The organism is Scytonema sp. UIC 10036, assembly GCF_009725235.1.
Map to the genome: position 1 here is coordinate 1 of NZ_WJFC01000044.1, position 57671 is coordinate 57671.

58 protein-coding genes and 1 pseudogene (1 of these 59 running past the window's edge) are annotated in these 57671 nt (G+C 41.8%); 30 read left to right on the forward strand and 29 right to left on the reverse strand.

Features of this window, described 5'->3' with window-relative positions; all coding sequences use genetic code 11:
• The first annotated feature begins 106 nt into the window (after positions 1-106).
• From F7734_RS21220 to F7734_RS21235, 4 genes are all read left to right on the forward strand, one after another.
• The gene (locus F7734_RS21220; protein WP_155746525.1) at positions 107-910 is read left to right on the forward strand and encodes a biotin--[acetyl-CoA-carboxylase] ligase; all 804 of its coding nucleotides are present in this window, start codon (positions 107-109) and stop codon (positions 908-910) included.
• A gap of 146 nt (positions 911-1056) precedes the next feature.
• The gene (locus F7734_RS21225; protein ID WP_166482046.1) at positions 1057-1566 is read left to right on the forward strand and encodes a MarR family transcriptional regulator; all 510 of its coding nucleotides are present in this window, start codon (positions 1057-1059) and stop codon (positions 1564-1566) included.
• An 89-nt stretch (positions 1567-1655) separates the two neighbouring features.
• Complete coding sequence (locus tag F7734_RS21230) at positions 1656-2195, forward strand: hypothetical protein (protein ID WP_155746526.1); 540 nt, start codon at positions 1656-1658, stop codon at positions 2193-2195.
• A gap of 139 nt (positions 2196-2334) precedes the next feature.
• Positions 2335-2901 (forward strand): DUF308 domain-containing protein, encoded by a 567-nt coding sequence (locus F7734_RS21235; RefSeq protein ID WP_155746527.1) that lies wholly within the window; start codon positions 2335-2337, stop codon positions 2899-2901.
• A gap of 31 nt (positions 2902-2932) precedes the next feature.
• On the opposite strand, the gene F7734_RS21240 is transcribed toward F7734_RS21235, so the two are convergent.
• Together F7734_RS21240 and F7734_RS21245 are read right to left on the reverse strand one after the other, a co-directional pair.
• A complete protein-coding gene (locus F7734_RS21240; RefSeq protein ID WP_155746528.1) occupies positions 2933-5893 on the reverse strand; it encodes a methyl-accepting chemotaxis protein in 2961 nt (986 codons plus the stop codon).
• A 347-nt stretch (positions 5894-6240) separates the two neighbouring features.
• Entirely contained in the window at positions 6241-7578 is a 1338-nt protein-coding gene (locus F7734_RS21245; protein ID WP_166482047.1) for a hypothetical protein, read from the reverse strand.
• A gap of 627 nt (positions 7579-8205) precedes the next feature.
• On the opposite strand from F7734_RS21245, the gene F7734_RS21255 reads away from it, so the two are divergent.
• Both F7734_RS21255 and F7734_RS21260 read left to right on the forward strand, forming a co-directional pair.
• Positions 8206-8595 (forward strand): hypothetical protein, encoded by a 390-nt coding sequence (locus F7734_RS21255; protein WP_155746530.1) that lies wholly within the window; start codon positions 8206-8208, stop codon positions 8593-8595.
• A gap of 127 nt (positions 8596-8722) precedes the next feature.
• Positions 8723-9604, forward strand: a complete 882-nt coding sequence (locus F7734_RS21260) for a lysophospholipid acyltransferase family protein (protein WP_243147001.1) — start codon at positions 8723-8725, stop codon at positions 9602-9604.
• A gap of 20 nt (positions 9605-9624) precedes the next feature.
• Here F7734_RS21260 and F7734_RS21265 read toward each other — a convergent pair whose 3' ends face one another.
• The gene (locus F7734_RS21265; RefSeq protein ID WP_155746531.1) at positions 9625-10764 is read right to left on the reverse strand and encodes a retroviral-like aspartic protease family protein; all 1140 of its coding nucleotides are present in this window, start codon (positions 10762-10764) and stop codon (positions 9625-9627) included.
• 243 nt (positions 10765-11007) lie between these two features.
• Here F7734_RS21265 and carA point away from each other — a divergent pair, with 243 nt between their 5' ends.
• The 5 genes from carA (at position 11008) to F7734_RS21290 (ending at position 15404) form a co-directional block, all read left to right on the forward strand.
• On the forward strand, positions 11008-12165 hold the full coding sequence (gene carA / locus F7734_RS21270) for a glutamine-hydrolyzing carbamoyl-phosphate synthase small subunit (RefSeq protein WP_155746532.1): 1158 nt from the start codon (positions 11008-11010) through the stop codon (positions 12163-12165).
• A gap of 46 nt (positions 12166-12211) precedes the next feature.
• Positions 12212-12601 carry an STAS domain-containing protein gene (locus tag F7734_RS21275; protein WP_166482055.1) on the forward strand — a complete coding sequence of 130 codons (390 nt, stop codon included), beginning with the start codon at positions 12212-12214 and terminating at the stop codon, positions 12599-12601.
• A gap of 672 nt (positions 12602-13273) precedes the next feature.
• Entirely contained in the window at positions 13274-13753 is a 480-nt protein-coding gene (locus F7734_RS21280; RefSeq protein ID WP_166482048.1) for a ribonuclease III domain-containing protein, read from the forward strand.
• A 98-nt stretch (positions 13754-13851) separates the two neighbouring features.
• Complete coding sequence (gene rlmB, locus F7734_RS21285) at positions 13852-14898, forward strand: 23S rRNA (guanosine(2251)-2'-O)-methyltransferase RlmB (RefSeq protein ID WP_155746534.1); 1047 nt, start codon at positions 13852-13854, stop codon at positions 14896-14898.
• Positions 14899-15101: 203 nt separating this feature from the next.
• Positions 15102-15404: a DUF1816 domain-containing protein gene (locus F7734_RS21290; RefSeq protein ID WP_155746535.1), complete on the forward strand. Its 303-nt coding sequence runs from the start codon at positions 15102-15104 to the stop codon at positions 15402-15404.
• 89 nt (positions 15405-15493) lie between these two features.
• On the opposite strand, the gene F7734_RS21295 is transcribed toward F7734_RS21290, so the two are convergent.
• The 7 genes from F7734_RS21295 to F7734_RS21325 form a co-directional block, all read right to left on the reverse strand.
• Positions 15494-16336 (reverse strand): alpha/beta hydrolase, encoded by an 843-nt coding sequence (locus tag F7734_RS21295; protein ID WP_155746536.1) that lies wholly within the window; start codon positions 16334-16336, stop codon positions 15494-15496.
• Between the two features lie 285 nt (positions 16337-16621).
• The gene (locus F7734_RS21300; protein WP_155746537.1) at positions 16622-17314 is read right to left on the reverse strand and encodes a CAP domain-containing protein; all 693 of its coding nucleotides are present in this window, start codon (positions 17312-17314) and stop codon (positions 16622-16624) included.
• Between the two features lie 79 nt (positions 17315-17393).
• Positions 17394-18107, reverse strand: a complete 714-nt coding sequence (locus F7734_RS21305; RefSeq protein ID WP_155746538.1) for a CAP domain-containing protein — start codon at positions 18105-18107, stop codon at positions 17394-17396.
• Positions 18108-18358: 251 nt separating this feature from the next.
• The gene (locus F7734_RS21310) at positions 18359-19129 is read right to left on the reverse strand and encodes a thioredoxin domain-containing protein (protein ID WP_155746539.1); all 771 of its coding nucleotides are present in this window, start codon (positions 19127-19129) and stop codon (positions 18359-18361) included.
• A gap of 397 nt (positions 19130-19526) precedes the next feature.
• The gene (locus F7734_RS21315) at positions 19527-19847 is read right to left on the reverse strand and encodes a DUF6464 family protein (RefSeq protein WP_166482049.1); all 321 of its coding nucleotides are present in this window, start codon (positions 19845-19847) and stop codon (positions 19527-19529) included.
• 139 nt (positions 19848-19986) lie between these two features.
• Positions 19987-20562 (reverse strand): hypothetical protein, encoded by a 576-nt coding sequence (locus F7734_RS21320; RefSeq protein ID WP_155746540.1) that lies wholly within the window; start codon positions 20560-20562, stop codon positions 19987-19989.
• A 157-nt stretch (positions 20563-20719) separates the two neighbouring features.
• Positions 20720-22069, reverse strand: coding sequence for an OB-fold nucleic acid binding domain-containing protein (locus tag F7734_RS21325; RefSeq protein ID WP_155746541.1), 1350 nt, complete (start codon positions 22067-22069; stop codon positions 20720-20722).
• Positions 22070-22395: 326 nt separating this feature from the next.
• Between F7734_RS21325 and gatA the strand changes: the two genes are divergently transcribed.
• Positions 22396-23850 (forward strand): Asp-tRNA(Asn)/Glu-tRNA(Gln) amidotransferase subunit GatA, encoded by a 1455-nt coding sequence (gatA, locus tag F7734_RS21330; RefSeq protein ID WP_155746542.1) that lies wholly within the window; start codon positions 22396-22398, stop codon positions 23848-23850.
• Positions 23851-23994: 144 nt separating this feature from the next.
• Here gatA and F7734_RS21335 read toward each other — a convergent pair whose 3' ends face one another.
• Positions 23995-24924, reverse strand: a complete 930-nt coding sequence (locus F7734_RS21335; RefSeq protein WP_166482050.1) for a RodZ domain-containing protein — start codon at positions 24922-24924, stop codon at positions 23995-23997.
• A 186-nt stretch (positions 24925-25110) separates the two neighbouring features.
• On the opposite strand from F7734_RS21335, the gene F7734_RS21340 reads away from it, so the two are divergent.
• Both F7734_RS21340 and F7734_RS21345 read left to right on the forward strand, forming a co-directional pair.
• Positions 25111-26013, forward strand: coding sequence for an alpha/beta fold hydrolase (locus F7734_RS21340; protein ID WP_155746543.1), 903 nt, complete (start codon positions 25111-25113; stop codon positions 26011-26013).
• A 397-nt stretch (positions 26014-26410) separates the two neighbouring features.
• Positions 26411-27496: a helix-turn-helix domain-containing protein gene (locus F7734_RS21345; protein WP_155746544.1), complete on the forward strand. Its 1086-nt coding sequence runs from the start codon at positions 26411-26413 to the stop codon at positions 27494-27496.
• Between the two features lie 169 nt (positions 27497-27665).
• Here the strand turns inward: F7734_RS21345 and F7734_RS21350 are convergent, their stop codons facing one another.
• On the reverse strand, positions 27666-27866 hold the full coding sequence (locus F7734_RS21350; RefSeq protein WP_155746545.1) for a hypothetical protein: 201 nt from the start codon (positions 27864-27866) through the stop codon (positions 27666-27668).
• A gap of 446 nt (positions 27867-28312) precedes the next feature.
• On the opposite strand from F7734_RS21350, the gene F7734_RS21355 reads away from it, so the two are divergent.
• Together F7734_RS21355 and F7734_RS21360 are read left to right on the forward strand one after the other, a co-directional pair.
• The gene (locus tag F7734_RS21355) at positions 28313-30241 is read left to right on the forward strand and encodes an alpha-amylase family glycosyl hydrolase (protein ID WP_155746546.1); all 1929 of its coding nucleotides are present in this window, start codon (positions 28313-28315) and stop codon (positions 30239-30241) included.
• A 389-nt stretch (positions 30242-30630) separates the two neighbouring features.
• Positions 30631-30960, forward strand: a complete 330-nt coding sequence (locus F7734_RS21360; protein ID WP_155746547.1) for an effector-associated domain EAD1-containing protein — start codon at positions 30631-30633, stop codon at positions 30958-30960.
• A 161-nt stretch (positions 30961-31121) separates the two neighbouring features.
• Here F7734_RS21360 and F7734_RS62160 read toward each other — a convergent pair whose 3' ends face one another.
• Positions 31122-31394 (reverse strand): hypothetical protein, encoded by a 273-nt coding sequence (locus F7734_RS62160; protein WP_155746548.1) that lies wholly within the window; start codon positions 31392-31394, stop codon positions 31122-31124.
• A 112-nt stretch (positions 31395-31506) separates the two neighbouring features.
• Between F7734_RS62160 and F7734_RS21370 the strand changes: the two genes are divergently transcribed.
• Entirely contained in the window at positions 31507-31839 is a 333-nt protein-coding gene (locus tag F7734_RS21370; RefSeq protein ID WP_155746549.1) for a hypothetical protein, read from the forward strand.
• A 317-nt stretch (positions 31840-32156) separates the two neighbouring features.
• Here the strand turns inward: F7734_RS21370 and F7734_RS21380 are convergent, their stop codons facing one another.
• Both F7734_RS21380 and F7734_RS21385 read right to left on the reverse strand, forming a co-directional pair.
• The gene (locus tag F7734_RS21380; protein ID WP_155746551.1) at positions 32157-32630 is read right to left on the reverse strand and encodes a DMT family transporter; all 474 of its coding nucleotides are present in this window, start codon (positions 32628-32630) and stop codon (positions 32157-32159) included.
• Positions 32631-32757: 127 nt separating this feature from the next.
• Positions 32758-32958 (reverse strand): helix-turn-helix transcriptional regulator, encoded by a 201-nt coding sequence (locus F7734_RS21385; protein WP_155746552.1) that lies wholly within the window; start codon positions 32956-32958, stop codon positions 32758-32760.
• Positions 32959-33230: 272 nt separating this feature from the next.
• Here F7734_RS21385 and F7734_RS21390 point away from each other — a divergent pair, with 272 nt between their 5' ends.
• The 3 genes from F7734_RS21390 to F7734_RS21400 all read left to right on the forward strand — a co-directional run bounded on the left by F7734_RS21390 (position 33231) and on the right by F7734_RS21400 (position 35393).
• Complete coding sequence (locus tag F7734_RS21390) at positions 33231-33743, forward strand: hypothetical protein (RefSeq protein WP_155746553.1); 513 nt, start codon at positions 33231-33233, stop codon at positions 33741-33743.
• A 132-nt stretch (positions 33744-33875) separates the two neighbouring features.
• On the forward strand, positions 33876-34850 hold the full coding sequence (gene chlG / locus F7734_RS21395) for a chlorophyll synthase ChlG (protein WP_155746554.1): 975 nt from the start codon (positions 33876-33878) through the stop codon (positions 34848-34850).
• Positions 34851-35105: 255 nt separating this feature from the next.
• Positions 35106-35393: a hypothetical protein gene (locus F7734_RS21400; RefSeq protein WP_166482051.1), complete on the forward strand. Its 288-nt coding sequence runs from the start codon at positions 35106-35108 to the stop codon at positions 35391-35393.
• A gap of 121 nt (positions 35394-35514) precedes the next feature.
• On the opposite strand, the gene F7734_RS21405 is transcribed toward F7734_RS21400, so the two are convergent.
• Together F7734_RS21405 and F7734_RS21410 are read right to left on the reverse strand one after the other, a co-directional pair.
• Complete coding sequence (locus F7734_RS21405; RefSeq protein ID WP_155746555.1) at positions 35515-36315, reverse strand: inositol monophosphatase family protein; 801 nt, start codon at positions 36313-36315, stop codon at positions 35515-35517.
• 81 nt (positions 36316-36396) lie between these two features.
• Positions 36397-37875 carry a BCD family MFS transporter gene (locus F7734_RS21410; RefSeq protein WP_155746556.1) on the reverse strand — a complete coding sequence of 493 codons (1479 nt, stop codon included), beginning with the start codon at positions 37873-37875 and terminating at the stop codon, positions 36397-36399.
• A gap of 132 nt (positions 37876-38007) precedes the next feature.
• On the opposite strand from F7734_RS21410, the gene F7734_RS21415 reads away from it, so the two are divergent.
• On the forward strand, positions 38008-38988 hold the full coding sequence (locus F7734_RS21415; RefSeq protein ID WP_166482052.1) for an aldo/keto reductase: 981 nt from the start codon (positions 38008-38010) through the stop codon (positions 38986-38988).
• An 85-nt stretch (positions 38989-39073) separates the two neighbouring features.
• Here the strand turns inward: F7734_RS21415 and F7734_RS65445 are convergent, their stop codons facing one another.
• Together F7734_RS65445 and F7734_RS21420 are read right to left on the reverse strand one after the other, a co-directional pair.
• On the reverse strand, positions 39074-39205 hold the full coding sequence (locus F7734_RS65445; RefSeq protein ID WP_279239748.1) for a hypothetical protein: 132 nt from the start codon (positions 39203-39205) through the stop codon (positions 39074-39076).
• A gap of 496 nt (positions 39206-39701) precedes the next feature.
• The gene (locus F7734_RS21420; RefSeq protein WP_155746558.1) at positions 39702-40367 is read right to left on the reverse strand and encodes a formylglycine-generating enzyme family protein; all 666 of its coding nucleotides are present in this window, start codon (positions 40365-40367) and stop codon (positions 39702-39704) included.
• A gap of 60 nt (positions 40368-40427) precedes the next feature.
• Between F7734_RS21420 and F7734_RS66195 the strand changes: the two genes are divergently transcribed.
• The 3 genes from F7734_RS66195 to F7734_RS21435 all read left to right on the forward strand — a co-directional run bounded on the left by F7734_RS66195 (position 40428) and on the right by F7734_RS21435 (position 41889).
• Positions 40428-40589: a hypothetical protein gene (locus tag F7734_RS66195; protein ID WP_155746559.1), complete on the forward strand. Its 162-nt coding sequence runs from the start codon at positions 40428-40430 to the stop codon at positions 40587-40589.
• A gap of 620 nt (positions 40590-41209) precedes the next feature.
• Positions 41210-41440 (forward strand): type II toxin-antitoxin system Phd/YefM family antitoxin, encoded by a 231-nt coding sequence (locus tag F7734_RS21430; protein WP_155746560.1) that lies wholly within the window; start codon positions 41210-41212, stop codon positions 41438-41440.
• 17 nt (positions 41441-41457) lie between these two features.
• Entirely contained in the window at positions 41458-41889 is a 432-nt protein-coding gene (locus tag F7734_RS21435; protein ID WP_243147002.1) for a type II toxin-antitoxin system VapC family toxin, read from the forward strand.
• A gap of 70 nt (positions 41890-41959) precedes the next feature.
• Here F7734_RS21435 and ilvD read toward each other — a convergent pair whose 3' ends face one another.
• From ilvD to F7734_RS21465, 6 genes are all read right to left on the reverse strand, one after another.
• Positions 41960-43645, reverse strand: coding sequence for a dihydroxy-acid dehydratase (ilvD, locus tag F7734_RS21440; protein WP_155746562.1), 1686 nt, complete (start codon positions 43643-43645; stop codon positions 41960-41962).
• A 304-nt stretch (positions 43646-43949) separates the two neighbouring features.
• Positions 43950-44822, reverse strand: a complete 873-nt coding sequence (locus F7734_RS21445) for an MBL fold metallo-hydrolase (RefSeq protein ID WP_155746563.1) — start codon at positions 44820-44822, stop codon at positions 43950-43952.
• Positions 44823-45045: 223 nt separating this feature from the next.
• Positions 45046-45252, reverse strand: coding sequence for a hypothetical protein (locus tag F7734_RS21450; protein ID WP_155746564.1), 207 nt, complete (start codon positions 45250-45252; stop codon positions 45046-45048).
• On the reverse strand, positions 45249-45443 hold the full coding sequence (locus F7734_RS21455; protein WP_155746565.1) for a hypothetical protein: 195 nt from the start codon (positions 45441-45443) through the stop codon (positions 45249-45251). Before F7734_RS21455 ends, F7734_RS21450 begins: the two co-directional genes overlap by 4 nt.
• Before the next feature lie 91 nt (positions 45444-45534).
• Positions 45535-46491 carry a heme o synthase gene (locus tag F7734_RS21460; RefSeq protein WP_155746566.1) on the reverse strand — a complete coding sequence of 319 codons (957 nt, stop codon included), beginning with the start codon at positions 46489-46491 and terminating at the stop codon, positions 45535-45537.
• Between the two features lie 293 nt (positions 46492-46784).
• Positions 46785-47744, reverse strand: coding sequence for a heme A synthase (locus F7734_RS21465; RefSeq protein WP_155746567.1), 960 nt, complete (start codon positions 47742-47744; stop codon positions 46785-46787).
• 753 nt (positions 47745-48497) lie between these two features.
• Between F7734_RS21465 and F7734_RS21470 the strand changes: the two genes are divergently transcribed.
• The 5 genes and pseudogenes from F7734_RS21470 (at position 48498) to F7734_RS21490 (ending at position 53856) form a co-directional block, all read left to right on the forward strand.
• Positions 48498-48749, forward strand: coding sequence for a hypothetical protein (locus tag F7734_RS21470; RefSeq protein WP_155746568.1), 252 nt, complete (start codon positions 48498-48500; stop codon positions 48747-48749).
• Between the two features lie 80 nt (positions 48750-48829).
• Positions 48830-49852, forward strand: a pseudogene (locus tag F7734_RS21475) (NADH-quinone oxidoreductase subunit M); the annotation flags it as partial.
• Positions 49853-50208: 356 nt separating this feature from the next.
• Positions 50209-51291 carry a cytochrome c oxidase subunit II transmembrane domain-containing protein gene (locus F7734_RS21480; RefSeq protein ID WP_166482053.1) on the forward strand — a complete coding sequence of 361 codons (1083 nt, stop codon included), beginning with the start codon at positions 50209-50211 and terminating at the stop codon, positions 51289-51291.
• A 117-nt stretch (positions 51292-51408) separates the two neighbouring features.
• Positions 51409-53139: a cytochrome c oxidase subunit I gene (gene ctaD, locus F7734_RS21485; RefSeq protein ID WP_155746569.1), complete on the forward strand. Its 1731-nt coding sequence runs from the start codon at positions 51409-51411 to the stop codon at positions 53137-53139.
• A 93-nt stretch (positions 53140-53232) separates the two neighbouring features.
• The gene (locus tag F7734_RS21490) at positions 53233-53856 is read left to right on the forward strand and encodes a heme-copper oxidase subunit III (RefSeq protein WP_155746570.1); all 624 of its coding nucleotides are present in this window, start codon (positions 53233-53235) and stop codon (positions 53854-53856) included.
• An 873-nt stretch (positions 53857-54729) separates the two neighbouring features.
• Here the strand turns inward: F7734_RS21490 and F7734_RS21495 are convergent.
• From F7734_RS21495 to F7734_RS21510, 4 genes are all read right to left on the reverse strand, one after another.
• Positions 54730-54924 (reverse strand): hypothetical protein, encoded by a 195-nt coding sequence (locus tag F7734_RS21495; RefSeq protein ID WP_155746571.1) that lies wholly within the window; start codon positions 54922-54924, stop codon positions 54730-54732.
• 46 nt (positions 54925-54970) lie between these two features.
• On the reverse strand, positions 54971-56143 hold the full coding sequence (locus F7734_RS21500; protein WP_155746572.1) for a WD40 repeat domain-containing protein: 1173 nt from the start codon (positions 56141-56143) through the stop codon (positions 54971-54973).
• A 112-nt stretch (positions 56144-56255) separates the two neighbouring features.
• The gene (locus tag F7734_RS21505) at positions 56256-56549 is read right to left on the reverse strand and encodes a hypothetical protein (protein ID WP_155746573.1); all 294 of its coding nucleotides are present in this window, start codon (positions 56547-56549) and stop codon (positions 56256-56258) included.
• A gap of 259 nt (positions 56550-56808) precedes the next feature.
• Positions 56809-56979 carry a chlorophyll a/b-binding protein gene (locus tag F7734_RS21510; RefSeq protein WP_026134662.1) on the reverse strand — a complete coding sequence of 57 codons (171 nt, stop codon included), beginning with the start codon at positions 56977-56979 and terminating at the stop codon, positions 56809-56811.
• 607 nt (positions 56980-57586) lie between these two features.
• Between F7734_RS21510 and F7734_RS21515 the strand changes: the two genes are divergently transcribed.
• Positions 57587-57671, forward strand: partial view of an RRXRR domain-containing protein gene (locus F7734_RS21515; protein WP_155746574.1) — the 5' end (the start) only. 1175 nt of this gene lie beyond the right edge of the window; only the first 85 of its 1260 coding nucleotides appear in the window; its start codon is at positions 57587-57589; the stop codon falls past the right edge of the window.

Below are 57671 nucleotides of genomic sequence, written 5' to 3' on the forward strand. Positions count from 1 at the left end.
GGACAAGGTAGACTAATGGCTAATGGCTAATGGCTAATGGCTAATGGCTAATGGCTAATGGCTAATGGCTAATGACACTTGACCAATGACACTTGACCAATGACCAATGACATTAGATAAACAAAAGCTAGAAACTGCTCTTCAAGCAGGGCGCAAAGACGCAAACCTAACGTTTTCATTACACCTTTTTGATACAGTATCTTCAACCAATCAAATCTTGTGGAATTTGCTGAATCAAGGGGCTAAACCGGGATGCACGGTCATTGCTACCCGGCAGACAGCAGGTAGGGGTCAGTGGGGTCGCCAGTGGATATCTGATGATGGAGGATTGTATCTTTCAGTTGCGCTTGCACCCAAGTTGAATGTAACAAATGGTTACCAATTGACTTTGGCAACGGCTTGGGGAATTGCTAAAAAATTGGAAGAAAGCGGTATTCCCACTCAAATCAAATGGCCCAACGATTTAGTTTTAAATCGGCGCAAGCTAGGTGGTATTCTAACGGAAACCAAAGTACAGCAAGGAAGAATCAAGCAAGCTATCATTGGAGTTGGCATAAATTGGGCAAACCCAGTTCCGGAAAACGGCATCAATTTAAAAACTTGGCAGACGTTGAATGATTCTCAATCAATTCCAACTCTTGAAATTCTCGCTGCGACTGTTCTCATTGGAATAGAATCTGGGATACAGTGTTTGTTGGCAGAAGGAGCGAATATATTAATAACGCGCTATCTAGAGTTACTGACCAATTTGGGCGATCGCATACACCATAATAATATTGCAGGCACTGTAGTAGGCGTGACACAAGAGGGTGCTCTTCGGGTATGCATGGAAACATGTGAATTTGTAACAGTACAATCACGAGAAATTTACTTCCAGCCCGGTACAATCAGTTTGGGTTATGACGGTTAATGGTTAGTGGTTAGTGGTTAGTGGTTAGTGGTTAGTGGTTAGTTGTTCTCGCCCCTACCCCCTACCATCTACTCCCTACCCCCTACACCCTATTTTCAAGCTAGCTTATAATTGAGACGAGAGCTCATCAAATTTTCTTTTTAACTGTGGTTATACTGCGTTCTTTTGTTGATAAGCAGACCATACAGGATTTTGCTAAGTCTTATCCTGAGTTAGATCTTGCTTCAGTAGAAACTTGCTTGGCTTTTCTTAACACTACAGCTGATGTTTACCAAGCCTTGGATAGTCATTTTGCCCGGTATGGTCTTTCAAGAGGAAAGTTTACTCTACTGATGCAATTATATCTAGCTGGTGACCAAGGGTTAACACCTTCTGAATGTGCGGAACGTGCTGGTGTCACTAGAGCAACAATTACGGGTTTGCTTGATGGTCTCGAACGAGATGGATTGGTCAGACGCGAACCTGACTTCTCTGACAGGAGAATGCTGCGGTTGCAACTGACAGACAAAGCGCATAACCTGCTTTCCCAAATGCTTCCAGATCATTTTTGCCGTACTACTCACTTGATGGCTCATCTTACTGATGCTGAAAAAAAGACGCTCGTTGAACTTCTCAACAAGCTACGGGCTGGAACACCAGCAATGTTAGAGCCGTAAAAAAATGCTTGTGAACGATCGCAGTTCGATCTACTCTTATAGTTAGTCACCTAACTATAAGGCAGCTAATCAAAAGGAACAAACAGTATATGAAGAAACTAAGTGTCAAGCAGAAAAATTGGTTGTTAACTTTTCACGTTGCTTTTGGAGGAATTTGGTTCGGTACGGCTTTATGTATGGTAGCTATTGCTCTAGGGACTCAAAACACTTCTAACGGTGATGAACTTTACGCTATCAACTCTGTTTTAAAGCTGATGGATGACTTTGTAATAATTCCTGCAGCCACCTTATCCCTAATTACGGGTGGATTACTCTGCTGGTTAACAATTTGGGGATTTTTTAAACACTACTGGGTCATCGTTAAATGGATAGCAACTGTAGCACTCATTGTCGTTGGTACGATATGGCTTGGTCCTTGGACAAATGCGGCGACTGCGATTTCTCAAGTAGAAAGATTACAGGCACTGCAAAATCCGCTCTATGTCTTTGATAAAACGGGAATGCTTGTGGGTGGAATAATGCAAACTGTCTGTGTTCTAGTCATTATAGGTATTTCAGTTCTTAAACCTTGGGGAAGAAGAAACATCCAAAAGCAAGAAAAACAGCAGCCAGCTACTTCTAGTAGTTAGTCTTTTTCTGTTTAACAATTTCGAGAATAATCTATAAATAGGCTGTAATCAGTTTCTACCTTAAGGGTATATCACTACTCCTGAGACATTCCCTAGCCTAAATGTAGGGTTTTTATTTAAGCATAGGGAAAAAAATAATATGACAACCAACGTTTCTCCTGAGATTGACAAAAAGATTAATAGCTCTTTGTGGGTTGGTGTTTTGTTGATTGTTTTGGGCATTAGCGCGATCGCAATGCCTGCTGTTTCGACAATTTTTGCAGAGACTTGGGTTGCTTTGATACTCATTTCTTCAGGAGCTGCTAAACTGTCCTACGCGGTACAAACTCGCGATCGTGGAGGCTTCATTTGGAAGCTGTTATTAAGCGGGCTTTACATTGCAACTGGTATCATGCTGTTTGTTTACCCCTATACAGGAATACTCACACTTACCTTGTTGCTGGGTAGCTTCTTACTAACAGAAGGTGTATTCGAGTTATTTTTGGCATTCCGTCTGCGTCCTCAAGAGAATTGGACTTGGGTATTAGGTAACGCTATTGTGACCTTAGTGCTTGGTGCCATGATTTGGTTCCAATGGCCCTTTAATGCACCTTGGCTTTTGGGAACACTCGTTGGTGCTAGCGTTATCTCCACAGGTGTTTCACGCGTCATGATGTCACTGAATACACGCAGTGCAGTCAATTCCGACCAAACTGCAGGTGCGTAAACCATCTGCGTAATATTGCCTGCGACAGACTTCAGTCTGTCGCCCCAACATTAAACAAGCCCACAGAAGCTTGCAACTGTTGAGCGACTTCTATAGTTTGTTGTAGAGAAGCAGAAACTCTGCGAGAGGAATCGCAAGTGCGTTCGGAAACATTGGCAATTTCCTTCATCAATTGGGTAACGGCTTGAGAAGTCTGAGCCTGAGAAACTGTAGCGAGGGAAATTGATTCCACTAGGTTGTCGATTTGGCGAGACACATTTAGAATTTGCCCCAGATTCTGCTTAGTATCTTTAACGAGATGAGCTCCTTCAACCACCTGAGTCGTTCCTAATTCCATAGCCTTAACGACTGAAGCGATTTCGCGTTGAATATTGTCAACAATGTGTTCAATTTCTCTGGTAGCTGCACCTGACTCTGCTGCAAGTTGAACGACTTCTTCTGCCACCACTGCAAAGCCCTTACCTTCCTCACCTGCACGAGCTGCCTCAATACTGGCGTTAATTGCTAACACGTTAGTTTGCAGAGTAATTTGGTTGATGAGTGAAACAACCTTGGAAATTTGTCGGGAAGACTCACCCAAACTCTTCATCTGTTTTGCTGTAGCTACAACCGTTTCCTGCAAATTTAATATACTTTGTACTGTGCAGTCCATTGCTATCTCGCCAGCCTCTGCGCTGGTAGAAGCACTACGAGCGACGACGGCTGCTTGGCGAGCGCTTTCAGCCACAGATCGAATGGAAAGCGCCATCTGCTCTACCGAATTAAGAGTGTAATGAATTTCTCCCGCTTGTTTAAACGCTTCATCAGCAAGTTGACGAATGGCACCTTCATTTTCTCCAACCGAAAGATTGACCTGAAGAGCAGCTTTTTTTACATTCGTCACAATTTCCCGCAGGCTTTCAATGATGGTATTAAAAAACTCAGCTACTGTGCCAATTTCCCCAGATGTCACTTCAGCACGAATCGTTAAATTACCTTTCGATACCTCTGCAACATCATTGAGCAGCTCTACCACTTGACGCTGTATGGCTTCTTTTTGTTGACGCTGTTCTTGAGAAATAATTTCAGCTGCTTGTTGAGCTTGCTCTCTTTGTTCTAAAAGAGTTGCTTGGTCTAAGGCAAAGCCAACTTGAATCGCCACCTGCTTGAACAAATTGATTTTTGACTTCTCCCAAGCACGCAGTCCAAAACTTTGATAAGCCACCAACAAGCCCAAAAGCTTGTTTTCTGAGAAAATTGGTGCGACTAAATCCCCCGTATCTTCAGCAGAATTATTCTCAACTATACTGAGACGACCTTTCTGATACTTTTTAACATAATCTTGAACAAAACTCATGTTTGCCTGTCGGTTTACAAAGCGATCGCTACTTACTGATTCAGCAAAGATGCTTGCTTGCCAATTCTCATTAAAAAGATAAACTACCACTCGATCTGCTTGCAAAGCAGCTCGAACTTCTGACACTGTTGTATTAAAAATGTCATTTTTTTTAAGAGATTCACGGATGCGAGAGGTGATTGTATGCAATAAGCGTGCTTGATTAGCCTCCGCTTCTTGAAGACGGGCTTGTTCTGCTAAGGCTGTTTCAGAAACCACAATGCTGTCAGCCATTATATTAAAAGTAACAGCCAGCTGACCTACCTCATCTAGAGAGAAAACTTCCGCTCGTGCTTCGCGATTGCCAAAGGCAAATTCCTGATTGACTCGTTCTAGCTGCTCGATCGGTTTAGTAATGGTTTTCCTGAGAATGAACACCCAAAGACTAGTCATCGCGATCGCTAGAAGCAATACCACCCCTTCTTGCCACAAACTCAGGTGAAGCAATTTGTTGAGAGTAGTTTCTGGAGTTCCCCGTACCAAAATAGTCACGGGCTGACCGCTAAAAACAGGAACAGGTTCGCTACGGTCTTGAACGATAAGATTGGGAATTGCCTTAGCAGTCATAGTATAGCTTTGGGTGCCTATAGCCATCCGTCCGGTCACGATTTCTCCAGGGGGAGCTGCTGCTGCTGCTGCAAGTAGAGACTTATCGCTCAAAGGTACGTGAGGTTTAGCCTGCTTTAGCTCCGCCGAGCCGCCTTGATCTAGAGAGGTAGCCAAAGTAAATTCCCCTGTGGGTTTGCGTAAATAAATACCACTGTAGCCGCCATTGAAATCTTTCAAGATTCCTGCCATGATTGGCAACTTCCCATTGACAATTTCCCCAGAAACCAAAACAGCAAGTACTTTGGTTGCACCTGGGGAGCGAATCGGTGTGAGGGTGTAACGCATTAAGGTATCTCCATTGGGATCGGACACTACAGGAGACCCTTTAGCCAATACTGCAGAACTTACAACTGCGTTAGCTTTAATTTGCTTGCCATTAGTAAAAACCTCACGAACCAAGTTGTTAGGATTAAAAATTTTCCCTTCTCGTTTCCCGTTCTCATTAACAATCACCCTAAAATCTCTCCCCACTAGGGTGACATATTCCATCTTCCGGGCTTTGATTTCGTTTTGCAGAATCTGCTTAACAGACTGTTTTAAATTAGGAGACAGGGTGTAGCTTTTTGCATAAACCTTAGCAGCATTAAGGATGATAGGATTATCTGCATAACTCCGGAAGCCAAGCCCTGTTTGGTTGACCTTGAGATTAATATTAGTCTCAGTGACAGTCACCTCTGATTTAGCTCGTTCGAGCATTTGTGTTCGCAACCCCGAAATTATAATTAACCTTGCCCCTACACTCAGTCCTACAATGGAGACAAGTTCAGCAGCAATCAAAGCTATCAGCTGCTTGCGACCAACAGAGAGATTACAAAACCATTGGATGAAAAAGAGGTTGCGTTTTTGGGAAGAATCAAAGTTGGATTCAGGTTCTATATCTGGTGAGAGATGTAAAGTACTCCCACGCGGCGTTACTATATCATCTGCCGTTTGGGGAGAAGCGGCTTGTGGGGAAATGAAACCTTTGTGACTCTTGCCGAAACTTACTGGATTTTTTTGAGTAGTCATAAAATAAGCGCTTTATATCTGTAGGAATTGTAAAACTCGACGGTTTCAGTGGTAGAGCCTAACCTAGTTCTATGATTCTCACCAGAACAAATCATCTTTGTTTTTAAAATATCACCTTCAAATAGCAATTTACCCACATCTTTGTAATATTTTTGATATAAAACTTTTCCTACTTTTCACACTTTTCTTAAATTTTCATCAGAGCGATTTACATAATTAAACTGCTTATCAAGCAATACGGTTCAGTTAAAAATAATTGTAGGTTGGGTTGAAGCGCAAGCGAAACCCAACAAACCGGACAAAATGTTGGGTTTCGTTCCTCAACCCAACCTACTCCTACTCCCATTCTATGACAAGCGTTGAAAACCTTTAGCTGATTGCTGTTGAGCCTTGCCTTTGGTCTTGGATTTACTAACTTCTACCACGGCTTCTTGAAATAGGTTGTGTAAATGTATTGGTACGCTAGCAATATCTGGTAAATCTGGTTCTATGGGTTTGTTGAATTCTTGCAATAAGGTGTCTAAGTTGTTTTGCAGATGAAATTCAGGACGTTGTAATACTGTTTGCAGAACTTTTTCTAACTGTATGGGATACTTTTCTGCTAAACGATGCCAAATAAAAGCGTTAATACTTTTATCTTCAAGATAAAAACGAATGACTTTTTCGGCACCTTCTATACTTTGCCAGTCTTCTGTTTCTGCAATTTGTTTGACTTTAGCATAAGTTGGAAGAAACATTTGTCCCCATCGGGGATGTGACAGAGCAGTCACTTGTTCTGCTTTCTTGAGTTCAGCTGGTAAGTCCACTTTTGGCATTACCATTTTGCTGGAGTTACTTTTACTGCTAAACATTTGAGAGACTGTTTTGGAATCAGCACCCAATTCTTCAGCAACTGCTTCGATTTCTTGTTGTTCGATACCGGATTCTTGTACAATGTCTTCCAGCGATTTTGAAGGGTCAATACCTGCTGCTTCCAAGCGTTTTTGCGTCATGACTTCTTGAAATTCAGCAATTTTTTTGTTAAGTTGATACCCCGGTAAGGTGACTTCATCACTCCCAAAAAAGTCTACGAATTGTTGATGATATTGTTCTACTGATAACCAAGCTTCTTCGAGTAATTCAGGTGCATCACCGTAGAGTTGGTTTCGATAATTGTCTTTAAACTTACCAATAGCCACTGCTAGTTTCGGTTTGCCTAGTTTACCCATAAGTGTCTGTGGACCAGAAAATGTCCAGTAAGTGTCAGTCACAGGAGAAATACGGGTCAGTATAATTTCTCCATCTTTGACACGAGACAGTTCTTTTTGGATTCGGGCATTATTTGGCTTGACTGTGTAATGCTTTGCTGTCAGCCAATTCATGAGTTCAAAACCATCGGATAGAATCTTGGTGACAGCAAATAATCCAATAAATGTATGATGCCAACTTTGAATGAGTTTGCGATCGCTTTCTGACAACTCAGGTTGGCTTTGTATATACAGATCCAGTGGTGAGGACTTTCCCACTCTCCCTTCTGTAATAAATGAGTCAATCACAAAATCCTTTTGGAAACTATCACCGCTACCACGACGCGACTTTTCAGCAGCATAAATCTCCAAGGCTTGTGCGAGTTCATCCTCAGCATCAAACACAAAATCAGTTATCTCTTGTTGTAGTTGGTGCGATCGCTCTAATATGGCATCCACAAGTTTATTTTACAGAAACCTACAAATGTACATTAGAGGTTTTGACAGAATTTGAGTATCTGCGCTTGGGAGGAATTTTTAGGACTTTGGCATAGCCGATATATTTAAGGGGGTGTTGAGGGGCGCTGCACAGTGTTAAGTCCCCACAATATCGTTAAGGTTGTGTGAGTTCTAATTTTATTTAGCTTACTTGTATGCTTGACTTCGATGACAAACCATAACAACTTCAATTATACGGTTGTCATCATTAATTTTGTAGATTACCCGATAATCCCCAACACTAATTCGCCAGGTACTCAATTGTCCCCTCAACTTTTGACAACCATCTGGGCGTGGTTCAACTGCTAAAGTTTTCTGCCCAAGAAAGTTTTTGAGATACTAAACTCCTCGAAACGGAATTTCTTCCTCCAATCCAAAAAAGTTATCCTTCTGTCTATGAGTCGAAGGCTGAATTGAATGCATACTTGTTTTTTTATCAACAACATCTCTCATTTTACTGTTTCACGCTTCAACTATCAAAACCAACGGTAGCCTTTTTTAGGGGAGCTATGCGTAATTCCTAAATTTGCTACATTTGCTATACTGAATTTTACAGACACGCGTGCTGATTCTTGGGAAAAAAGCTAGATGAACTGCTACAAAAGTTTGAAAGTAGGATTAAAATTGGGATTGGAGTTTTGGCTCCCCTTAGTGCTGTTAGGATTGGCTTTCTGGGTAGGAGGAGGATGTGTGATGGATGGCATTTTAAGTCAGCCAAATCAAAGAGAAAGTCATTTAAAGGTCGAAACGCAATCGGTAAAGAAACGTCAAACGTTGATACTTTTTATCAAAGCAGAAATAGACAAAGATAGCGGTGTTTCTAGGGTTGAAGTCAAGACAGCTTCCAAAGCACTGAAAGAATTGAGGTTTGAGTTTCCAGTCACAAAAGCGAGCCTGGTTGAAGCTGCGATCGCTAAAGAATTAGGATTACTTCCAGAGGACATTAGAAATGTGATGCACTATCAAACCAAACTTTAGATATAGGACTAGTAAAATTCTTATCCAAGCAGTATTGGGACTAGTATTTGATTTAAATGATGTCTGGTCTAAAATCGGAAAAAGTGCAATATTTAAAAGGAATATTATCGTGGTATAGTCCGTTTCCATGTTTGAAGAAGTTCGCAGCGCTAGCAAAGACATATTTGATGCTCTCAAGGAAAACAAATCAACAACAAAGCTTGGATGGTCTTTGGATCGACGAGAGCCAAAATTTATTCAACTTTTTATGCCTATATGGAAATGGCTGTACGAGTATTATTTTCGAGTAGAAACAAGTGGTTGGCATCACATACCCACTCACAAAAAAGTCTTATTTGTGGGTTCTCACAATGGGGGGTTTGCAGCACCTGATATGTTTATGGTGATGTATGACTGGTTCCAACGGTTTGGTGTGGAAAAACCCGTCTACGGTTTGTTACATCCTAAGGTATGGGTGGCGTCTCCTCTACTGTCAGTTATGGCTGCAAAAGTTGGTGCTGTTGTGGCTCATCCAAAAATGGCAGTTGCGGCTTTTCATTCGGGAGCTAGTGTACTTGTATACCCTGGTGGAGTTCAAGACGTTTTTCGGCCCTATTATTTGCGTCACAAAATTAACTTGGCTGGGCGTAAGGGGTTTATTAAATTAGCGTTACAGGAAAATGTCCCCATAGTACCTGTCATTTCTACTGGCGCTCACGATACGTTTCTAGTGCTGGCTAATTGCTACGACATTGTACAGCAACTTCACAAATGGGGTATGCCCTGGTTGTTAGGGATCGATCCTGAAATTTTTCCTATTTATTTGGGCTTACCTTGGGGTGTTGCTCTTGGTCCTTTGCCTCATATCCCAATCCCTGTCACTATTCGCACTCGTGTTTGTCCTCCTATTGTTTTTGAACGTTATGGAAAAGAAGCAGCTCGCGAACGCGAGTATGTTAATACGTGTTACGAAATTGTTCGGAGTCAAATGCAGCAAGAGTTGGATTGGTTAGTTGAATCTTCTTCATAACTGAACCGATCCCCAGTCACTCAATTTGGTGCGGGAACTTCTATAGGTTGGGGTTCTCTAGCTTGAGGTTCTGGAGGTAAAGGAGGAACTCTTACCTCAGGTTCTTCATGAGAAGAATTCGCGTGCGGGTGCAATTGCGGACGAAATTCTACGATGTTGCGCTTGATGGTAATATCGTAATTGCCAAAAAAGTCGTGTCCTAGTAGTCCCGTGTCCAATTCTGCACCTGCGATCGCGACTGCAACTTGGCGTGTCTTCACCCCACCGACTTCCATTGAATCTACATAACCGACAGGAAATTCCACTGCTTTGGAACTGGCGGTGTTTGCTTTGGCTTTTGTCACTGGAACGACGCCTAAAGCAGTTGCCATTTTTTGAGTAATAACTGTCCCACTTGCTCCAGTATCGAGAATCATCTCAAAACTTTGAATTCCGTTGAAAGTCACTTCAATAATTGGCGTACCACCCAATCTTCTCTTGATGGGAGCGCTATATACTGGTGGTTCGTTAGGTTTTGGAACTGTTATAGGAATTGAATACGCTTGTTTTTGTTTAACCGGCACTACATTTGGCTTTGATGGCGGTAGGGACGGTTTTTTTGGTATCAAGACTGGGGGTTTTTGATTGAGATTCTGTGGTGGTGCAGCGGGGATGGTGGGAGCCAGAGCTACAACTGCATTTGGTGGGGGTATTAGAACTGGTGGAGTTACAGGACGCGTTGCTCTCTGCACAGCGTATTTTAGCTGGCGTTGGTAATCCAGTACTCTTGCTTGGGCGCTACTGAAATAAGGGCTATCAACTGGCACTTTTTTCATCAACGCGATCGCTTCTCGCAGCTCCGTTGCCACCAGTTTCCAATCTTCTGAGGATTGAGCCGACTGACTGATGCTTAGAGCACCAACTGCTTTATCCAATCCTTGTTCAAAATAACTCAATTCAATTTCAGACGTTTGTTGCCTGACTGGGTTTAGTTGCGGGATAGTTGGCTTTTCTACCATTGTGGCAGTTGGCGGGGCAACGTTTTTTTCAGCAGGCAGGCGTTGTTCATCCTCACTTGTCTTGGTTGCAGCTTGTTGACCTTGTTGACAACCAACTGCGAAAACCGCCAGTGTTGATGAGACAATAATTAGCGCTGCACGGGATAAAATGGGCTGAAGCATAATTAATAAAATTTTACCCGTCTTGTCTCCTATAAATCTACTATCACTCCTAATTAGTGTTTAAAGATTTCGTGTTTTAATTTCTTAAGTTTTTATTAAAAAAACTCTTTCGTGACGAAATCAATGATTTGTGGCATAATTGTGCATCGCAGTCTTAAGGGAATAGGGAATGGGGAGTAGGGAATGGGGGGAAAGCATTCTCTACTCCCTACCCCCTACCCCTACCCCCTACCCCTAACCCTTATGCCCCTATCTGACGCAATACCCGCCATTCTTGTTTTGGCAGATGGAACGACTTATCGCGGTTGGTCATTTTGTGCCACCCAAACCACAATTGGCGAAGTGGTGTTTAACACTGGCATGACAGGATATCAAGAAGTGCTGACCGATCCCAGTTACTGCGGTCAGATAGTCGTGTTTACTTACCCGGAATTGGGAAACACTGGAGTGAATCCAGAGGATGAGGAATCAGATAGACCCCAAGTGCGGGGTGCGATCGCACGCAATATTTGTCACCGTCCAAGTAACTGGCGATCGACACAATCTTTACCCGATTACCTCAAACAGCACGAAATACCCGGTATTTATGGAATTGATACTCGGGCATTGACTCGCAAGATTCGGATGGTTGGAGCCATGAACGGTGGAATTTCGACCAAGATTCTTGATGAGGCAGAACTGTTAGAACAAGTACAAGCAGCGCCTAATATGAAAGGGTTGAATCTTGTTCGAGAAGTCACCACATCAGATATATATGAGTGGTCGGAACCAACAAACCCTGTTTGGGAATATAGCGCTACCTCTGGGGTCAACATTGGAGACACTTTCACCGTTGTAGCTCTTGACTTTGGTGTAAAACGTAACATTTTGCGTCGATTAGCCAGTTATGGCTGTCGAGTGATTGTCGTTCCAGCCAATACCCCGCCCGAGGAAATCTTGAAATACAATCCCGATGGGATATTTCTTTCCAACGGTCCTGGAGATCCAGCCGCCGTTAGAGAAGGAATTGAAACCACAAAGGCACTTCTTGGGGCGCAAAAACCCATGTTTGGGATCTGTTTGGGACACCAAATTATCGGTCATGCCCTTGGTGCTGAGACTTTTAAGCTGAAATTTGGTCATAGGGGCTTGAATCAGCCAGCAGGGTTGCAAAAACGAGTGGAAATTACCAGCCAAAATCACAGTTTTGCGATCGATCCAGATTCTTTACCAGAAGCTGTTGTAGAAGTGAGCCATCTTAACCTCAACGATCGCACCGTCGCTGGAGTTCGTCATAAATCTTTGCCTGTATTCTCAGTACAGTACCATCCAGAAGCCAGCCCCGGTCCTCACGATGCCGATTATTTGTTTGAGCAATTCGTACAACAAATGCGTGAGGCTCGTGGTTCTTTATGCCAATAGGTCGTAGACAACATATACTAAAACCATCTATACTGGAGCGTTCACCATAACGTATGAGGAGGGAATTATTGCTGAGCCACTTAATCTAACCGTAAGCCTGAGAGGCACTCGTGAAGTTCGAGATAACTGTCAGCTATTCCGCCTCACAGGTTTGTTAGACGCCTTTTCCGAACCGACCTTTCGCAAGGTGCTTGGTAGCAAGATAGAAGAAGGACCAAAGAACATTATTCTGGATTTGTCTCAAATTGATTTTGTTGACAGTTCAGGATTGGGTGCTTTGGTGCAGCTAGCTAAGCAGGCTCAAGGTTCTGAAGGTACCTTGCAAATTGTCACAAATGCCCGTGTCACTCAGACAGTCAAGCTTGTTCGCCTAGAGAAGTTTCTAGCCCTGCAATCATCAGTAGATGCGGCTCTAGAGAACTTGAAACAATCTTGATTCTCGGACACGGTGAATTTACATCTTGCACTACGCCATACCCAAGGCTGGAAGAATGTTGGCTCCTGTTGCAAGGTGTAATGTGAACTGAATTCGCCAAACAACCTCTCGCTATACCTAGGTAGGTGAAGAGAAGGGCAGTTGCTGTGGCTCTGTAACTCAGACCAAGGAACTGCCCTCGTAAATTGGCGGAATATCAGGAGTTTGGTAAATATCTTTCAGTTTTTAGTCAACTTATCCAAAAAATATGTAAAAATTTTCTGCTGATAGCAACATGACTTTCACTTAATGTGCTATATTGCAATGATGAAGGCTTAGTATCAGATCTAAGTGTTTGATATTGCAGCCAATAAAAGTATGTTATACCATTTTTGATTTTGGATTGAGAAAGCCTTAACAGACTTAACCTCACCTGATTATCTATAGCATTCTTTTTTGAATTTTTGAAATTGATATTGGTGTGCGATCCCAAGATGCAGATTTGAATAGATTCAGAATAAGACCCCATGCACAAAATGGCAACCAAAAATTGAAAAACCAGTTACAATTAGTGAGTTGATTTTTCAGCATTTATTATGCTTAAGTAAAGCTGCACGGCAATCAGCGAGTAAATTGGGCTAAATCTACTCGAAGCAAGCTTCCCAAATATAGTTTGTGAGGAAAAGAGTACTTGTGACATCACAGGAAGGAGAGCTACAGGACGAACCCAGTTCAGTTCCCAAAAAGGGTGCTGATTGGTGTCAAATGTTGGGGGAACCCAGAGCGCGATTATTCCCTGAGATTTCACAGACGCAACTGCAACAACTTTCTCCTACTGCCTTAGCCTATTTGGGAGACGCAGTTTACGAACTGTATATAAGAATGTTTTATCTGTTACCACCAAAACGATCGGAAGCGTATCATCGTTTAGTGGTGTCACAGGTCAGGGCAGAAACACAGGCTGAGATATTGCGCTCTCTCTATCCTCATCTGAGGAATTCTGAGTTAGAAATTGTCCGCAAAGGTCGTAATGCTGCTACAGGGCGTCCCAGGCGGCTCGATCCCGAAACATATCAACAGGCAACTAGTTTAGAAACCTTAATTGGCTATCTCTATCTTAGCGATTTCCAGCGCTTAGCCGAACTGTTACAAAAACTGCAACTGGAAAAATGATGAAAAATTAATCTGATGACAGAAAACTAATAGATTTGGTTCGGTCATTAGAGGTAAATAAGTATGCCCATCTATAAGTGCTAGCACCTATTCCTACCATGATAAATAAACCAAGACCAATTAAAAATGCCAGTGAAATAAATAGCGGACAACCTTCGCTGAAGAAGGGAAAGCGTGTCATATCGAGACGCCCTTCCACTAAGCCCGTCGCTAAAGTTATTTCCACGACTACTAAGCCCGTTGCTAAAGTCATTCCCAATGAACTTTCCAGACAAAATCGTAATGTTTCTGAGTTCATCGCACCTATTCGAGACCAAGAAGATGTAGATCTTATATATGGTCGTCATTCCGTTTTAAGTGCTCTGGAAAGCGAGCGGAATCTCAACCGCATTTGGATCACATCTCGCTTGCGCTACGACCACCGCTTTCATTCGCTTATTCTACGAGCAAAAGAAAATGGTACTATTATTGACGAAGTAGAACCAAAGCGCTTGGATCAAATCACTTCTTCTGCCAATCATCAAGGAGTGGCAGCACAGATTGCTCCCTACGCGTATCTCGACTTGAGCGATCTGATTGAACGGGCAAAATCTGTAAACGATCCCGTTATCGTTGCGGCTGATGGAATTGAAGATCCCCACAATTTAGGATCTATCATTCGATCTGCAGAAGCACTTGGCGCTCAAGGCTTATTGATCCCGCAACGCAGGGCAGTTGGAGTCACTTCAACAGTGATGAAGGTGGCTGCCGGCGCTTTAGAAAATTTTCCAGTAGCGAGAGTTGTGAATTTACATCGCGCTTTAGAAGAACTAAAAGCGGCTGGCTTTTGGATTTACGGAACTGCGTCAAATGCAAGCGAACCCATACACACAGTTAACTTTAGCGGTCCTACAGTGTTAGTCATTGGCTCTGAAGGCGAAGGTCTAAGTATTTTGACACAACGCTACTGCGACTTTTTAGTGTCAATACCCTTACAAGGTAAAACTCCAAGCCTCAATGCCTCAGTAGCAGCAGGTATGGCACTATATGAAATATACCGCAAACGCTGGGTAAATACACTGCATTTAGACAAATTAAAATTCACACCAGGAGATGTGTCCCCAGTCAAGGGCAGACTCAATGGTCGTGGAAGCGCTAACAGCTAACAATGGATTTGACGGTTCAGGTGCTAACTGCTGATAAAAAATATACACAGCAGTTATCATTAACCGTCAAGGAACGATAATTTTAGGAAAATTTCTTTGAAAAAAGAAGAGTAAACAGAGTATAAAGAAATGTAAAAAGAACAATTTTCCGTTGTACCCCATTTCATTTAAACCCTGTAACAAATTAAAAATCAGAGACAACCATGAAGACTATTTGGCAAAACCTTAAGGAAGTGCTGATTAACGTATTCCAAGGATTCGGCTTGGCTTGGTGGGTCGAAGTTGTGACACAAAACCCCCGTTGCACTTATTATTTTGGACCATTTCTGAGTTCCACTGAAGCAAAAACCGCAATCAAAGGTTATGTAGAAGATTTGGAACAAGAAGGTGCTCAGGGAATCGCTATCAATGTTAAACGTTGTAAACCAGCAGCTTTGACAATAGCTGATGACTTGGGGGAACGGATTGACCGCAAAGTTCAGCCTGTCTTTAGCGGTCAGATGTAAGAGGCTAAGAGCTAATGGCTAAGAGCTAATTGCTAATTGCTAATTGCTAAATATTCTTCCATTAGCCATTAGCTATTAGCCATTAGCTCTTAGCCATTAGCTATTACCTGTGGATGTTTTTCTAGCCAAAGCTCGATATCGTTTAAAACTTGGTCGGGGATTTCCCAAGGAAACAGGTGTGCCGTATCGGAATAACACTGCCATTGGGAATTATTGAGGACTTGAAATGTTTCTAAGCTGGAGTTAGCTGTGATGTGACAGTCTTGAGCACCAGCAAGCACTAAGCTTGGACATTTGATTTGCTCCAAGTCTGTTAGTCGGTTGTAACCACTTCTAATGGCAGTATACAAAGCGCGAGTCGCAGCAGATGAAGTTTGTAAATAAGCAGGTACTGCGTGTTTTGCTATGTATCTGTAGGCGGTAGGAGTGTGTTGCCTAATGAGATATTTAAAGAGCGATCGCTTACCAAAAGTCTCAATATTCCACATCCAGTCAGATTTTATACAACTTAGCAGTGCAGCAATCCCAGTATAAAGATTTTCTTGCCAAGTGACGGGAGGATGATTGCTTCTCGGCTTGGCAGCTGTTGCTATCAGTATCAACCCCGTGACTTGTTCGGGTAAGCGTAACGCCAATTCCATTGCCAGAATACCACCTAAAGACCACCCCAGGATCAAACATTTTTGAATTTGATATTGGTCTAGTAGGTTTTCGAGATCGAGTAAATGGTCCCGCATATCAAAATTTTGATTGTAGCGGCTTCTCCCATAACCGCGTAAGTCAGGAGCAAAAGTTTGAAACCGCTTTGATAAGCGATCGCTAAACACAGAAAGGCTCGAACCAGAACCGGGATGACCATGCAAACAAAGGATCGGAAACCCCTGTCCTTGAATGTATACGTTAAGGTTTGCAGCGAGTGAAGGTTTGTACATTGCTAATTGCTAATTGCTAATTGCTAATTGCTAATTGTAAGAACTACCATGAGCCATTAACCATTAGAGATGATTTATAAAGTAAACATTAAGAAGACTGTAGGTTGGGTTGAGGAACGAAACCCAACATTTAATCGAATTATTGGGTGTCACTTCGTTTTATCCAACCTACACAAAACATTTGGCGATTTAAGATTTACTTTATAAATGACCTCTTAGCCATTAGCCATTAGCCATTAACCATTAGCCATTAGCCATGAGCCATTAGCCATGAGCCATTAGCCATTAGCTCTTAAGCTCTTTAAATCCACCTGCATAAGTAATCACACACATTTGCCTGTAAAAAGAGTGAATTCCGAAGGCAACACCCGCGACTTTAAAAGCGGGGTTAAACATATTGATTCTATGGCCTCGATCTGGTACTCCATCATCAATAATTAACTGCATCACAATATCTTGTGCAGTGTGGGAACCGTAGCTAATATTTTCCCCCGCAGTTAACTGCCATTTTCCATAACGATTGAGGCGAGTAAAGGGATCGCTCTTGTCACTGCCTTTATGACCAATGATACCTATTGGTCCTTGGTCTTTGACATGATCTCGTGCAGCTAATGACATCCCTTTGGATGCGCGAAGAGATCCTACGGGACGAACTGATTTGAGAAAGGCTATGGCTTCATCGACTGCTTTTACCCCTTCCTGTGTTTGTAAATAGACACGACTCGAAAGTCTGACGCGATCGCCTTCAAAACGCTGTCTGTAATTTTCTAACACAGCAGCATAAGCAGTGGGATTGGTTCTCGCTTTATTCATCTCCACAATCACTTGTTGTTCGAGACGCGAAAGAGTACCGGGACGCGAATCAGAATCCTCTTGAGGAATTTTAGGTTCCTGTGGTTCGTATTGTTGAGAAAGGAAGTCACAGGATGTAGCAAACAAGGCAATAGGTGTTAGTATCCAGAGGGGCATCCAACGCATAACAAACAAAATAATTCGTAATTCTCATGACTAACTTAATAATTACGAATTACGAATTATGAATTACGAATTGCTCTATTTATTTTTCTTGGTATCCGCCAGCATAAGTGATTACACACATGGTTCTATATTTGGAGTGTGTTCCATAAGCAACACCAGCCACTCTAAAGTTAGGATTAAAAATGTTTTTTCTATGACCGCGATCTGGAACTCCATCGTCAATGATTAGCTGCATAACAATGTCTCTAGCTGTGTTGGGACCATAACTGATATTTTCCCCAGCTGTAGAAACCCAGTTACCATAACGATTCATTCGAAGAGAGGGATTGCTACCATCAGTACCGTGATGACCTGTATGACCTTTTGGTCCTGAATCTTGAACGTGGTCTCTTGCGCCTAAAGACATACCCTTAGATATTGTCAGAGGGTTCAAGGGACGAGCATTTCTCAAAAAATCCAGTGCTTCATCAACAGCTGTTACCCCTTCCTGAGTCAGCAAGAAAACGCGCTCGGAAAGTTTAACTTTTTTACCTTGAAAGCGCTGTCTGTAGCTTTCCATAATCGGAATATAAGCTTGCGGATTGGTACGCACTCTGTTCATTTCGACGATCACTTGCTGTTCTAATGTTGATAAATAACCGGAACGTACCGCTACAACAGATTTATCTTCTCTAATAACTGTGGAATCCGAGTTTTTTGGCTTAGCTACTGATGGATCGAGCGTCACGAATGGAAACCCGCAGCTAGCTATCATGGCAATAGGGAAAAACACACTTAAACCGTTGCGACGCATTAATTACCTCACGACTACTGTTCTACGAGTTCATTGGGTTGAATGGATGCACCACGTTTTGCTTAAGTAAAGGAATCAGACTCGGTTAGTAGAGCACTTCAACAAAACTTGCAACCTGCAACCTTTGTAACCTTTTAAACAACACACCGTAAACCGTAACCCCACATAAAATATACATTATGGGTCAATACAGAATCTTTTGGAGATTATTTAAGTGTATATATTAACACTAATAATATACGATAATCTACTCAAGTTTTGCGAACGCGAGTTAATAGCTCTTCTATTTCGCCAAGCTGTATGGCACCGGATAAAACTTCTCCATTCATGATGAAGAAGGGAGTACCGGAAAGCCCTAGCATCTGGGCAAGCTGACTATCTTTTTCAATAGCAGCCGTAGCGAGAAGGCGATCGCTTTTAAACTTTTCCAAATCTAGATTGAGATTTTTTGCAGTATCTAAGTAGAATTGTTCACCTAGTTGTTTTTGATTGGTAAAGAGTGCGTCCTGATACTCCCAGAATTTGCCTTGTTGCTGTGCTGCCCAAGCGGCGGTTGCAGCTGGTAAAGCTTGAAGATGAATGTTAGTTAGAGGAAAATGTTTGTATACGAGAGTGACTTCATCCTGGTGATTTACCATGAACTGCTTTAAGGTTTTGTATGCTTGAGCACAATAAGGACATTCAAAATCAGAAAATTCAACCAACAAAATTTTTAGTTCTTTAGCTCCCATGGTGGGAGATTGTCCGATAACCGATAAAGGATCGGTTTTCATTTGCTGCACAAAGACTTGTTGTGCTTGCTGAATTTGAGATCGCTGTTTTTGTTGGTATGCTTGTACTGACTCGACAATCGCTTCTGGATGTTCGCGGATAATTTGTAACACTTGTTGTTCCAATTGTGGATTCATGCGGGCTGCTTGCGCCGGAAGTGACCAACTTAAGACCACACAAATAAATCCAACTACTGCGAAGCTACGTAGCCTCACCAGTAATTTTCTGACCAAATAAGAGGATGCATACATACCAAATATTTTTTGTATGTAGGTTAAACGGTCTTCACATTCTCTTAGTATTGACTGAGAAGGGGCAGAAAATCTAGGTATAAATATTGAATTATCTTATACTTCTATAGGGAATAGATAACGAAGTCTAGTTTTACACATAAAAACTCTACGGAGAAAAATGGCATCTTTTAAGGTTAAAAGCTTGATTTTACTAGCACGCAGCCCCTTGAAATAAGTCTATACATGGGGGGAAATTTTCAAGAGGATTTAGTTTTGTAACAAAACGAAAATGGTATTATCGGGTACTTGACACCCAAAGCCCGTCTCGTAAATTTTTTATGCCAGCCAGCTACGTTAGAAAAATGTCAGTCTTACAATCTTTCCTTCAGCCCTCTGCCTTATCTTCATCTCTTTATTAAGAATCTTTTTCAAGAATTGACTCATTTGATTGATAATGACGGCAACCTTCACACGGCCCTTCAGGATTTACAGCACAACGGATATAACCAGAACGGGCATTATAGCGACAACTAATATCACCAATAAGGTAACCGACGCCTTCCAAGTAGTAGCGATCGCTTGTATCGGATATATGATTTTGCTGTATCCGTCTTCTTGGAGAAGCCATAGCAACTCGTCTAAACTGCAAGCGTGTTCTAGCCTGAGATTTACGCATTAACCACAGGGAGAACAGGGATGGTAAGAAACCAATGGCAATCACTAAAAGTGTTTTCACTTCAACACCTTCTTTTTAGATCTGTTAGCTGCCACATCACTTTTTCAAAGGTGGCAATATCTAGTAGAGATGTAAGACGGAGTTGTCACTCTGCTACTTAACTCAGCATAACTGCTACAACTTCAACTGTGTATATATCCTACAATCGCCAATGAGAAGCCCGTGCATTATCTACCAATAAGCTTTTTTTATAATTTATTCGCCAATACTCAAGTTTATCTATCGTAACTGTCTTGGTTAGAACGTTCACACCGTTACCCCGCCAAGCCACTTCTGGATCTGTCGTAAAAACACCGCATTCTAATTGTTCTATATTAATATTCCAATACTCGCTAAATCTACTTTTTAAAGTTATAACCTGCTCAAAAACTTTGTTTCTATGCTTGTTTCTTCTTTTTCTTTCTGTTGCTCCTGTTGCAGCAGTGTCAATAAATTTAGTTTCAATGATAAAGATTTTTTCTGATGATGTAAGATAAACAAAATCACATTTGCCCAAATCTGTATAGTCAGCAATTGGCGATTTTTCAAATAACAATAATTCAGAACATAAAGGAAACACCTGTTGAATGTTTAGAAATAAATATGCCTGTAGTAAAAGTTCTTTATCATATGGAAATCCGACAACACCCTCAAAAAATCTTTTGATATCTTCTTGGGGCTGAGGTTGAATTTTTTTACAATATAAAACAAATTTGTGAATTTCATTTCCGATCATTTAAGCATAGCTCCTTCCTCCTTCCACACAGACTTTCCCTGGCATAAAAATATACCATTTTTTTGAGGAAAGTATCATCCGCAGAAGCCATGAAAAAAACTAATAAGCTGCTGTAAAGACTCCGTTAATTTACTGACTTATAATGACCGATCGCCTTTCACTGTAAACTCTGCACATAAGCAGTAAATCGAGCGTTTTGAAGAGAATGAACGGCTATTCTAGAATCTAGCACCCAATATTGACGCCCAAAACGCACATAATGACGGGAATTTTCATTTTGTATAATTCCTATAACTGGAACTTTTGCTTTTTCTTTTTCCCCTAGTTGTGCATTTAACAAAACTGTTCTCAGGCGGTCTTGTTCTTCAATAGTTGTTGCTTGCAAAGGTGATAACTCTACCATCACCATTTGTACTGTCTCTACTGGTTCTGCATCTTCCACAATGAGTTGGATTTGCTCGTCTCTTCGCTCTAATTTTCCCCAGATAATTAACTTAACATCTACTGCTAGTAATGAATTAATTCGCTCGTAAATTTTAGGAAATACTACAGCTTCTGACTGTGATGTTAAGTCTTCTATCTGCAAAATTGCCATAGGGTCGCCTTTTTTTGTCATAACTTTTTTCACCCCATTTAGCATGACAATAGCGGTCATTGTAGAATCTTCTTTTTGTTCCCCAAGTTGTGAAAGGTTAATTGGAGATAACACTCTTGCTGATTGACGTACAGCTTTTAAAGGATGATCTGATACATAAAAGCCTAGAAGTTCTTTTTCCATCCGCAATTTTTCTTGAGGGGGAAAATCAAGAACGGGTTTTGCTTTGGGTGCTGATTCAAAACCATTGGGAGTTTTGTTGGTACTTGTGCTAGAAAATCCACTCCCCAATAAATCAAAAAGATTTCCCTGTCCGCTGGCTCTATCTCTAGCACGGGATTGCGCCCAATCATAAATAAGTTCAAGATCGTGAACTAGCTGGTTGCGGTTGGAATCTATTTTGTCAAAAGCTCCGCAAGAAATCAGCGCTTCTAAAGTACGTCGGTTAACAGCACGCAAATCCACGCGATCGCAAAAATTAGCTAAAGATTTAAACTCGCCTTCCGCTTCTCTTGCTTCCAAAATACAAGCTATAGCATTTTGTCCCACATTGCGAACTGCTGACAATCCAAATAAAATTTTTCCTCCTGAAGGAGTAAAATCTACACCCGAACGATTGATATCTGGAGGTTCTATTTGAATACCCATACTCATACAAGTGGCAATATATTTCTGCACCTTGTCTGTGTCATCACTGTTAGCTGTTAACAGTGCTGCCATATATTCCAAAGGATAATTAGCTTTCAAGTACGCAGTCTGATATGTGACATAGCCATACGCAGTTGAGTGAGATTTATTAAAACAGTTAGATGCGACTAAGCCATTTTTGATAACAAAATTATGGTCGCGTTCGACCCCAATGTCGTATACAGATTGTTGACCTATAGATTTGCGCGTAATAATTTTAACCATTTTTATAAGGGGGTAGGGGGTAGGGGGTAGGGAGTAGAGACTGAGTACTACCTCGTTCCAGCCTGAGGCTGGGAATGCCTTTCTAAGAGGCTCCGCCTCCTCTACTGAGCCAGAGGGTGTAAGACAGCAGCCCACTCACCTGTATTACCAGTCGAAGCCTGAGAACCAGAGAATGAAGTATATATATAATGTAGATAAAATCATACTATGCAGAACGATAAGCCGGGTACGGCTTGCGCCTCACGATCGCACAACTCAACCAACTCGGTGTGCAGAAAGCCCGATCCTGTATTAAAATCAAGAACTTGAGTGAGAAAGGAGCAATCATGGCATTCATCCGCGAGTTGCATACACAGTTAGTAAAAAAAGAACGTTCTGCGGTTGAAATTACTCAAGAGGCTTTAAACCGCATTCAAGCGGTGGAGCCGAAATTGCACAGTTTTTTGTCCGTGACTGCCGAACACGCGATCTTGCAAGCGCGGAAAGTGGATGCTAAAATCGCCGCCGGAGAAAATATTGGCATCCTTGCTGGAATTCCTATTGGTGTTAAGGACAATATGTGTACCAAGGGCATTCCCACTACCTGCGCCTCCCGAATTTTGGAAAACTTTGTTCCGCCATACGAGTCAACGGTGACGCAAAAACTGGCAGATGCAGATGCAGTTATGGTAGGAAAAACCAATTTAGATGAGTTTGCTATGGGTGGTTCTACAGAAACTTCCGCCTTCAAACTCACGGCTAATCCTTGGGATTTGTCAAGAGTTCCGGGAGGTTCTTCAGGGGGTTCGGCGGCGGCAGTTGCTGCTGAAGAATGTGTTGTGTCTATAGGTTCCGATACAGGAGGTTCCATCAGACAACCAGCTTCTTTCTGTGGTGTTGTCGGAATGAAACCAACCTATGGGTTAGTTTCTCGTTATGGATTGGTGGCTTTTGCTTCGTCTTTGGATCAAATAGGTCCCTTCGGACGCACGGTAGAAGATGCTGCGATATTATTGAATGCGATCGCCGGACACGATCCTAAAGATTCCACGAGTCTAAAAGTAGAAATCCCCGATTACACTGTCAACCTTAAACCAGAACTGCCTAAAGGAAAGCTCAGAATCGGTGTTATCAAAGAAACCTTTGGTGAAGGATTAGATTCTGAGGTAGAACAAGCCATTAATAAAGCGCTGGAACAACTGCAAGAGTTAGGGGCAGAAATTCAAGAAATTTCCTGTCCTCGATTCCGAGATGGTTTACCCAGTTACTATATTATTGCTCCATCAGAGGCATCAGCAAACTTAGCCCGTTACGATGGGGTGAAGTATGGCTACCGTGCGGCTGATGCAGAAAATTTGCTGTCAATGTATACCCGTACCCGTGCAACTGGCTTTGGTGCAGAAGTCAAACGCCGGATTATGATTGGCACTTATGCTCTTTCTGCTGGTTATTACGACGCCTACTATCTCAAAGCGCAAAAAGTCCGCACTCTCATCAAACAAGATTTTGAAAAAGCTTTTGAAAAAGTAGACGTGTTGGTTTGTCCCACAGCACCTACGACTGCGTTTAAAGCAGGAGAAAAAACTGCCGATCCCTTAAGTATGTACTTGGTTGACTTGATGACTATTCCTGTCAATCTTGCAGGTTTACCTGGGATCAGTGTTCCCTGTGGTTTTGATAGCCATGGATTACCAATTGGCTTGCAGTTGATAGGAAACGTGCTGAGAGAAGATCGGCTCTTTCAAGTTGCCTACGCCTACGAACAGTCAACCACTTGGCATCAGCAAAAACCGAAAATTTAGTTAGTGGTTAGTGGTTAGTGGTTAGTGGTTAGTGGTTGGTGGTTAGTGGTTAGTGGTTTGTGGTTAGTGGTTAGTTGTTAGTAGTGAGCAACCAACAACCAACAACCAACAACCAACAACTAACCACTAACCACTAACAACCAACTATTGACCATTAACGACTTCTGAGGTATACTTAACCTGTTTTACTGTACCCGGTTTTCCCAACGGTGCTGCTTGCTGGTTCTTTGTAGAAACCATCACTGCACCAGCATTGCCAGAACGAATCACTAACTCTTTTTTTGCTGTCCAAGATTTTCGTTCTCCCTTGGTTAAGGTTCCCTCGAATTCTGTTTTGCCATCTACTTGGACTCGTAGCCAGGATTCATCTTGAAGTTCGATAGAAACTTCTACGGGTGAAGTAGCTTCTGCTGAAGGAGATGTTGTGGGAGTCGGGGCGATCGCAGCATTTGAGGAAGGTTCTGGCGTTGGGGTAACATTAGTCGTAGGTGTTACCTCCAGTTGTGATGTTCTGGAAGTAGGAGCGATCGATACCCTTGGTGTTGGAATGGGTGAAGGAGTTTGTTGTGCGACTGGGAATGCTTTTGGAGATGGCTCGGATATTACTTTTGAAGCTGTTTTCTTTTCAGAGGAGAGTTGAGATGTTTTTTCTTTGCTGAAAGATTCAGCAGATGGACGTGGAGGATTAAGTATATATAAAAGTCCCAATGAGGCTGCGACTAACAGCAAAACATATGGTACTGCTAAAGGTATGTATATATCTGGTTTTTTATTTAACTCCCTGTCGTCTTGGCTGGGTTGTGGAGGCGGAGAGCAAATACTAGCAAAGTCTTGTGCTATGGCTGTTCCATCCAATCCTATAGCATCACCGTAATGGCGTACAAACCCTTGAACGTAGACAGGCTCGGGTAGTTCTTCAAATCTTCCCTCTTCTAAGGCTTGTAAGAAAATAGGGCGAATCCGCGTATAAGCTGCTAGTTCGTCTATACGTATCGATCTTTCCTCTCTTACTTGCCGTAGACGTGCAACTACTTCCATGAGTTGCTCCTCTTGAGCCTTGCTTGACAGCTTCACCGTCTTCTCCTCTTTTTTGCTAATCTTAAAGCATTAATTAACCAATCCACTGAAAGAGTGATAGAAATTTTTACTATTTACTATTTACTAATATTATAATAAATCATTTTTTCAGCACGGATTCATAATTTTGTTGAGATAAAGCTATTGTGTTTGACTGGTCATATTGTTTTTATAAATACTTCCATGATAATAAATAAGCTGCAACAACCAATACAATTGCTGTTCGTATTTACGAGTGTTGCTATAGTTATAACCTACTGCGCTGTCTGCATATTGCTTTTTCTACAGCAATCTCGGTTTATCTTTTTTCCCTCTTCCATTATTGAAACAACACCAGAGTTTTTCAATCTCAATTATGAAGAAGTCTGGTTACCTCTCAAGGTTTCATCTAGCAAAGTGCAACGCGTCCACGGTTGGTGGCTACCTTCTAGCCAAGCTGACGGCAAAGTGCTGCTGTATTTTCATGGCAATAGTATCAACATTGGAGCCAACGTCGTTCGAGCGCATCGGTTTCATCAACTAGGGTTTTCAGTCTTCCTATTTGATTATCGCGGATACGGTCGCAGTGAAGGAAGCTTTCCCAGTGAGTTACGAATTTATCAAGATGCAGCGACAGCTTGGGAGTACTTAGTCAGTCAGCGCCAAATTTCACCCAACAAAATTTTTCTCTACGGGCATTCCTTGGGAGGTGCTGTAGCGATCGATCTAGCTGTCAAGCACCCAGAAGCCGCAGGCTTGATTGTAGAAGGCTCTTTTACCTCCATCCGCAAGATAATTGCCCATCGGAACAATTTTTGGATGCTGCCAGTCAACTTAATTCTAAAACAGCGGTTTGACTCTATCGTGAAAGTGCCAAATTTAAAAATACCAGTTTTATTTATTCATGGCACTGCTGATGAGGTAGTTCCCGCCTTTATGAGCAGGAACCTGTATGAAGCGACTCCCGAACCAAAGAACCTAGTTCTAATTTCAGGAGGAGGACATAATGATGTGGCAGAGGTTGCTCCTTCTGTCTATTATCAGGCAGTACAGTCTTTTGTGAAATACGTGCAGGATCGCAAAAGATCGCAATTCGTATTGGAATAGGGTTGTGATGAGGGATGAAGGCTAAAGGATAAAGTATCAAAAATTTGATTTTTTCCTTCACTGAATAAGTCACATGCACCATAGATATATCTAGGGGCTACGATTTATATTGATTTTGTTTATACTCAGGAATTTTCTTGATTGTATTAAGAAAGACGTTTTTATGCGTAATTTTACAAGCAATCGTTTCTTGGATGCTACCAAGAAAAAAAATACGATCTCTTACCTAATAAGACGTTTAAATAACAGTCTTCTTATTTTTCAATGTGATTTTGACTGCATCCCTCATTAGACAGAGAAAAATGATACGTATCCATCCGGAGATGATAAGAAACCGTAGAAGAAATTACATAAGTGAAACTTCGCATTGCTCAACTGCCGAAAGAGGCTTCCTACAATGGCTACCACATCCCTGTACTTATTAAAATCTCCCGGTCATCCAGCTATAGAAATTTCTCAGGATGAATTACGATCGCTCTTAGATGAAATAGAAACCGAATTACATCAAAGTAAAGTTTATCGTCGTGCTCTCGCTATGATGCAACAGTTGCTGGGTTCATCAGGTGAACAAGCCCAAGCACTGTTTCAATCTATAGGTAGAGAAGCAATTGGTTTAGCTTTTCGCCAATTTGTACAACACTCCCAAAAGGCAGAAGAAGAACACAAGCAATTAGAAAACGACCATCAGACAGACAACAATAATATAGAAATTGTAGCCACTCTTTCTGAAGAAGCAGAGGTTGTTGATTTCACACCTTGCTTAACAGATGTTAGAGCACACCAAAAAGAGAGTGTTGAAACAACTGTTCAAAATGATGTGCCATCAAAACCAGAGGTCGTACAAACTATAAAAAGCCAGCCCGCAAAGAAAAAGCAAAGCGGGTGGTTTAGGAACAAAAAGCCAACAAAAGCTGAACTAGCCGAACAAAAAGCTCAACAACGTATAGAAAGCCTGCGTCAAGTTGGTCAAAAACTGCGGCAAGTTCGAGAGTCGCAAGGTTTATCACTGAACCAACTTCACGTTTATACTCACGTACCCATCCATCAAATGGCAGCAATTGAAGAAGGTAACTGGGACGCATTGGCAGAAGATGTCTATGTTCGAGGCTTCATCCGTGTTATGGGCAATGCCCTAGGGCTGGATGGCACAAATTTAGCTGCTTCTTTACCTGTTCCAGAACCAACAAAATTAGTGTTGCCAACCTCTTATCAATCTCAACTGCAATCCAGTAACTTAGGATTTGGAATCAAACCAGTGCATCTTTATGTAGGGTATGCAGCTCTTGTTGCTGGTTCCTTGGGAGGATTATCAATCATGTCTCAGCAAGCTAACGCAAATGCGAGTATGGAGACAGGTGAAGTACCGTCCTCTTCTATCAAGCAGTCTTTGAAAGACGAAAAACTAACTTCCAAACCAGGGCTGCAGTCTAGCACAGCAGGGATCGCGGTTGGTTCTGATATTGCCCCACCAGAAGCACTGTAGATTTTGGATGCGTGGATTTTGGATTTTGGATTATTCGATTTTGGATTTTGGATGCGTGGATTTTGGATTACCAATAACCACTGGTCACTGGTCACTGTAAACAGCAACTCCGCCTGAAGCTCTAAAATTCAGACGGAGTTTCACAACTTATTGAAAATCTCCTGAAGCTTTATTTTAAAAGCCTTGTTACCCTAACATCATATTCAGTGCATCGTGGGCGATCGTTTCTAGCCTGAATGCGTGCCATAGTATTAGCTTTGAATTTTGATTCAGCGTCTATTTCGTAACGTCTTGTCTCGCTTTGAAAAGTACTATTTAATTGGTCTAGACATTCTCTAGTATCAACTAATACCTCATATGTATGAACCATTTTAGGGCCTCCAAATGCTCATTGAGCAAACTATGAGAATGTATCTAGTATATGAACTGAAAGAGATGCCTGTTCGCTAACACATACAATTCTTCATTGAAAGCTACATAGTTAGCGAAAGTATATGTAACTTCATCAATTCAGTGACTTTACTATAGTTTTTATTAAAAAATGCAACTTTCATTGTAATTAAATAATGTCAGTAGATGCAGGTCAATGAATTTTGCAGCGTGTAATTTGGCTTAGATCCCCGACTTTTTTGAAAAGTCGGGGATCTAGAACCTACGGAGTCCCCATCTTCAAAACAGCGTTGCTACTACCAAAGATAGATAGTTAAACCCAAAGATAGATTAGATAATACTCTCAACACATACCCAATCAATGTTTTATAAATAACATTGTTTGCGGACACAGCAACCTGTAAATTTAGAGATACGTTCTTAAATATGGTTAACACCCCTCCCTCGTTATTTTCCGAAGAGCAGTACAAAGTAGATGATGCCAGTGCAGAAGTCTCTGCCATTATTGAAACAACACCATTAGAGACAGAAATTGACCTAGAGTTTCTCTTTACTAGAGATATTGAATTTCGTCAAGAAACTCTCTACTTTCTTGTGGTCGATCGCTTTCACGATGGCGATTTAGACAACAGCACAGGTGCCAACGCAGAACTGTACGATCCCAACAAACAGGATTGGGGGAAATACTGGGGAGGCGACTTACAGGGTGTTATCGACCAATTAGATTATTTGAAAAATATGGGAGTTACTGCCATCTGGTTAACTCCTTTATTTGAGCAAATAGAAGACTTATTTGTGGGCAATGCAGCCATGCACGGCTACTGGACAAGGGATTTTAAACGAATCAATCCTAGATTCATTGCCACGGGGGAAGAACCTTCTTTAAACAAAACGCAGGAAACAAGAAATACAACATTTGACAAGTTGATTGATGAACTGCACAAGCGTAAGATGAAGCTAGTGCTAGATATAGTTTGCAACCACAGCAGCCCTGATATCAGTGGTCGTAAAGGTGAACTCTACGACGATGGAGTCAAAATTGCTGACTTTAACGATGATAAAGATCATTGGTATCACCACTATGGTGAAGTACAAGATTGGGAAAATGAATGGCAAGTACAAAACTGTGAACTTGCTGGTCTAGCAACCTTTAATGAAAATAATATCAATTACCGTAGCTACATCAAAGCAGCAATTAAACAATGGTTGGATCGCGGTGTTGATGCACTGCGAGTAGATACTGTCAAGCATATGCCCATCTGGTTTTGGCAAGAATTTACTGGTGATATGTACAATCACAAGCCAGATGTGTTTATTTTTGGTGAATGGATTTATAATCATCCCCAAGACGATCGCTCTGTGGAGTTTGCCAACAACTCTGGCATGACAATTTTAGATTTTGGGTTGTGTGTCGCTATTAGGCAAGCTTTAGGTGAAAGTGCTGAAGCCGGATTTTATCTAATTAAAGACATTTTTGATTTAGATTATCGGTACAATGGGGCGACAGAACTCATCACCTTCATTGACAATCACGATATGCCTCGCTTCCAATCGTTGAATGCCGATCCAGCGAGGTTAAAGTTAGCAACTGTCCTTATCATGACATCTCGCGGTATTCCCTGTATCTATTACGGTACGGAACAATATCTCCACGACGATACCAATGGCGGTAACGACCCCTACAATCGCCCAATGATGGACAAGTGGGATACAGATACGGAAATATATCGCTATATCAGGTTATTATCTGGTTTGCGGCGACTCAATCCGGCTGTGTCAATGGGCAGCCAATGGGAAAAATATATTACCCCTGATATCTACTGTTATGTACGCCGCTATCGGGACTCGGTGTGTTTTGTTGCACTTAATAGAGGTGGTTCTGTTATCATACCAGAAGTTGCCACAGACTTACCAGATGGAGAACATACCTGTGTAATGACTCGCAATAAATATGAAGTCAAAGATGGTAAAATTTATGACCTGCAAATAGAAGAACACGGGGTTATTGTATTGAGCCGTGTTGGAGAGCGAGTCAAAGGGCAAACTATTGTACGCGCACAGCTTAACGGAGTGCGTACTCAACTAGGTGAAAGAATTGTAGTCATTGGTGACTGTCCGGAATTGGGTAATTGGGATATCGCCAAAGCATATCCTCTGGAATACATAAACGAAAATACATGGTTTGCTGAAATTCCCTTTAATGAAAGCGCTGGTAAACTCATTAGCTATAAATACGCCATGTTGAGAGAAGGAACTTCCCCCCTCCGAGAAAATCTCATGACTCGCCGTTGGGTTATAGCTAAAGAAGGTACTGTTAAGTGGCGCGATACTTGGGCTTCAGGACGAGAATCGTAGGATTGTAACACTTTGCCTAATTCACGAAGACAAACAGGGGTATGGCGAGCATTGGCTACCATTTAATGTTGGTGACCAATGCTCGCTCTATATGCCAAAGTGGAATTTTAGCGTGCAAAGGGAGTAGGATTGTAAAACTTCGCCCAATTCATGGACACCTTAAATAATGGGGGAGGCTAAAAGACAAAAAGCTTGCAAATCTTAGCTCATGATGGCATTAGGGGAGATACCAATGAATTTAGTTCTGCTGCTTAATTTTGCCAATTTCTGTTACTCACTGCCGACGATTGTTGTGCTCTAAATTCAGAATATCTTCCAATGACCAGTGGAAGTAAAGAGCGATGTATTTCCTCTAATTGTCTGCAATATGAGTAACTTGTATTAAAAAGATGAACTTATCTGGACAGCAATGGAAACAATTACAAGAAGCTCTTATTGATGCTTTTACCAATAATTCATCATTAGAGCAGATGTTATTGTTTGGATTAGATAAAAATTTAGACGCCATTGCCGAAGGAGGGAGTTTAGAAAATATTGTTTTTTCTTTAATCAAAGCCGCCGTGACTCAGGGATGGCTTGTTGATCTAATTGACGCTGCACGCAAAGAAAACTTTGGAAATGAAAAACTGGAGGCTATTGCAGAAAAACTCTTGCCAAATAACTCTCCAGAAACATATAAAGTTTCCTCTCCTAAGATTCCCCGGCTCTTCCGTACTTAGTGGGCTAATTTTCAATTACAGTCGATAACTTTCCTTTAAAATCAAGGCTTACAGTCGCTTATAGTCACGCATTTTATCCTTAATGCTGAATTGATATCAATAATGACTGTAATGAAAGCCCAGTAAGGATTACAAGTTGATTTTCACAAGAATTTAGCCCACTAAGTACGGAAGAGCCAAAATTCGCAAAAATCTCTTGCAGGGCTTAATGCGGCAGGGAACCGGATACCAAAGGGCGAAGCGATCGCTCCCACGGATGTGATAGACACCCATATAGAAGAAAAACTAGACGAACGAATCCGCACGCTAGAAGATGCTCTATACAAGCATATAGAGACACTGGAAGAACGCCTGGGGGAATTGGCAACCTGAGAGGTAATTCCCAGCCCCAAGGGCTGAGCAAGGGGGAATTGGAAGCATTGCGCGATCGGCAAAGCTTGCTCGCTGCGCGAGATCGCATCCTCAAAACCTGGCGACTAGCCAAGGCTCCAAAGAAGAAAGAGCGCATAGCCGAAGCGCTTAACCGATTCATTGAGGAGATAACCAATGTGCGAAATTCCCGATCCCATATGGCAGAAAGAACTAGACAGATTCTTGCTGCTAGAGTATCCCAAAGCCTCGAACTACTTAAGTTGTAAAGTCGTTGAGCCGTTGTGGGTCAATTTTGAGGTGCATAATTTCTCCTCAAGTTTTGGGCTTACTAAACTTGGTGTGTTAGGTACTTTAAAAATGAAAGTTAAGAAAATTGAAATTCTGCTTTTCGTGCTGCCCATGATTCAGGTATTGGTTTGGCTTTACCAGCAGAGCCAAGATTTCTGCTACGCAGACCAACGACAGCAGATTGAGGAATACGGGTCAAGCGAACTTGAGTGTGATTAGCTGTTATTAAAATGACTGCTACGACCAAGCGGCAGCCTAAATTAAACAAGGTACAAAATCACCCCCTTGAAAATCAACGTGGGAAGTGAAACAACAGATTAAAACCTGTTGTTTCGCGCTTCATACCCTGGTTAAAAACACAGGGTTTTTCGCGGTCTTATGTTATTTTAGGTGGTTGTGGTAATACCGGACATACCTGCTCAACTAGGTTTTGCTCTGTTCTTTGTTGCTGCTTGTCTGAATTGAAACTACAAACGGTTCCTGCACTCGTGAAATAGGCAGCAATGACAAAGATTGCGACTTGAGGAACTTTTAGACTATAAGAAAATGTACTTTGAGTTAATCGCTGCAATTGCAACTCCAAAAAGTAAAATTGTTCCACCAATGAACACAAGAAGACTAGGAACTTCACGAAAAAATAGATATGCAAGTATAGCTAAAAAAATAGGTTCAAACATAACCGCTAATGTAACAATAACTGGAGATATCCAGCGTAACGACCAATTTAAACCGGTTTGACCAATAACCTGTGATAAGATTGCCATTAGCAACAAATAAAAATAAACAATTAATGGATAACTAATATATCCGGTTTTCAAAAAATAAGGCAATGAAAGAAGAACTAATGCAGATGCACCATATACAATGACGGCGTAATGAGCAGTACTTAAACCTTGACGACTCTGCACTTTTAGAAAGCCTAGAACAGTAATGTTTTGGGTCTGCAATGAAACTAGAACGAGAACGCAACCTCTCACTTTCATTGTACTGGGCTTGGGTTGATTGCCCATTGGTTCCTACCGAACTACGCTCCAAGTGGTTGAATCTACGATCCGCATGCTACTGTTCGCGACTACGGAGTGAGCCTAGAAAGTGAACAAATGATGGTGTTTGACTCCAGTTTACTCAGTTATTTGGCTACTCATCAGGAATCCCCTTAACATTTAGTTGAAATGCCCTAGCAAGAGTTTTGAGAGAGATTCCTAGTTCGCGAGCTAAAGCAACAGCATTATCCAGTCGCGGAATTTTTTTTCCAGTTTCCCAATCACCAATAGTGGGGAAACTCAAATTAAGTCGGCGACTCAGTTCTTCCTGAGTCAAATCCAGCCTTTCTCTCAAAGCTTTGGTTGTTGTAGTTGTTCTTTTGGATTCATTTCCGACAGAAGCTCATGAACCTACCGTAGTGTAAAATTTTTTTGTATTATTTAAGTTATTTAAGGGAACTTTCTTTTTGTCCAAAGTCCAATAATGAAGCTTACAAGCTTTTCTGGCTATTTTGTCGCCCCATCAGGTTGTGGCAACTTATTTATTTCATCCTAATTTCATTTTTATTTGTAAAACTGATAGTAGTTGTCAGCTATTAAATTGACGAATAGCCAAGGAGGCGTAGGATGAAATCATTAAAAGCCAAACTTCTTATTATCGGAACTATGGGAACATTATTCTTGGGAGCATGCAGTAATAGCAATCAAGCCACTAATTCAGAATCTTCTACAGCACAAAGCCAAGCTAGCACTCTCTCAAATAATCAGCGTTCCGTTCCTACAGCCTCACCTGCAGCAGCTAAAAAAACAGAACATCAACATGGTGAATCTCATGGGGGAACAATTGTAGAAACAGGAGCCTATCACTTGGAATTTGTTCCTTTAAACGAAACGAATGGAACACACTTAGATTTTTACCTGCAAAAAGGAAATAATCACGAAGCAATTCCTAATGCCAAAGTAACAGCTTTAGTTCAGTTACCAGATGGTACGCAAAAGACAATTCCCCTCACCTATGAAGCAAGTGGAAAACACTATAAAGGAATGCTTGCAGAAAAGGCAACAGGTCAATATCAAGTAAGAGTAACATCTGATATTAGCGGTCAAAAAGTAGATGGACGTTTTACATTTAATAAGTAAGATGATAGTGGTTAGTGGTTAGTGGTTAGTGGTTAGTGGTTAGTAGATAGTAGGGAGTAATCAACTAACAACTAACAACCAACAACCAACAACTAACAACCAACAACTAACAACTAACAACCAACACATATTATGACAGAAGAAGTCAAAACTGCCGATCGCAGTGCAAAAACCAGGCAATTGCTAGGGATGAAAGGTGCAGCGCCTGGGGAAACCTCTATATGGAAAATTCGCCTGCAACTGATGAAACCCATTACCTGGATTCCTTTAATCTGGGGCGTCGTTTGTGGTGCAGCTTCCTCCGGTAACTACACGTGGACATTGGAGAACGTGTTAAAGTCAGCAGCTTGTATGTTGCTAGCCGGACCGCTATTAGCTGGTTATACCCAAACTCTCAACGAGTACTACGATCGCGAAATTGATGCTGTCAACGAACCCTATCGCCCAATTCCCTCCGGCGCAATTCCTTTACCCCAAGTCATTACACAAATTCTTGTTTTACTTATTGCCGGTATAGCCCTGGCATTTGTACTAGATGTTTGGGCAGGTCATGACTTCCCCAATATCACCGTGCTTGCCATATTTGGTTCTTTCATAGCCTACATATATTCTGCTCCCCCTCTCAAGTTAAAACAAAACGGGTGGTTCGGAGGCTACGCCCTAGGAGCTAGCTACATCGCCTTACCTTGGTGTACCGGTCATGCTTTATTTGGTGAACTTAATTGGAAAGTCGTCGTTTTCACCGTAGTTTATAGTTTGGCAGGTTTGGGGATTGCTATTGTCAATGACTTCAAAAGCGTGGAAGGCGATCGCCAGTTCGGATTAAAATCGCTACCCGTTATGTTTGGTGTAACTGCAGCAGCCTGGATATGCGTCATTATGATTGATGTTTTTCAAGCAGGAGCCGCCGCCTATCTCGTTTACCTTCATGAGAATTTATACGCAGCTATTCTTGTATTGCTCATCATTCCACAGATTGTATTTCAGGATATGTATTTTTTGCGTGACCCCTTAAAAAATGACGTAAAATACCAAGCTAGTGCTCAACCATTTCTCGTGTTAGGAATGCTTGTTGCTGGTTTAGCCATTGGTCATGCTGGCATCTAATTTATACCTCCACAGTCAGACGTTAAACATTAGGAGTGAGAATTAAAGTGTAAGCAACCTCCGAATTGAATTCTGAGGCACTGATGACTTTCCCAATCCAAAATCTAATACTATTTTGGATTTTAGATTTTAGATTTTGGATTGGGAAAGCTTTACCCAGAACAAATTTCACATTTCTATCTGTCGCCTTCTTTTTTCAATTTGGTATAAAATCCAAAATCCAAAATCCAAAATCCAAAATCGTAGAGATTTGCCGTGCCCGAACTACTAAATTCTTTATTTCACGCAGTTCAACCTTTTGTAGTACCTATTTGCTTTTTGTCTGCTTGGTCATTAACTATTACCGTTGCTTGGAGTCTTTGGACAGCAGCAAGAGACAGCGTGAGTACAGCAAAGCAGATGCATCAAATCCCCTGTGTTGGGTGTCAATATTTTACCAATGACTATCGGCTTAAATGCACCGTCCATCCTTCTATTGCCAACACAGAAGAAGCCATAACTTGTTTGGATTATCAACCAAAAACAAATCCTATGCTTTATTAGGTAGTGGTTAGTGGTTAGTGGTTAGTGGTTAGTGGTTAGTGGTTAGTGGTTAGTGGTTAGTGGTTAGTGACATTAACAACCAACAACCAACAACTAACAACTAACCACTAACAACCAACAACTAACAACCAACAACAAATTGCGAAAACACGGGAATCAATTCTTGACGACTCACAACTAGAGTTGGAAAAGAACGAGTTGTATAATCTTCACCCGATTTTAAAGGAAACGGTTCCGACTCAAGTGATACCCAGCGACCACCTGCAGCTTGAACAATAACCCAAGCTCCTGCTAAGTCCCAAATTTTTGGTGTCGCTTCAATTCCACCTAACGTTGCACCTGCTGCAACAGTCAGAAAATTGTAGCTAGCAACACCTAACATCCGAATTTTGCACGGAAAATCTTTTTGGATGACTGACGTGCTGCGAGAACAAAGGTTGAAAAAGTGATTGTGACTGGGATCGTCATTGCTTGTACGGACGGGTTGGTAATTGCGAAATGCTCCATTGGGCAAATCTAACTCGGATGTACCTCTCCAAAAACCGTGAAAAGCTTCACCTATTGGCGGGAAATAAACATAGCCAAAAACTGGTGTACCTTGGTATAGCAAACCCAATGAAATTCCCCAAATGGGAATACCACGAGTAAAGTTGGTTGTACCATCTAAAGGATCGATAACCCAGCACCATTCTGTACCGGGAAAAACCTTGTTACCCTCTTCGCTAAGAATACCGTAATCCGGAAACAGAGAAGCGATCGCATCCCGAATTTCCCGATCTGCCCATTTATCCGATTGCGTTACCAAAGTGCCATCGTCTTTTTGATTCGCTTGCACTCGCCCAAAATCTTGCATTAACTGCTTCCCTATCCGGGCTGTGGTTGTTTGGGCAAAGTCTATAATTGTTGTCCAAAATTCATTCATATAAATAGATGGCTAATGGCTAATGGCTAATGGCTAATGGTGCTATTAGCCATTAGCCATTAGCTATTAGCACGCATAACATCAATCTAGCTCGCTTTCCAAAATAGAAGCGATCGCTTGCTTGGCATTGTTTTGGAATTCTTTCACATTAACTCGTGTCAAGAACCAAATTGCAAGAAGCATTCCAACTGCTTGCAGCCCAAACACCAAACTATATGCCAGTATGTTTTGAGCAAATAAATATTTACCCACATCCAGTATTGCTCCGCCACTCACTGTCGCTAATGCCCTTGCGATCGCCTGGGCTAAACCCCAAGCACCAATGAATGTTCCGGCTGTTTCGGCTGCAGTTAAATCTAGCATCAGGCTAATTGCTCCTGTTGTCGTCACACCTGATGCCAAACCAAACAGCAGCAAAGATCCTTGTAGGAATTTCTCATTACCAGTAAATCCCGATAGGATGATAAATGCCATGGTGAAAGCAACTGCAAAACATCCTAACATGGCAGTTTTTTGTTTGCCCAGACGTGGCACGATGAGAAAGCCTGTTGAACCAATACCTATCAGCGTTCCGGTTCCCCAAAAAGCATTCAGTCGTGTTGTTTCTGAAACACACATTCCAAAGACTTCACCACCATAAGGTTCCATCACAGCTTCTTGCATAAACAAGCTGATAGTCATCACTAACAGAAAAGTGAAAAACAAACCAGTTTGCCGACTAGCCGTTAACACCTTAAGTGCTTTTTTCAAAGTAATTTGGTCTTCTCGTTCTGTGACTGTAGAACGTATGCCATACCTGGAGTATTTCTTTTCAACACCTGCTGTTGCTAGCACTGCCAACCCAAAAACCACAGCTGGCAAAATGAAAAACAGGCGGTTAATGGAATTTTGCAAAGCAGCAAGCTGTTGGGGTTGGCTGTACAAAGATACCGTTCTTGCTGTTTCTTGGCAAGTCGTGGCTGCGGGTAGTAACTTTGAGCTTGTAATTGCTCCAATCACAATACCCACCATGAGCATTGACCAAACAATCCCAACCAATTTAGATCGATTATCTTCATCAGAAACATCAACTAGCAATGCTGCAAAAGGCGTGGAACTTGAACTCAGCGTCACTCCGTAGAAAGCAAAAATTCCGGCTAACAGCGCAATCCAACCGTAGGTTTGAGCCGTCCAACCTACTGCGTATAAACTAGCACCCAATTGCCAAGTCACTTGTACCGCTAAATAAGCTGCGATCGCAAACAATGCCGCACCTACCCACACGTAACCAGTACGGTGATGCTTGAGAAAAGGTTTAGCATCAGACATTTGTCCAAACCACAACCTTGTCGGAGCGACAAGCTGGTGCATTGCGATCGTACCTGCTACAAGTGTGGCTGGAATTGCCAATTCATTAATCATGATCCGATTCAACACTCCTAATGTCAGAACCGACATGATGCCCAACCCCATCTGAAATAAGCCCAAGCGAAACATCGTGAATAGGTTAACCTTGGGCAATGTTTCTAACTTGGCTGACTTATCTGACGGAGGATTGGGTGAAAAATCGCTGGTTGCCATAACCCACTATCAAGGACAGATCCCAATATTAATTCAGAATAACCTTATTTCATCCTATTGGCTGTTTGTAAGCAATTCTTGAGAAGTTACACTAGAAATATAAAGAAATGTAACTATAAAATTGAATCAACCGTGGAAACGATCGCACTAGGACAGCAAGGTCCAACCGTAACACCCCTTTGCATTGGAACTTGGGCTTGGGGTGATAAACTCTTTTGGAATTATGGCAATAACTACGGTTCAAAGGAGTTACAAGAAGCTTTTGATACAGCATTAGAAGTGGGTATCACCTTCTTTGATACTGCTGAGGTTTATGGATTTGGAGTTTCTGAAGAATTTTTAGGGCAATTCATGCAGAAGACCGATAAACAGGTGCAAATTGCCACCAAATACGGTCCCGCACCTTGGCGATTTATGGGTCAGTCGGTTGCTGATGCCCTCACAGAAAGCCTGAAACGCCTGAAGGTGCAGCGAGTTGCTTTATACCAGGTCCATTGGCCTTTTGCCTTTTTTATGAGCCAAGAAACCCTCATGAATGCTTTAGCAGATGAGGTAAAACGGGGCAGAATTGAGGCTATAGGTGTCAGTAATTACTCAGCACAGCAAATGCGGGAAGCTCACCAGTTATTAGCAGCTCGCGGAGTACCTTTAGCTGTCAATCAAGTCCGCTATTCCTTACTGACTCGTCAAATCGAAAGCAATGGAATTTTTCATACTGCTCGCGAGTTAGGTGTTACGATACTGGCATATAGCCCACTCGCTCAGGGGTTACTGACAGGAAAGTATACAAGCGATAAGCCGGGTACGGCTTGCGCCAAGGGCGATCGCACTTACGATTTTAAAGATGCGAGAAGGATAGACCCTCGATTTAGCCGAGAAGGTTTGCGGAAAATTGAACCCGTCATGTCCGTACTGCGTCAGTTGGGAGAAAAGCACGGGCGCACTCCCGCCCAAGTTGCTCTCAATTGGTTAATTGCCCAAGGTAACGTCATTCCGATTGCAGGAGCCAAAACAGCCGAACAAGTACGGCAAAATGCCGGAGCTTTAGGATGGAAATTAGCTGATGATGAGATCTCGCAGCTAGAAGAAGTTAGTCGCCCTTGGTTGAGATAATACCATTTTGGATTTTGGATTAAGGATTTCCAAGAAACAGATTAACGTAGGTTGGGTTGAGGAACGAAACCCAACACTTATCAAATCAGGGATTTCTGTAGGGTAGGCGTCCTCGCCCGTTATTAATATAAACATTTGGTAAGCCAAAAAGTTTTCTTAAAGCTTCACAAATCTTGACAGGAGTCCTAGTTTGCACGCGAGTTAAATCGTCGGACATTGAAAGCAGCAAGATCGGTTTGGCTGTTTTTGCCAAGAATCATTTCAGCGATCGGAGTGCGTCCAATGAAAACTACACCGACTAAGTTGTTGGCAGTTAGAATTCGTAGTATTTTTGACCTCAATAGGAATAAATATATTTGCCTGCAAAGCTCTCGCTCAGAGTACTCCCAGTAATATTCAACCAGATAATACTTTGGTTTAGAAAAGGGAAAATATAATTACCTCGTTGAAATTTCACTTTAATTGACACTTATAAGTACGAGTATAATTCAACATTCGATTTGAAAACTTTGGCTGTTCTGTCTTGAAATTTGAGAAGAATTCTAAATAAGTAATGGGTGGTTTTTTGTAACTATTAATCTGTTTCATAAGTAAATCATACAAAACGTCATCTCCATTTTCATCACATAAGTAAATTAGCAGGGTAAACGCATCTTAATTGAAACGAAAAATGAGGTATAAACTACTACGTAGCTTGATTGTCTAATATAAAATTAAGTAACTAAGCTATTATCAGCCATATATGTCAGCGAAAAACCATCTTTCTCAGTAGCAGAAGGAACAGCTACAACACGAAAACCGATGCTGACGTTGTCGTTGTCGGAGCGGCTCCTGAGACGATAAGCAGAACGGCAGACCTCGGGATCGCTGCTCCACGAACCACCTCGCAACAGCCGATATTCATTATTATCAGTTATCCAGGCACTTCCGTCTGTTGGTGCGTCCCCATAGCTTTCATGCCAATCGTCTAGACACCATTCCCACACATTCCCGTGCATATCATGTAAACAGAAGTCATTAGCTGGAAAGCTTCCTACTTCGGTACTTTTTTTGAGCCATTTGTCTTCGGGAGCATTACCATCGTAATTCGCAACTTCGGCTGTAATCGTATTACCAAAGTAAAATGGTGTTTTCGTTCCCGCCCGACAGGCATATTCCCACTCTGCTTCAGTTGGTAAACGATACATACGTCCTGTTTTTTTAGAGAGTCTATCACAAAACTCTACTGCATCAAACCAAGAAATGCTCTCTACAGGAAGACGCTCTCCTTTGAATCTTGATGGTCTTGGATTTAAATCTCTATTGACTCTAGGTAAAAAATCTGCGACTTTTTGCCATTGTTCTTGAGTGGCTGTATAGCTCGTGGAAACCGAAAACAAGAGAGTAGTTTCACTATCACAGGTACAGGTGGTTTACCCAACCGACCCGGTGATGTATCAGTGTCAAATTATGCAACTGGCTCAGTAAGAAATGTCATACCTAGCAATCAATCCAGCCCTATCAATCGAGCAATTTGGAAAAAAGGCGACCCAATCGTTGAAGCTCAAGGTGTTTATCGAACTGCATCAGGGCAATTAATCTTAAGTCGTGAGTGCCAGTAGTAATATATCTCCTATGCTCCAACAAAACGAAGTAGAACCTCGCTAACTGCATTCTGTGGCTGCAGCACAGGAACGAGGGAAAACTCGATGGAAAAGGTACCGCCCTCATCAGCCATGCTGTCGGCTTCATAGAGAATTGGTATAAGATATAAAATACTTCTTTATTCGCTATACTAGATTAACAGTTTAAAGGCAGGAAAGGGAAACAGTGAAGAAAGAAAAAAGAGAATACAAGAATAGCTATATAGATATATGGCAACAGAAAATTAGACTTTAAGAAGCAGACTTATCTGTGTTCTTTGGAATAGGAGAGATTTATATGAGGCAGTACACTACCCTAAGAGCTAGAAGAAAAAAGGCTACAAACTTTGGTTTTGTAGCGCGTAAGTTCAGACTCTTACTTGTAAACAGAAACCAAAAAGATAACCTTTGGGAGAATCCTCCTCAAGTATCACAGGCAACGAGCGCAATTTTTCAAGAATTTAAACACACTTTTAAAGATTCACAGCGGTGGGATGGAGATTTTGTTCTCAACAAAAAATGCACTCCCTTATTAGCTACGCCGTCATAGGTAGAATAGATGTATGATAGATTCTTGTCCCTTAACCTCAAAAATTAATATGAAACAAATTACCCTTGCAGAACTACCCGAAACAGTCCAAAACTTCATTAACCAAGCTCAAAAAACAGGTGAAACGCTCACTGTTGTACAAAATGGTGTTCCTTCTGCCATTATTTTCCCGATCCAGAAAAAATCTCTCCTAGCAACTCTCTCAACTCTTGAACCATTAGATGAAGACTTTGCTGATGTGGACGAAGGGTTGTTACCCTTGGATGATATTGAACTGTAAAAATGAGTTATTTATACTTGTTAGATACAAACATCATTTCCGAACTAATTAAAAATCCCAGAGGAGTTGTATTTTCAAAAATTCAAAATATTGGAGAAGATACAGTTTGTACAAGTATTGTAGTAGCGTGTGAATTAAGATTTGGATCGAAAAAAAAGAACTCTCAAAAGCTTATAGAAAAACTTGAAATCATCTTAAATAGTATTAAAATACTACCTTTAACTCATCCTGTAGAGCTATGTTACGCAGAAATTCGCACAGATTTAGAACAGCAAGGTAAACCGATTGGAGGTAATGACTTACTAATTGCTGCCCATTCTTTGAGCCTCGATCTAACTCTCGTTACCGCCAATGTTCGTGAATTTTCTCGCATTTCTAATTTAAAGGTAGAAAACTGGCTCAAACCTGATGAAAACAGTAGCCAATCAGAGGAGGCAGAGCCTCGCTGACTGCATTCCCAGGCTGAGCCTGGGAACGAGAGGACTACTCCCTGTGTGAGAGGGTTATGATGATGGTTGGCTAAAACAAATTCAAATCTGTGACGGCACCTAAACTGCAGGAAGAAACTAACTTGGCATACTTTGCTAACACGCCAGTTGTGTAACGGGGTGGGGGTGCTTGCCAATTAGCTTGTCGCTGTGCTAGTTCTTCATCAGACAGGTGTAAGTGCAGCAAACGATTGTGGGCATCAATTGTGATTGTATCGCCTTCTTCTACGAGAGCGATCGCACCCCCAACAGCTGCTTCTGGTGCAACGTGACCGACAACCATACCGTAAGTCCCACCAGAGAAGCGTCCATCGGTTATCAGTCCGACGGAATCTCCCAAGCCAGCACCAATCAGTGCTGAAGTCGGAGCAAGCATTTCCCGCATTCCCGGTCCACCTTTAGGTCCTTCGTAGCGGATAACAAGAACATCTCCTGGGTTAATTTTCTTTTCTAGAATTGCATCCAAGCAGGATTCTTCCGATTCAAAAACTCTTGCTGGTCCCGTGATTTTTGGTGTCTTGACTCCAGTAATTTTTGCTACAGAACCTTCTGTTGCCAAGTTCCCTTTTAAGATGGCTAAGTGTCCTTGTTGATACATGGGATTGTTCCAAGGACGGATAACATCTTGATTGGCAGGTGGTTCATCGGGAACTTCTGCTAGCACTTCTGCCACTGTTTTTCCAGTAATAGTGAGACAGTCACCGTGGAGTAGATCGTGTACAAGTAACATTTTCATGACTTGCGGAATTCCACCGACTTTGTGCAAGTCTGTTGCTACATACCGTCCACTTGGTTTTAAATCGCACAGTACGGGAACGCGAGCGCGAATCGTTTCAAAATCATCTAAAGAAAGTTCTACACCGATAGCACGAGCAATTGCCAGCAAATGTAACACCGCATTTGTAGAACCACCGACTGCCATAATGACAGAAATAGCATTTTCTATAGATTTGCGGGTAATAATTTGGCTGGGTAAGATTTGTTTGCGGATGGCTTCTACTAAGACAAAGGCTGACTTTTCCGTGCTATCAGCTTTTTCTTCATCTTCGGCTGCCATTGTGGAAGAATAAGGCAAGCTCATACCCATTGCTTCAATGGCACTAGACATGGTATTTGCTGTAAACATACCACCGCAAGATCCAGCACCAGGGCAAGCTCTGCGCTCTACTTCCATGAAATGATTTTCATCTATTTTATCAGCAACGTATTGCCCCACCGCTTCAAAAACACTGACAACGGTTAAATCGGTTCCCTTATAGTGTCCGGGTTTGATAGTTCCTCCATACACAAAGATGGCAGGAATATTCATCCGAGCAATAGCAATCATTGCTCCTGGCATATTCTTATCGCAACCGCCAATTGCCAAGACACCATCCATACTTTGTCCGTTGCAGGCAGTTTCTATAGAATCAGCAATGACTTCCCTCGATACTAGGGAATATTTCATTCCCTCTGTTCCCATAGAAATACCATCGCTGATGGTAATTGTGCCAAAGAGTTGTGGCATAGCCCCAGCGCTTCGGACTCCCGCTTCTGCTCTTTCCGCCAGTTTGTTAATTCCCATGTTACAGGGAGTAATAGTACTGTAGCCATTGGCAATACCAACAATAGCCTTGGTGAAATCCTCATCTTTAAAACCAACAGCACGCAGCATGGCTCTATTTGGCGATCGCTGCACTCCCTGTGTCACAACTTGGCTTCTAAAATTCTCTAACATTTTGCTATTCCCCGGTGCTGTCATCTTCCCTATGATGCATTTGTTCTGTGATTATCGCAAAATAAGTGGCTATATTTATGCGACGATCGCAAATCGTTTGTGCTTATAGGAGCATCATAGGTAGACTCTTTTAAGATGTCCAATATATATTTGTTTAAAATTGAGACTTTTAAAATATTAAAAACCAGGAAGTACGATACCTCCAGTATTTTATTGCTGTCGCTGAGGAACTGTTCTTGAGTCGATTAGCTGAGCGATTATACTTAGCCCAATAGCAGTATGCGAGGAATGCCAACAGATTAAGTTATCGGCTCGACATTAGAGCAATACACTTATTCATTTGCTCGCGCATGGTGTCGGGATCGGCATGATACCTCCGCCCATGACCGGGTAAAACCCATTCAAATGAGTAATTTGCAAGCTGGCGCATGGATTTAATTTGTTCTGACCAAGAGTACCAATTGTAATCTCGAAAGGCTTCTAGCTGTTTGAGGTCGTCAGACCAAGCCAAATGGTCGCCAGTAAAAAGAAATTTGTTTTTGTATAGTAAAACAGTGTGTCCTTTGGTGTGACCGGGAACGGGAATAATCAATAATTCAGGAGTTAGTAAAAAAGGTTCTAAACCTGTTAGCTGTATTTCTACACCACGAGTTCCTGTAGTAATATCTTCTGTGTGGAGAATGCGATCGCACTTAAAATGGTCAGCAAACTTTTGATGATCCGCTACGTCATCTTTATGAGTTAGGTACATATAGCGAATTTCGCCCATTTTTTCCAACCTTTTGACTAAAGGAGGCACAAATTGGGGAGAATCTACTAAAACATTACCTTCAGGAAGTTGAATAAAGTAACTAGCGCCTCCATAAGATTTTTCTGAATGATAGCCGCAATGATAGACGTTATCTTCAATTGGAATTGGAAAACTGAGTTGAGCAATTTTAATATCTTGAGGCGTTTCTACTGTACCAATAGAATTGGTTGGACAAGATAAAAGAGCTTGAAGTGCTGCCAATCTTTCCTTCTCGTTTGTTGGTTGATGATAAACTGCTGACTGTTCTCTAATGTCTGTATATACAGATGGAGCCATCCAACGGCAGGTATCACAATCTATACAACTTGTATCGACATAAAAATCGCCATTAATATTTTCGGGGCGGCGTAGATTTAAATGAGCCATGATATTATACCTTTGTAAAATTTAGAGGCAGAGCCTCTAATAATGCATTCCAACGCTGAGCGTTGGAACGAGAAATTAAGGGAAGGCTGAGCGTTGGAACGAGAAATTAAGGGAAGGCTGAGCGTTGGAACGAGAAATAGGGGGGTGTGTAATATTAAGTCAACAGAACTATTGTATTTTGGGAGATTTTAGTATCATTTCCAATTAACAGCGATGATTTTGCTTACTGTTCTCCGTCTTTTGAAATCGTCTCTAAGAACTCAGGATAATTATCTAGATCGTCCATTGACTGTAAAGGCGGCATTTTTACCCAAGTTCCTTCTTGCTTAGATCTGTCCATATAGGTATAAAACGCTTCGTTATCATCTTGATGCGCTAGAACATAAGTTCGTAGTTCTTTGAGAGTCATTTCATTAAAGTTAGGTTTCATGTTCTAAATTCCCATTTTCCATCTGGTTGTATAGCTACCTGAGTTTCATCACCAGCGATGATGACGATTTCACCTACGCGTTCGTCCAACCGCACAAGATAAATGGGTCTGTACATCATCGTTAGGCGTCGGCATAGGAGAAAGCATTGCAATGTTTGTGCTGCTGTTGGGATAATTTTCGTACTCCTCAATATTTTGTTTTTCTAGTTTAACGCTAAAAATGATGACAGCAAGAACGATAAGCCGTACCCGGCTTATCGTTCTTAAATTTCCACTAAAGTTTTACCCTACAAGTAGATGCAACTTATCCACAACAGCATTAATAACATGATGTGTAACGGGCAAACTATCAATAACCATGCCAAGACACAACAGCATCATGTAAGAAATGGAGTAAAGAAACAATCCTTTTGCTAATGTACGATCTTCAGGATTGTGAAGCAATTGCCACGCTTTGTGTATGAATATGACTCCCAACCAAAGGGCAATGACTGTATAGACTGTTCCACTTTGGTGTAGAGGATAAACGAGCAACAGTGTCGCTGCTACAGTCACTAGGGTGTAGTACCAAATTTGCTGTACTGTTGGTTTTGTGCCAGCAACGACGGGAAGCATTGGGATGCCAACCTTTGCGTAGTCATCTCGAATCATCAAAGCAAGGGACCAAAAGTGAGGCGGTGTCCACAAGAAGACGATCCCAAAGATAAGCCAAGCAGCCCAGCTTAATGTGCCAGTTACCGCCGCCCAACCGACTAGCGCAGGAATTGCACCCGCCGCACCACCGATAACAATGTTTTGGGTACTGTGACGCTTGAGTAAATGCGTATAAATCAGTACGTAAAACACTATGCCAGACATTGCTAGCAAGGCGGCTAGTAAGTTAGCAAAAACGGAGAGTAATGTGAAAGAGATAACAGCGAGTGCGAGAGCAAAAATTAAAGCATCGCGGGGCTGTACTTTACCAGAAGGGAGAGGGCGATGGCGCGTCCTCTCCATGTCATAGTCTATGTCTCGGTCATAAACGCAGTTAATAACTTGGGCGCTTGCAGCTGCCAAAGTACCACCAGCGAGCGTGACTAGTAACAGCAATGGGTTGACTTCCCCTTTAGCTGCTATCCACATACTTCCAGCTGTCGTAATGAGTAATAAGGGAATGATCCTGGGTTTTGTCAGCTGGTAGTAGCTATGAATAACCTGTAGAAATGTTTGGTGGTGGCGAGAGACATTAGTCTCGATCATTTTGGCACTATTTCCTTATGTTTCAACAAATTGATCTGCTTCTCATGCTCAAACTTAGAATTTTGGGTTTAAGATTTTGGTGCGTGGAAGTAACTTTTAAGTGTCAATTTTGTGCTTTTGCTCATGACAAATCACCCCACACAAACCCTACCTGTTAGAAGAAGACGTGCCACAGATAGGGTGGGGTTTTCACCAAAATTGCGAAACTTTTGACAATTAACAATTAACAAGTCATAACTAAACGTCCCCAAGCCAAAATCTCAAATCTAAAATCAATAAGAGCCAGTAGCTAATTAGCTTGTAGGGTTGGCGTTGGCACTCTCTGGGTAAGAGTTGATCCCACGGCTACTAGCCCAGTCACGTAGTGCTAAAACTGTGAAAACCACCAAACTACCCAGTAAACAAGCTCCTACAGCTTGGTGAGAGACTGTCAGTGGTTCAACTTGAAGGTGCAACCTAAATGTTGCAACTCCTAACAAAAGTTGTATGATAAGTAACCCACCTGCTATATTTGCTAATTGCCGTAAAGTTGGATGCAATGCTGGTGTTCGCCAAGAGAGAAAAACAACTGCCAATGTTGCGACTGTTGGCGGCACCACGCCAATAATATGGCTATACATCACAGTACACAGTTGGGAGCCTCCAAAACACTGGTGTAAAGCCCAACGAGAACCTACCAAGGCACCTAATATACTTTGTAGGTAGACTAAAACAGCAGCTGTTAAGCCTACCCATGGTAAATGACCAACGGTGCCAGTACCTTGATAGGGAGTGAGTGTACTGCCAATAACCAACAGAGTGATAAAAAACAACAGTGCTGTTCCCAAGTGGGCGGTGACAATATCAAACCGCAAGAGTTCTGTTACGGTTAGTCCGCCCAGTATCCCTTGAAAAACGATGAGAAATAAGGCAAATGTCGATCCCCAAGGAAGCCAGCGAGGTAGGAATTGACGGTACCACCAAGATATTGCTACAAGTGCGATCGCGCCAATGCCAATTAATGCTGCATCTAGCCTGTGAAACCACTCCAAGAACACTTGAAAATTCATTTGCTTGGTTGGCACCAATTCCCCGTAGCACAAAGGCCAATCCGGGCAAGCCAAACCAGCATTCATCACGCGGGTAGCACTGCCTATTGCCATCAAAATCAAGGTGGCGGCACACAGTTTCCACACCAAGCGACGAATTCGTTCCTGTGGCACCTGTTGGGGCGCAGTTGTTGTATTTTGTTGTTTTAGGACAAATTCGCTCATGAATGATACCTTTTGGCCACTTTTAGGAGCTATCTTATGTTCCAAACTTGTCAATACGGAACAGACACCTTGCTCAACAGGCTTATGTTCCAAACTTGTCAATACGGAACAGACACCTTGCTCAACAGGGGAGACCCCGCACACAAGTGCCTCCCTATCTCCACCTTAGCGTAATAGTCTAGGGTTGCAGATAGTCTCTCCATATACTTTGAACTATTTCAGCTACTTTTAGCCTGAAGTTTTAGAGATTTTTCAAGTTGTCAGGAATTGATTGTGATTGGTAGCCCTCCTCCTCATAAAATTTAATATTTTCTTAAAAATTGCTCCTGTTCGATCGCCGATCTACCGCTTCCCTAAAAACCTTTTCCCAAAAACTCAACGAACTGATATTCTTAGACGCTGCATATCTCGATACTAATTTTTTTTCCAAATAAAAATTTACTCCCTTTGGTGTAGAGCGCCATTTGGGATTCTTCAACCATCATAGCTCTAAATTTTCCATTAAGTCACATCATTTGATTATTCTAATTTAGAAAAAGTTGTTTTTTTGTCACGAGTTTGTCACCAATTAAAACTTAAGCTTCTTTACATAACCTTCAATCAAGAATAACAATAACTTGGTTAACATTCCAGGCTCATCTATCCCATCAATTCTGCTGTGTTTAACCCTAGATTTGTCAAGTGATACCATTTTGAATTTTGGATTGAGTAAAGCTTGTTCAGACTTAATCTAAGTCAACTATCTGTCGCATTATGTTTGCAATTTGGTGTGAGATTGCAGAATTGATTTCCCATGGCTTGGGAAACTCTTTTGTCTGTCATTACCACATTCATGGAAGAAACCCAATTATGATGAAACTCGATTTAGAATCCTGTAAAGAAAGTGCATTGGTGTATGAAGTCATAGTGGAAGTTGCAGGTGAAGTTTTTGAGATGCAAAGAAGTATGCTTTTAGTGAACGATCGACAAATATTCATTGGTTACAAACGCCAGTTAGAACCCTAATTACCTTATTAAATAGTGTACCGATGCTTTAGCAGGTTTTCAACAGTTCGCGTGTATTTTCACTATAAGGAACCAAGAGCATGAGCGATCAATTTCCTTGGCTGAGCATAATCATTTTGTTGCCATTAGTTGCTTGTTTACCTATTCCATTTATCCCAGATAAAGATGGCAAAACTATTCGCTGGTACGCTTTGGGAGTAGGGATAATGGAACTATTTCTCATCAGCTATGTCTTCTACAGTAATTAGAATTTAGACAATCCTGGATTGCAACTGGTAGAGAATTATTCTTGGATACCGCAACTAGGTTTGAATTGGTCTGTGGCAATTGATGGTCTTTCCATGCCTTTAGTACTGCTAACAGGTTTAGTAACTACCTTAGCAACTTTTGCAGGTTGGAATGTTTGCCAAAAGCCACGCTTGTTTTACTTTCTGATGCTGGTAATGTTCAGCGCTCAAATTGGCGTGTTTGTTTCTCAGGATTTGCTGCTATTCTTTCTCATGTGGGAACTAGAACTAGTGCCAGTGTACTTGCTGATCTCCATCTGGGGAGGTCAAAAGCGGAGATATGCAGCTACTAAATTTATTCTTTACACAGCCACTGCCTCACTCTTTATTCTGCTAGCAGGTTTTGCAATGGCATTCTCTGGAGATACTATTACCTTTGACATGGTAACTCTAGGAATGAGACATTATCCAAAAGCATTTGAGTTAGTTGTTTATGCAGGATTTTTAATTGCTTTTGGTACAAAGCTAGCAATTTTTCCCTTACATACTTGGTTACCTGATGCTCATGGTGAAGCATCGGCACCTGGTTCAATGATTCTAGCTGGCGTGTTGTTGAAGATGGGTAGATATGGGCTAATTCGCATCAATATGGAAATGCTTTCTGATGCTCATGTCACATTTGCCCCAGTATTGGCTATTTTAGGCGTAGTAAACATCATCTATGGTGCTTGCTGTGCTTATGCTCAAACAAACCTCAAGCGGCGTTTAGCTTACTCTTCAATTGCTCATATGGGGTTTGTGTTGATCGGCATTGCTTGTTATGAAGAGCACCAACATTGGCTGATACTTCTGAAGTTCAGTTTAGGGCTTAGCTGGTGATGTCATGCCTTCAGCAGGCTTGATATAATCAATACAATGACTCATAAGCGTTTGCAAAGCCTGCTGAAGGCAATTGTTCACCACCAAGTCATGAAATCCCTTTTCCCTTTTTCCTTTTCCCTCGTCCCCGATCCCTAACGCCAACAAGTAAGGGTCGGGATATTTCTTGAAGTCACAGAATGTTTGGCAACCAAATGGTCAGCATGAGGGTAAGACGTGGGGCTTCTGACGGGCTAGCTAAAAATTAATAAAAATTTTACACCTTTACTCTCCATGTCACTTAGGCTGAACTAGTGTAGAAAGTGAGTATGCTGCTCGGTCTAACGTAAAGTCACTAACTAACATAGAAACCCGTGAAAATTCCAAGTACAATCTGGACGTTACTCATTGGCATAGTGTTGACCCTAGTCAGCCTGTGGTTCGGAACAAATCATGGACTCATGCCAACAGCAGCCTCAGAGGAAGCATCTTTAGTGGACGGTTTGTTCAATGCGATGATGACCGTATCTATTGGTATTTTCCTGCTTGTTGAATGTGTTCTAATATACTCATCAATTAAGTATCGCCATCGTGCAGGTGATAATTCAGATGGACCTCCGGTACATGGAAACGTACCTTTAGAAATCCTGTGGACAGCGATTCCTGCTCTTATCGTTATTGGTATATCTGTTTACAGCTTTGATGTTTATAATGAAATGGGTGGTTTTAATCCCCATGCTGTTCACGACGCTCCTGTCACTCCACAAGCAATGAAAATGCCAGGAGCCGCAATAGCAGCAACTTTATCCGATACACCCCCAAGCACTGAACCCAATACAAACCAGGAAAAAGCTGCTGAGGCAATGCAAGATCCAGCCACAACAGAAATTCGCAATTCCGACCAAATTCCTCAACTCCGGAATGCACCTGGTGTAGGGAGTGTTGCTCCCACAATTGGACCTACACCCGGAAATGAAGGTAAACCACCCGCATTGGTAGTCAACGTTACAGGTTTGCAATACGCTTGGATTTTTACCTACCCAGAAACCGGAATCACCACTGGTGAAATGCACGTTCCCGTAGGACGTGAAGTCCAACTAAATATTGCTGCCAATGACGTTATCCATGCTTTTTGGGTGCCAGAATTCCGCTTAAAGCAAGATGCGATCCCAGGCAGGCAAAGCGAGCTTCGCTTTACGCCCAGTAAAGAAGGTGACTATCCGCTCATTTGTGCGGAACTCTGTGGTCCCTACCATGGTGCAATGAGGTCACAAGTTGTCGTGGAAAAGCCAGAAGAGTTTCAACAATGGCTGCAAGAACAGCAAGTAGCTACCAATGAAGATCTCAACAAAGCAGTTGCTGTAAATCCTGCTGAATTATCTCCTTCTGAATTCCTCACTCCTTACACTCATAACATGGGAATTCAACCTGAGTTGTTACATCAAATTCACAATTAGTTAAGAGTTAGTGGTTAGTGGTTAGTGGTTAGTGGTTAGTGGTTAGTCGTATTTCCACTAACAACTAACAACCAACAACTAACAACCAACAACTAACTAAGAACCAAAATACTTCCTATGACACAAGCGCAAATTCAAGAAAAAGCCAATATTCCAGCCCGGATAGAAGAACCAGGGCAGAGAAACTGGCGAGATTACTTTTCCTTTAACACCGACCATAAAGTAATAGCCATTCAATACCTGGTTACCACCTTTATCTTTTACTGTATTGGTGGCGTAATGGCTGACTTGGTTCGCACCGAATTGCGAACTCCAGAGGTAGATTTTGTCACCCCAGAGGTTTACAACAGTTTGTTTACGCTGCACGCCACAATCATGATTTTCTTGTGGATTGTGCCAGCAGGTGCGGGTTTTGCAAATTTTTTGATCCCCTTAATGATTGGGGCAAAAGATATGGCATTTCCTCGCCTTAACGCCGTTGCTTTCTGGATTATTCCTCCCGCTGGGATCTTGTTAATTGCCAGCTTAGTTGTAGGTGATGCACCAGATGCAGGTTGGACTTCCTACCCTCCGTTAAGTTTGGTCACGGGTCAAGTAGGAGAGGCTATCTGGATTATTAGCGTCTTACTGTTGGGGACATCCTCAATCTTGGGGGCGCTGAATTTCCTTGTAACTATGCTGAAAATGCGTGCTCCCGGTTTGGGATTCCTCCAATTGCCTCTGTTCTGCTGGGCAATGTTGGCAACTTCAGCTCTTGCTCTAATTTCCACACCAGTGCTAGCCGCCGGATTAATTTTGCTGTCCTTTGACTTGCTCGCAGGAACAACATTTTTTAATCCTACTGGTGGTGGTGACCCTGTTGTGTACCAGCATATGTTCTGGTTCTACTCTCACCCGGCAGTGTACATCATGATTTTGCCCTTCTTTGGGGTAATTTCTGAAGTGATCCCCGTTCATTCCCGCAAACCAATTTTTGGTTATAAAGCGATCGCATACTCCAGTTTGGCAATTAGCTTTTTGGGATTGATTGTGTGGGCGCACCACATGTTCACCAGTGGTATTCCCGGTTGGTTGCGGATGTTTTTCATGATCACCACCATGATTATTGCCGTACCCACTGGAATTAAAATTTTTAGTTGGTTGGGTACCATGTGGGGTGGAAAAATCCACTTACGTACCGCCATGCTGTTCGCAATGGGTTTTGTGGGTATCTTTGTGATCGGTGGTATTAGTGGTGTAATGTTAGCAGCAGTCCCCTTTGATATTCACGTCCACGACACCTACTTTGTGGTTGCACACCTACATTACGTGTTGTTTGGCGGTAGTGTTCTGGGAATATATGCAGCGTTTTATCATTGGTTCCCCAAGATGACAGGACGGATGCTGAACGAATTTTGGGGCCGAGTTCACTTTGCCCTCACAATCGTTGGTCTGAATTTAGCCTTCATGCCCATGCATAAATTGGGAATGTTAGGTATGAACCGACGAGTTGCACAGTACGATCCTGCATTTACTTTCTTGAACGAAATTTGCACCTATGGTGCTTATCTTCTGGCAGTTTCTACATTCCCCTTCATTATCAACGTTATTTGGAGTTGGATGTACGGACCCAAAGCAGGTGACAATCCTTGGAAAGCGCTCACCCTAGAGTGGATGACAAGTTCGCCTCCAGCCATAGAAAATTTTGAAACAGTTCCAGTCCTAGTAACCGGACCCTATGACTATGGCTTAGAAAACCTCAGACAAGAACCTGACTTACAAGACCCCGATCCCAATAAGTCCATGGGTCCAAGTTCGGTATTGCGTGCCGATCCCGACGAGCCATATCCCTCCATAGCAAATAAATGATGAATTATGAATGATGAATGATGAATTTTAAAAATTTTCCTCATTCCTCATTCATAATTCATAATTCATAATTCATAATTCAACGAAAGATTCATGCAAAGTCAAATTATCGATCCAGCGAAGGCTGACCTAAATCATCACCATGCAGCAACTGTAGATGCCCATCATGAAGAACATCCAGACCATCGTATATTTGGTTTGCTCATGTTCTTGGTTGCTGAAGGAATGATTTTTATGGGGTTGTTCGGAGCTTATTTAGCTTACCGTTCTACACTCCCTGTTTGGCCTCCCGAAGGTACACCTGAATTGGAACTATTGTTACCTGGAGTTAACACGGTTAACCTAATTGCTAGCAGTTTTGTCATTCACAATGCAGATTCCGCAATCAAAAAGAATGATATCAAAGGAACACAATTATGGATGGCAATTACTGCCGCAATGGGTATTATTTTCTTAGTAGGACAGGTGTATGAATACACCCATCTAGAATTTGGTTTGACTACTAATTTGTTTGCCAGTGCATTTTATGTCTTAACTGGTTTCCACGGTTTACACGTAACTGTTGGTGTTTTAGCAATTCTTGCTGTATTGTGGCGATCGCTGAAGAAAGATCACTATAGCAACGAACATCATTTTGGCATACAAGCAGCCGAAATTTACTGGCACTTTGTTGATGTAATTTGGATTATCCTTTTTGGGTTGCTGTATTTGCTGTAGCTTCCCGACAAAGAAAACCAACGAAAACTTAGAAAACGAGCTTCGTAAGTATGTTACGAAGCTCGTTTATGCTTTACGAATGTTGCGTTCTGAAATTGTTATAAAAATTCATATTTTTTTCAGAGTTTGCTAAGAATGCTTGAATGGAAGAAAAACCAATATGTCGAATTCAAACTCACGAGCTATTAAGATCGTGCCCGCGACAATGAGTAGCACTCCTACTGAGTGATGAAGAATTGTCGTATTATTATCTCCGAGCGCGTTTCTGAAAAATTTCCGACTAGCGTTATTCCAGTAAGCACTAGGCTTATAGTAAGTCAAAATAATGGTAAGGAATCCAGAAAAAAGACAGGCGGAACCGTTGATGAGACGCATTTGAAAAATCCCTGAAGTCTGAAGAAAAGCACCAAGTCGTACTGTAGATGTCAGTTTTTAAAATGAAAAACGGTGGTTGTCCACCACATTAATTTTGATGGGTAAGCAGACAGATCCCCAACTCTCGTTCCCAGCCTCAGGCTGGGAATGCCTGAAGGGAGGCTCTGCCTCCTGTATCGCCCTGCGGAGCCTCGCAGTTTGCATTCACAAACCTTGGCACTGGAACGAGAGAGGAAAAATCGTTTCACCCATCAGAATTAATGTAGAGATATAGCAGATTTCTATCGAGTGAAGCACAGCCTCAGAAGATCTCATAGCTTGTGGGGTGGGTATTCTTACCCGCCCGAATGTACCTCATTGAATGGCAACCCGCCATAAATCTCTAAAAGAATAATAATCATAAAGAAGGCAAGAATCTCTAAAATTTTACAAATTCTGCGAATTTCCCTTGGTAAACATACTTCAAGCACAATTAGCTGTTTTGGATCGCTCGCAATACTACGTAGATTTTGCTAAAAACACAAATTCAAGGTAGGTTGGGGAGCCACTCGCGTGCTCTGGTTTCCAGAGTTGAGCGATGTGGCGTTTGAGGAACGAAACCCAACATTTATCAGCATTTGTTGGGTTTCGCTTATGCTCTACCCAACCTACAATTTTTGGTGCAACAGGTTTAACACCACCTCCATTAGTCACATTGAAAGCCTTAGGAGCAGTAGAAAAATAATTTTTCCGTCATATTTTATTGAGCCAGCCAAATATTAACTCTCCTGTCAAACCCCCCACTAGCAAGCATTATTCCATTGGGACTAAAAGCAATGGTGCTCACCCAATCGGTATGCCCGTAAAGTGTATTTAATAACTCACCTGTAGTTAAATTCCACAGTTTAATTCCATCTCTGCCTGCACTTGCAAGAGTTTGCCCGTTGGGGCTGATGGTAATTGCATTCACCCAGTTATTATGCCCTGTCAAAGTACGAACTAGCGTTCCGGTACTAGTATCCCAAATTTTGATTGTGCGATCGCGACTGGCACTCACAAAATTACTTCCATCTGGGGTAAACACTATTTTAGTGATAGTGTTCACATGAGCACTTGGAATCGTGCGGATTAATCTTCCAGAGTTTAAATCCCAGAATTTAATAATACCTCTTCTGTCACCACTAACAAGTGTTTGACCATCAGGACTAATTGCTAGTGAATAAATAAAATTATCAAAGCGCACCAAAGTAGCAAGCGGACGCTGCTGTAGCAAATCCCACAAGCGGATACCGTCTAAAGCACCACTAGCAAGGATTTTACTATCTGGAGTCACTGCTAGGGATAGCACATTGCTGGTATGCCCTACAAAGGAACGAGTAAACCGATTATTGCCCAAATTCCAAAGGTTAATGGTATTGTCAGAGCTAGCACTTGCTAAAGTTTGACCGTCTGGCGAAATCAATATAGATTCCACTGCTGTTTTATGTGCTCTGTCAATCCGGGCAACTATTTTACCAGTTGACATACTCCATATACGGATAATTCCCTCATTTTCTGCTCCACCACCAGCAAGAATTTGACCATTAGGACTAAAGGCAAGAGATTTAATGGTTCCTATATTTTCTCTGAAGCTATATAACAATCGTGCATTGGTAAAGTTAGTTGATGGTTCGGGAACTGATATATCTTGAGTTTGAGATATGGTTTGCTCTTCGGCAAGAACGGTAGAAGAAATTGGAAATAAGGGAACAATAGCAGTAGCACTTGCCAAACCCAGTAGCGTTATAAAATTTTTTTTAGAGAAAATTTGGGATTTTAGATTTGCTAACCACTTGTATTGAAAGATTTTCTCTCTCAAACAGGGATTGCATCCGCCTGACAACTTGGAGCCAAGGTTTTCTTTAGCGAATTTATTCTTTTTCGATACAAGCATATACTTGACACAATATAATTTTTACTGTGTTTTTAAGTATACCTTGTGATGAAAAGTAGAGGAGCATAATGCTTAAAACCAGCAAAAACTCCCCAAATTAACAGAAAAATTATTAATACGGCGGTTTTTTCTTAGACACTGTTAGCAGGGGTAGGGCGGAACTTGACGAGCGATCCGGTAAGTAATGCTGTACGACAGGTTCTTCAGGTAAAGGGGGACGTTGCTGAACGCGCCACAATCTGTATGCAAGGGTTACACCTGCTGTCCCCAAACCAATGACAAACAAAGACCAACTGTCATTAAATCCACCAATTACAGCATCTACGATTCCCATCGTAATCAAGACACTGATGATTGGTTCTCTACGGTAGGCTGATTTCACAAAACGGGGAAATATAACATTCATCGCAGCTTAGTTTATTCGGTGTTAATTTTTTCTGTAAATATACTAAGAATATCTCAATTACAAACGACGCTCTGATTGAGAGCCTCTTCTTCATTATACTTTCGTAAAGTCAACGAAAGCATCCTGAAAGATTGAGAGCGGTAGTAAAGACACGAGGTATTAGGGCTATTACCTTGATTAAGTCAAAACCAGCCGATCGCTCAGCTGGTCAACTCACTTTAAATTCACTGGTTACTGGTCACTGGTCACTGGTCACTGGTTATCTTAAACCAAGCCAGGATAATACCCCTTGATTGGTAACATACTCAATCACTACCATCAGGACAAAGCCAATCATGGCTGCTCGACCATTCAAACGCTCGGCATACTCATTAAACCCAAACTTTGGTTCTTCTAGTTTGGGAGTAACGCTTGGTTGTGGTTGTGTCATCATTTAAAAACCCTCTTTTTGGCAAGTTGTATATTATACGGGAAGTAGGGATGGGGGCATTGGGCATGGGGCATTGTGAAAGCTATTAAAATCTCATTGCCCATTGCCCATTGCCCATTGCCCATCGCTAGCGTTCACATTTCTTTACGATTCTTATTCTATTGTAGAACTAGCACGGGGATCGTCAATAGCAAAAGTTTGAAGTACATTAGGTGATATCAGGGTAAGTTCGGGTCAAATTGTAGTTATTGATTCAAAAGGCCGAGAATGAGACTGACACAATTAAAAAAATTATAAGAGGCAGTCATTGAAGCTCTAAGACTAAGCTTCGCTATAGTCTTAGATTTTAGGAACAAACCTTAGAAGGTAACGCTTCAATACCTCGCCTGGGAGAGTTTCGGCTCGCGAAAACCAGGTTTAATCTCGGAAGAGTTGAGAAGCGAATTCGTTAAAACCGAGTAAAAGTTCAACAGTGTTTATCACGTTTGGGTACTTCACTAGCTCAAATCTCTGTAGCTCCAGGGGTGTCTGGAGGTTGGGTAAAGCCAAGACACGCATTGTTGAATGAGGTAAGTGACCATTACTTTATCTTTCAAGGTTTATCACCATGCAGAAAGAAAATCCAAGAGTTCCAGTAATTTCATCGTCAGGCAAACCATTAATGCCAACAACCGCATCGCGTGCTAAACGCT

Coding starts and splice junctions, on each gene's coding strand:
- F7734_RS21220 (WP_155746525.1), top strand. CDS start 107: ATGACATTAGATAAACAAAAGCTAGAAACTGCTCTTCAAGCAGGGCGC.
- F7734_RS21230 (WP_155746526.1), top strand. CDS start 1,656: ATGAAGAAACTAAGTGTCAAGCAGAAAAATTGGTTGTTAACTTTTCAC.
- F7734_RS21235 (WP_155746527.1), top strand. CDS start 2,335: ATGACAACCAACGTTTCTCCTGAGATTGACAAAAAGATTAATAGCTCT.
- F7734_RS21240 (WP_155746528.1), bottom strand. CDS start 5,893: ATGACTACTCAAAAAAATCCAGTAAGTTTCGGCAAGAGTCACAAAGGT.
- F7734_RS21255 (WP_155746530.1), top strand. CDS start 8,206: ATGAACTGCTACAAAAGTTTGAAAGTAGGATTAAAATTGGGATTGGAG.
- F7734_RS21260 (WP_243147001.1), top strand. CDS start 8,723: ATGTTTGAAGAAGTTCGCAGCGCTAGCAAAGACATATTTGATGCTCTC.
- F7734_RS21265 (WP_155746531.1), bottom strand. CDS start 10,764: ATGCTTCAGCCCATTTTATCCCGTGCAGCGCTAATTATTGTCTCATCA.
- carA (WP_155746532.1), top strand. CDS start 11,008: ATGCCCCTATCTGACGCAATACCCGCCATTCTTGTTTTGGCAGATGGA.
- rlmB (WP_155746534.1), top strand. CDS start 13,852: ATGATAAATAAACCAAGACCAATTAAAAATGCCAGTGAAATAAATAGC.
- F7734_RS21290 (WP_155746535.1), top strand. CDS start 15,102: ATGAAGACTATTTGGCAAAACCTTAAGGAAGTGCTGATTAACGTATTC.
- F7734_RS21295 (WP_155746536.1), bottom strand. CDS start 16,336: ATGTACAAACCTTCACTCGCTGCAAACCTTAACGTATACATTCAAGGA.
- F7734_RS21300 (WP_155746537.1), bottom strand. CDS start 17,314: ATGCGTTGGATGCCCCTCTGGATACTAACACCTATTGCCTTGTTTGCT.
- F7734_RS21305 (WP_155746538.1), bottom strand. CDS start 18,107: ATGCGTCGCAACGGTTTAAGTGTGTTTTTCCCTATTGCCATGATAGCT.
- F7734_RS21310 (WP_155746539.1), bottom strand. CDS start 19,129: ATGTATGCATCCTCTTATTTGGTCAGAAAATTACTGGTGAGGCTACGT.
- F7734_RS21320 (WP_155746540.1), bottom strand. CDS start 20,562: ATGATCGGAAATGAAATTCACAAATTTGTTTTATATTGTAAAAAAATT.
- F7734_RS21325 (WP_155746541.1), bottom strand. CDS start 22,069: ATGGTTAAAATTATTACGCGCAAATCTATAGGTCAACAATCTGTATAC.
- gatA (WP_155746542.1), top strand. CDS start 22,396: ATGGCATTCATCCGCGAGTTGCATACACAGTTAGTAAAAAAAGAACGT.
- F7734_RS21340 (WP_155746543.1), top strand. CDS start 25,111: ATGATAATAAATAAGCTGCAACAACCAATACAATTGCTGTTCGTATTT.
- F7734_RS21345 (WP_155746544.1), top strand. CDS start 26,411: ATGGCTACCACATCCCTGTACTTATTAAAATCTCCCGGTCATCCAGCT.
- F7734_RS21350 (WP_155746545.1), bottom strand. CDS start 27,866: ATGGTTCATACATATGAGGTATTAGTTGATACTAGAGAATGTCTAGAC.
- F7734_RS21355 (WP_155746546.1), top strand. CDS start 28,313: ATGGTTAACACCCCTCCCTCGTTATTTTCCGAAGAGCAGTACAAAGTA.
- F7734_RS21360 (WP_155746547.1), top strand. CDS start 30,631: ATGAACTTATCTGGACAGCAATGGAAACAATTACAAGAAGCTCTTATT.
- F7734_RS21370 (WP_155746549.1), top strand. CDS start 31,507: ATGTGCGAAATTCCCGATCCCATATGGCAGAAAGAACTAGACAGATTC.
- F7734_RS21380 (WP_155746551.1), bottom strand. CDS start 32,630: ATGGGCAATCAACCCAAGCCCAGTACAATGAAAGTGAGAGGTTGCGTT.
- F7734_RS21390 (WP_155746553.1), top strand. CDS start 33,231: ATGAAATCATTAAAAGCCAAACTTCTTATTATCGGAACTATGGGAACA.
- chlG (WP_155746554.1), top strand. CDS start 33,876: ATGACAGAAGAAGTCAAAACTGCCGATCGCAGTGCAAAAACCAGGCAA.
- F7734_RS21405 (WP_155746555.1), bottom strand. CDS start 36,315: ATGAATGAATTTTGGACAACAATTATAGACTTTGCCCAAACAACCACA.
- F7734_RS21410 (WP_155746556.1), bottom strand. CDS start 37,875: ATGGCAACCAGCGATTTTTCACCCAATCCTCCGTCAGATAAGTCAGCC.
- F7734_RS65445 (WP_279239748.1), bottom strand. CDS start 39,205: ATGTCCGACGATTTAACTCGCGTGCAAACTAGGACTCCTGTCAAGATT.
- F7734_RS21430 (WP_155746560.1), top strand. CDS start 41,210: ATGAAACAAATTACCCTTGCAGAACTACCCGAAACAGTCCAAAACTTC.
- ilvD (WP_155746562.1), bottom strand. CDS start 43,645: ATGTTAGAGAATTTTAGAAGCCAAGTTGTGACACAGGGAGTGCAGCGA.
- F7734_RS21445 (WP_155746563.1), bottom strand. CDS start 44,822: ATGGCTCATTTAAATCTACGCCGCCCCGAAAATATTAATGGCGATTTT.
- F7734_RS21450 (WP_155746564.1), bottom strand. CDS start 45,252: ATGAAACCTAACTTTAATGAAATGACTCTCAAAGAACTACGAACTTAT.
- F7734_RS21460 (WP_155746566.1), bottom strand. CDS start 46,491: ATGATCGAGACTAATGTCTCTCGCCACCACCAAACATTTCTACAGGTT.
- F7734_RS21465 (WP_155746567.1), bottom strand. CDS start 47,744: ATGAGCGAATTTGTCCTAAAACAACAAAATACAACAACTGCGCCCCAA.
- F7734_RS21470 (WP_155746568.1), top strand. CDS start 48,498: ATGTTTGCAATTTGGTGTGAGATTGCAGAATTGATTTCCCATGGCTTG.
- ctaD (WP_155746569.1), top strand. CDS start 51,409: ATGACACAAGCGCAAATTCAAGAAAAAGCCAATATTCCAGCCCGGATA.
- F7734_RS21490 (WP_155746570.1), top strand. CDS start 53,233: ATGCAAAGTCAAATTATCGATCCAGCGAAGGCTGACCTAAATCATCAC.
- F7734_RS21500 (WP_155746572.1), bottom strand. CDS start 56,143: ATGCTTGTATCGAAAAAGAATAAATTCGCTAAAGAAAACCTTGGCTCC.
- F7734_RS21505 (WP_155746573.1), bottom strand. CDS start 56,549: ATGAATGTTATATTTCCCCGTTTTGTGAAATCAGCCTACCGTAGAGAA.
- F7734_RS21510 (WP_026134662.1), bottom strand. CDS start 56,979: ATGACACAACCACAACCAAGCGTTACTCCCAAACTAGAAGAACCAAAG.